At 67.1% G+C, this 57,671-nt stretch carries 46 protein-coding genes and 1 tRNA gene (2 of these 47 only partly in view); 25 read left to right on the forward strand and 22 right to left on the reverse strand.

Annotated elements, in window-relative coordinates; translation table 11 throughout:
* The 6 genes from N5C18_RS06695 to N5C18_RS06720 all read left to right on the forward strand — a co-directional run.
* Positions 1-623 carry the 3' end of a chloride channel protein gene (locus N5C18_RS06695; RefSeq protein ID WP_279944106.1) on the forward strand. 748 nt of this gene lie to the left of the window's left edge, so 623 of the gene's 1,371 nt are visible here — the last part of the coding sequence; its start codon lies off the left edge, out of view; the stop codon is at positions 621-623.
* A 23-nt stretch (positions 624-646) separates the two neighbouring features.
* Complete coding sequence (locus tag N5C18_RS06700; RefSeq protein WP_053451075.1) at positions 647-1,147, forward strand: hypothetical protein; 501 nt, start codon at positions 647-649, stop codon at positions 1,145-1,147.
* A gap of 192 nt (positions 1,148-1,339) precedes the next feature.
* On the forward strand, positions 1,340-2,515 hold the full coding sequence (locus tag N5C18_RS06705; RefSeq protein ID WP_279944107.1) for an L-dopachrome tautomerase-related protein: 1,176 nt from the start codon (positions 1,340-1,342) through the stop codon (positions 2,513-2,515).
* Positions 2,516-2,611: 96 nt separating this feature from the next.
* Positions 2,612-3,301: a ComF family protein gene (locus N5C18_RS06710; RefSeq protein WP_164242862.1), complete on the forward strand. Its 690-nt coding sequence runs from the start codon at positions 2,612-2,614 to the stop codon at positions 3,299-3,301.
* A gap of 58 nt (positions 3,302-3,359) precedes the next feature.
* Entirely contained in the window at positions 3,360-3,911 is a 552-nt protein-coding gene (locus N5C18_RS06715) for an HdeD family acid-resistance protein (RefSeq protein WP_271262357.1), read from the forward strand.
* A 50-nt stretch (positions 3,912-3,961) separates the two neighbouring features.
* On the forward strand, positions 3,962-4,390 hold the full coding sequence (locus tag N5C18_RS06720) for a hypothetical protein (RefSeq protein WP_279944511.1): 429 nt from the start codon (positions 3,962-3,964) through the stop codon (positions 4,388-4,390).
* A gap of 94 nt (positions 4,391-4,484) precedes the next feature.
* Here N5C18_RS06720 and N5C18_RS06725 read toward each other — a convergent pair whose 3' ends face one another.
* The 9 genes from N5C18_RS06725 to N5C18_RS06765 all read right to left on the reverse strand — a co-directional run bounded on the left by N5C18_RS06725 (position 4,485) and on the right by N5C18_RS06765 (position 17,473).
* Entirely contained in the window at positions 4,485-5,600 is a 1,116-nt protein-coding gene (locus N5C18_RS06725) for a hypothetical protein (protein WP_279944108.1), read from the reverse strand.
* Entirely contained in the window at positions 5,597-7,213 is a 1,617-nt protein-coding gene (locus N5C18_RS06730) for a hypothetical protein (RefSeq protein ID WP_279944109.1), read from the reverse strand. The genes N5C18_RS06725 and N5C18_RS06730 overlap by 4 nt, the downstream gene beginning before the upstream one ends.
* Positions 7,210-9,969, reverse strand: coding sequence for a type VI secretion system Vgr family protein (locus N5C18_RS06735; RefSeq protein ID WP_279944110.1), 2,760 nt, complete (start codon positions 9,967-9,969; stop codon positions 7,210-7,212). The genes N5C18_RS06730 and N5C18_RS06735 overlap by 4 nt, the downstream gene beginning before the upstream one ends.
* A 159-nt stretch (positions 9,970-10,128) precedes the next feature.
* Positions 10,129-11,916, reverse strand: a complete 1,788-nt coding sequence (locus N5C18_RS06740) for an MFS transporter (RefSeq protein ID WP_053512181.1) — start codon at positions 11,914-11,916, stop codon at positions 10,129-10,131.
* A gap of 186 nt (positions 11,917-12,102) precedes the next feature.
* Entirely contained in the window at positions 12,103-13,230 is a 1,128-nt protein-coding gene (gene nagA / locus N5C18_RS06745) for an N-acetylglucosamine-6-phosphate deacetylase (protein ID WP_053512020.1), read from the reverse strand.
* Entirely contained in the window at positions 13,227-14,003 is a 777-nt protein-coding gene (locus N5C18_RS06750) for a DeoR family transcriptional regulator (RefSeq protein WP_279944111.1), read from the reverse strand. Before N5C18_RS06750 ends, nagA begins: the two co-directional genes overlap by 4 nt.
* 33 nt (positions 14,004-14,036) lie before the next feature.
* A complete protein-coding gene (locus N5C18_RS06755) occupies positions 14,037-15,371 on the reverse strand; it encodes a D-tagatose-bisphosphate aldolase, class II, non-catalytic subunit (protein WP_279944112.1) in 1,335 nt (444 codons plus the stop codon).
* Positions 15,372-15,387: 16 nt separating this feature from the next.
* On the reverse strand, positions 15,388-16,326 hold the full coding sequence (locus N5C18_RS06760) for an ROK family protein (RefSeq protein WP_279944113.1): 939 nt from the start codon (positions 16,324-16,326) through the stop codon (positions 15,388-15,390).
* The gene (locus tag N5C18_RS06765) at positions 16,319-17,473 is read right to left on the reverse strand and encodes an SIS domain-containing protein (RefSeq protein WP_279944114.1); all 1,155 of its coding nucleotides are present in this window, start codon (positions 17,471-17,473) and stop codon (positions 16,319-16,321) included. The genes N5C18_RS06760 and N5C18_RS06765 overlap by 8 nt, the downstream gene beginning before the upstream one ends.
* 322 nt (positions 17,474-17,795) lie before the next feature.
* Between N5C18_RS06765 and N5C18_RS06770 the strand changes: the two genes are divergently transcribed.
* The 3 genes from N5C18_RS06770 (at position 17,796) to N5C18_RS06780 (ending at position 25,674) form a co-directional block, all read left to right on the forward strand.
* Positions 17,796-21,155, forward strand: a complete 3,360-nt coding sequence (locus N5C18_RS06770) for a TIM-barrel domain-containing protein (protein ID WP_279944115.1) — start codon at positions 17,796-17,798, stop codon at positions 21,153-21,155.
* Between the two features lie 122 nt (positions 21,156-21,277).
* Positions 21,278-24,253, forward strand: coding sequence for a TonB-dependent receptor (locus N5C18_RS06775; protein WP_279944116.1), 2,976 nt, complete (start codon positions 21,278-21,280; stop codon positions 24,251-24,253).
* Between the two features lie 65 nt (positions 24,254-24,318).
* Positions 24,319-25,674 (forward strand): Gfo/Idh/MocA family oxidoreductase, encoded by a 1,356-nt coding sequence (locus N5C18_RS06780; protein WP_164241623.1) that lies wholly within the window; start codon positions 24,319-24,321, stop codon positions 25,672-25,674.
* Between the two features lie 65 nt (positions 25,675-25,739).
* Here N5C18_RS06780 and N5C18_RS06785 read toward each other — a convergent pair whose 3' ends face one another.
* From N5C18_RS06785 to N5C18_RS06795, 3 genes are all read right to left on the reverse strand, one after another.
* Positions 25,740-27,617, reverse strand: coding sequence for an aspartyl protease family protein (locus N5C18_RS06785; RefSeq protein WP_279944118.1), 1,878 nt, complete (start codon positions 27,615-27,617; stop codon positions 25,740-25,742).
* Between the two features lie 82 nt (positions 27,618-27,699).
* Positions 27,700-28,851, reverse strand: coding sequence for a helix-turn-helix domain-containing protein (locus tag N5C18_RS06790; RefSeq protein ID WP_279944119.1), 1,152 nt, complete (start codon positions 28,849-28,851; stop codon positions 27,700-27,702).
* Positions 28,852-28,897: 46 nt separating this feature from the next.
* Positions 28,898-28,974: transfer RNA gene (locus tag N5C18_RS06795), tRNA-Arg, on the reverse strand.
* A 150-nt stretch (positions 28,975-29,124) separates the two neighbouring features.
* Here N5C18_RS06795 and ubiA point away from each other — a divergent pair.
* From ubiA to N5C18_RS06810, 3 genes are all read left to right on the forward strand, one after another.
* Entirely contained in the window at positions 29,125-30,018 is an 894-nt protein-coding gene (gene ubiA / locus N5C18_RS06800; RefSeq protein WP_279944120.1) for a 4-hydroxybenzoate octaprenyltransferase, read from the forward strand.
* 887 nt (positions 30,019-30,905) lie between these two features.
* Entirely contained in the window at positions 30,906-32,330 is a 1,425-nt protein-coding gene (locus N5C18_RS06805; RefSeq protein ID WP_279944121.1) for a TIGR00366 family protein, read from the forward strand.
* 272 nt (positions 32,331-32,602) lie between these two features.
* The gene (locus tag N5C18_RS06810; protein ID WP_014038817.1) at positions 32,603-32,761 is read left to right on the forward strand and encodes a hypothetical protein; all 159 of its coding nucleotides are present in this window, start codon (positions 32,603-32,605) and stop codon (positions 32,759-32,761) included.
* 54 nt (positions 32,762-32,815) lie between these two features.
* On the opposite strand, the gene N5C18_RS06815 is transcribed toward N5C18_RS06810, so the two are convergent.
* On the reverse strand, positions 32,816-33,442 hold the full coding sequence (locus tag N5C18_RS06815; protein ID WP_279944122.1) for a YiiX/YebB-like N1pC/P60 family cysteine hydrolase: 627 nt from the start codon (positions 33,440-33,442) through the stop codon (positions 32,816-32,818).
* 81 nt (positions 33,443-33,523) lie between these two features.
* Here N5C18_RS06815 and N5C18_RS06820 point away from each other — a divergent pair, with 81 nt between their 5' ends.
* From N5C18_RS06820 to N5C18_RS06830, 3 genes are all read left to right on the forward strand, one after another.
* Complete coding sequence (locus N5C18_RS06820; protein WP_279944124.1) at positions 33,524-34,030, forward strand: hypothetical protein; 507 nt, start codon at positions 33,524-33,526, stop codon at positions 34,028-34,030.
* A gap of 77 nt (positions 34,031-34,107) precedes the next feature.
* Positions 34,108-35,943, forward strand: a complete 1,836-nt coding sequence (locus tag N5C18_RS06825; RefSeq protein ID WP_279944125.1) for a M3 family metallopeptidase — start codon at positions 34,108-34,110, stop codon at positions 35,941-35,943.
* Positions 35,940-37,343 carry a TPM domain-containing protein gene (locus N5C18_RS06830; RefSeq protein ID WP_053511764.1) on the forward strand — a complete coding sequence of 468 codons (1,404 nt, stop codon included), beginning with the start codon at positions 35,940-35,942 and terminating at the stop codon, positions 37,341-37,343. Before N5C18_RS06825 ends, N5C18_RS06830 begins: the two co-directional genes overlap by 4 nt.
* Before the next feature lies 1 nt (position 37,344).
* On the opposite strand, the gene N5C18_RS06835 is transcribed toward N5C18_RS06830, so the two are convergent.
* From N5C18_RS06835 to N5C18_RS06845, 3 genes are read right to left on the reverse strand one after another with little or no spacing between them, the layout of a single operon-like run.
* Positions 37,345-38,016 (reverse strand): VOC family protein, encoded by a 672-nt coding sequence (locus tag N5C18_RS06835; RefSeq protein ID WP_279944126.1) that lies wholly within the window; start codon positions 38,014-38,016, stop codon positions 37,345-37,347.
* Positions 38,017-38,074: 58 nt separating this feature from the next.
* Positions 38,075-39,187 carry an alpha/beta fold hydrolase gene (locus N5C18_RS06840; protein ID WP_279944127.1) on the reverse strand — a complete coding sequence of 371 codons (1,113 nt, stop codon included), beginning with the start codon at positions 39,185-39,187 and terminating at the stop codon, positions 38,075-38,077.
* 13 nt (positions 39,188-39,200) lie between these two features.
* Entirely contained in the window at positions 39,201-40,028 is an 828-nt protein-coding gene (locus N5C18_RS06845; protein ID WP_053451052.1) for an AraC family transcriptional regulator, read from the reverse strand.
* A 186-nt stretch (positions 40,029-40,214) separates the two neighbouring features.
* Between N5C18_RS06845 and N5C18_RS06850 the strand changes: the two genes are divergently transcribed.
* The 3 genes from N5C18_RS06850 (at position 40,215) to N5C18_RS06860 (ending at position 44,525) form a co-directional block, all read left to right on the forward strand.
* Entirely contained in the window at positions 40,215-40,634 is a 420-nt protein-coding gene (locus N5C18_RS06850; RefSeq protein WP_279944128.1) for a hypothetical protein, read from the forward strand.
* A 187-nt stretch (positions 40,635-40,821) separates the two neighbouring features.
* The gene (locus N5C18_RS06855) at positions 40,822-43,224 is read left to right on the forward strand and encodes a TonB-dependent receptor (RefSeq protein WP_279944129.1); all 2,403 of its coding nucleotides are present in this window, start codon (positions 40,822-40,824) and stop codon (positions 43,222-43,224) included.
* Positions 43,224-44,525 carry an aminotransferase class V-fold PLP-dependent enzyme gene (locus tag N5C18_RS06860; RefSeq protein WP_279944130.1) on the forward strand — a complete coding sequence of 434 codons (1,302 nt, stop codon included), beginning with the start codon at positions 43,224-43,226 and terminating at the stop codon, positions 44,523-44,525. Before N5C18_RS06855 ends, N5C18_RS06860 begins: the two co-directional genes overlap by 1 nt.
* A gap of 70 nt (positions 44,526-44,595) precedes the next feature.
* On the opposite strand, the gene N5C18_RS06865 is transcribed toward N5C18_RS06860, so the two are convergent.
* The 4 genes from N5C18_RS06865 to N5C18_RS06880 are packed head-to-tail and all read right to left on the reverse strand — an operon-like array spanning position 44,596 to position 48,471.
* Positions 44,596-46,110: a PLP-dependent aminotransferase family protein gene (locus tag N5C18_RS06865; protein ID WP_279944131.1), complete on the reverse strand. Its 1,515-nt coding sequence runs from the start codon at positions 46,108-46,110 to the stop codon at positions 44,596-44,598.
* Between the two features lie 9 nt (positions 46,111-46,119).
* A complete protein-coding gene (locus tag N5C18_RS06870) occupies positions 46,120-46,722 on the reverse strand; it encodes a DUF6436 domain-containing protein (RefSeq protein WP_053451047.1) in 603 nt (200 codons plus the stop codon).
* Positions 46,722-47,000, reverse strand: a complete 279-nt coding sequence (locus N5C18_RS06875) for a hypothetical protein (RefSeq protein ID WP_232281358.1) — start codon at positions 46,998-47,000, stop codon at positions 46,722-46,724. The genes N5C18_RS06870 and N5C18_RS06875 overlap by 1 nt, the downstream gene beginning before the upstream one ends.
* A 55-nt stretch (positions 47,001-47,055) precedes the next feature.
* Complete coding sequence (locus N5C18_RS06880; protein ID WP_279944132.1) at positions 47,056-48,471, reverse strand: PLP-dependent aminotransferase family protein; 1,416 nt, start codon at positions 48,469-48,471, stop codon at positions 47,056-47,058.
* Positions 48,472-48,654: 183 nt separating this feature from the next.
* Here N5C18_RS06880 and cyoA point away from each other — a divergent pair, with 183 nt between their 5' ends.
* From cyoA to N5C18_RS06905, 5 genes are read left to right on the forward strand one after another with little or no spacing between them, the layout of a single operon-like run.
* The gene (cyoA, locus tag N5C18_RS06885) at positions 48,655-49,560 is read left to right on the forward strand and encodes a ubiquinol oxidase subunit II (RefSeq protein ID WP_279944133.1); all 906 of its coding nucleotides are present in this window, start codon (positions 48,655-48,657) and stop codon (positions 49,558-49,560) included.
* 5 nt (positions 49,561-49,565) lie between these two features.
* Positions 49,566-51,542 (forward strand): cytochrome o ubiquinol oxidase subunit I, encoded by a 1,977-nt coding sequence (gene cyoB / locus N5C18_RS06890; protein ID WP_006474876.1) that lies wholly within the window; start codon positions 49,566-49,568, stop codon positions 51,540-51,542.
* Positions 51,539-52,174 (forward strand): cytochrome o ubiquinol oxidase subunit III, encoded by a 636-nt coding sequence (gene cyoC / locus N5C18_RS06895; RefSeq protein WP_279944134.1) that lies wholly within the window; start codon positions 51,539-51,541, stop codon positions 52,172-52,174. The genes cyoB and cyoC overlap by 4 nt, the downstream gene beginning before the upstream one ends.
* 1 nt (position 52,175) lies before the next feature.
* Positions 52,176-52,508, forward strand: a complete 333-nt coding sequence (gene cyoD / locus N5C18_RS06900; protein ID WP_053510762.1) for a cytochrome o ubiquinol oxidase subunit IV — start codon at positions 52,176-52,178, stop codon at positions 52,506-52,508.
* 11 nt (positions 52,509-52,519) lie between these two features.
* The gene (locus tag N5C18_RS06905; RefSeq protein WP_279944135.1) at positions 52,520-53,200 is read left to right on the forward strand and encodes an SCO family protein; all 681 of its coding nucleotides are present in this window, start codon (positions 52,520-52,522) and stop codon (positions 53,198-53,200) included.
* Positions 53,201-53,287: 87 nt separating this feature from the next.
* Here N5C18_RS06905 and N5C18_RS06910 read toward each other — a convergent pair whose 3' ends face one another.
* Together N5C18_RS06910 and N5C18_RS06915 are read right to left on the reverse strand one after the other, a co-directional pair.
* A complete protein-coding gene (locus N5C18_RS06910) occupies positions 53,288-53,863 on the reverse strand; it encodes a hypothetical protein (protein WP_053451042.1) in 576 nt (191 codons plus the stop codon).
* Entirely contained in the window at positions 53,863-55,641 is a 1,779-nt protein-coding gene (locus N5C18_RS06915; RefSeq protein WP_279944137.1) for a S8 family serine peptidase, read from the reverse strand. Before N5C18_RS06915 ends, N5C18_RS06910 begins: the two co-directional genes overlap by 1 nt.
* Before the next feature lie 310 nt (positions 55,642-55,951).
* Here N5C18_RS06915 and N5C18_RS06920 point away from each other — a divergent pair, with 310 nt between their 5' ends.
* Together N5C18_RS06920 and N5C18_RS06925 are read left to right on the forward strand one after the other, a co-directional pair.
* On the forward strand, positions 55,952-56,392 hold the full coding sequence (locus N5C18_RS06920; protein ID WP_053451040.1) for a DUF2231 domain-containing protein: 441 nt from the start codon (positions 55,952-55,954) through the stop codon (positions 56,390-56,392).
* Positions 56,385-57,671, forward strand: the 5' portion of a protein-coding gene (locus N5C18_RS06925; RefSeq protein ID WP_279944138.1) for a sorbosone dehydrogenase family protein. It continues 24 nt past the right edge of the window; 1,287 of the gene's 1,311 nt are visible here — the first part of the coding sequence; its start codon is at positions 56,385-56,387; the stop codon falls past the right edge of the window. Before N5C18_RS06920 ends, N5C18_RS06925 begins: the two co-directional genes overlap by 8 nt.

Raw genomic sequence — 57,671 nt, forward strand, 5'->3', positions numbered from 1 at the left:
GAGTGTTCGCGCGTGCGGTGCTGGCCAGTGCGGCGGGGCGTCCACGTTGGCTGGGCCAGCTGCGACAACGGCATCCGGTGCTGCTGGCCGCCGGATGCGGCCTGGTGGTGGTACTGCTGGCGCTGGTGTTCGGTGAAGGCGCATTCGGTACCGGTTATGAGCAGGCGCGCAGCCTGGTGCAGGGCCAGGCGCTGGTGGGCCACGAATTCGGGCTGATGAAGCTCCTGGCCAATCTGGCGTCCTATGTCGCCGGCATCCCCGGTGGCCTGTTCTCGCCGGCGCTGGCGGTCGGTGCCGGCCTGGGCCACAACCTGGCGGTACTGATGCCGGGCGTGGACCCGCGCGCGTTCGTGCTGCTGGGCATGTGCGCCTACCTGACCGGTGTCACCCAGGCGCCGCTGACCTCGGCGGTGATCTCGCTGGAGCTGACCGACAGCGGTGATCTGCTGTTGCCGATCCTGGCCACGGTGCTGATCGCCCGCGGTGTGTCCGGGCTGGTATGCCGGGTGCCGATCTATCGTGGGCTGGCAGAGCTGTTGATGGTGCCGAAGACGGTTGGAGATGTGGCTGTCGAGGCGCCCGCTGTGCGATCCTCCCACTCGCGTGAAAATGGAGATGAGTAGGAGCAATGCAGCCAGGAGTCGCAATGTTCCTCCCGCAGGAGGTGTTGGCGCCGTTACGGTGCTACTTCGTCACCGATGATGGTTCGCTCCCGGAAGTGGAGCTCACGTGCTGTGAAGCCGCCGGGACGGCTGATGCGTTCGCCTATCTGTTTGCCTGCGGTGCCCGCGTCGCGGCTTCTGGAAGCGTGCAGCTCTGGCTCGGTGCGGAAGATCGTGGTCAGCCGTTCATGGGGCCGGGCGACGCGCGGCGTGTTCTCCAGGACGAAGTAGAGCCTTTCCATATCAGTCTTGCAGACATCGCCTGCGACGGCGTTCTTCTGCCAGAACTGGGTGTGCTCGTCATGCGCCATGGGTTGACGCTTGACTACCGCATGGGACCGTCGTGGGGCGAGCGGGAGGTACAAGCCTTCCTGCTTCTTCTGCACCAGTTGCAGCAGCGGGGTGCTGTGATGACCGTTCCCTGGTGGGGTGAAGAAGGCCAGCACAGGTTCGAGACCGCGTTGGCAGCCATTGAGATGTGTTGAGCGGGTTCGCCACAAGGCAGGCACGCAACTGATAGACGATATTCATTGCTTCGATCAACGCGATCAATCTTCCTTTCATCTTCACTCCTGCAGTGAAGATGATTCCCCGTTGCACCGTCTACCCGATGCCAGGTGCGCCGCTGAAGATGCACCCACGCCGGGGCTGCACCCGGACCTGCATCGAGAGCAACCATGATCAACTGCCGTATCCGCCGCCTGGCGGCTGCCGTGCTGGCCCTGGCCAGTTCCCCCGCGCTGGCGCTGGCGCTGGCAGGAACGCCTGTGCTGCCCAGCGATCGCAGCATCGGCATCATCGAGCCGGTGGCGCGTTTCGAGGGCGCCATGCCCACCAGCGTGGCGGTGTCCGAGACCGGGAGGATCTTTGTCAACTTCCCGCGCTGGGGCGATGAGGTGCCTTACAGCGTGGCCGAATGGCGCGACGGCCGCGCCGTGCCCTATCCGGATGCGCGCATCAACCGCAAGGACGGTCCCGATCCGGCGGCCCACTTCATCAGCGTGCAGAGTGTGGTGGCCGATGGCCAGGGTCGGTTGTGGGTGCTGGACACCGCCGCGCCCGGGTTCTCTGCACCACAGGCCGGCGGCGCCAAGCTGGTGGCGATCGATCTGGCCACCAATACCGTGGCCAGAACGCTGGTGTTCCCGGTCAACGTCATCGACGCGCGCACCTACGTCAACGATGTGCGCTTCGATTTCCGTGTCGGTCGCGAGGGCGTGGCCTACGTGACCGACTCGTCGCTGAGCGGCACCGGCGGCATCATCGTGATCGACCTCGCTACCGGCGCCGCGTCCAAGCGCCTGATCGGCCATGTGTCCACATCGGCGGATCCGGCATTCGTACCGATCGTGGAAGGACAGCAGATGCGACTGCGCAACGCGGATGGTTCCACGCAGCCGTTCACCGTGGCTGCCGATGGCATTGCGTTGTCGCCGGATGGCGCGACGCTGTTCTATACCCCGTTGTCCAGTCGCCATCTGTACAGCGTGCCCACCGCCTTGCTGCGCGACCCCAAGGTAAGTGAGGCGGCGCTGGCTGCGGCCGTGGTCGACCTCGGCGACAAGGGCGCGTCCGATGGTATGGAGATGGACGCCAACGGCCGGCTGTATGCGAGCGACTACGAGCACAACGCCATCCATGCCCGCGATGCGCAGGGGCGCTGGACGACTGTGGTGCACGACCCGCGCATCCTGTGGCCGGATACCTTGTCGATGGGGCCCGATGGCTATCTGTACTTCACCGCCAACCAGCTGCATCGGCAAGCCGGATTCAATGGCGGCGTGGATCGGCGGCAGACGCCGTACATGGTGTATCGCACTCGGGTGGATGCGAAGCCTGCGCCAACGCGGTGAAGTGATCGGGGCAGAATGTGGGCGATGAAAATGCCTACGGGTCGTTGAGGGCGCCCCCGATGGCAACGCGCTGACGGCGGCGACATGCTGAAGTGCATGTCTGCCTTCTTCAACCCAGTCCGCCACGTGCAGGCTGCACTTCGTGTACTGCTACCGCTCCGCTGCCTGGTCTGCGGTGACCCGGGCCACGATGGGCTGGACCTCTGCGCTGCATGCCTGGCCGAACTTCCGTGGTCCGGCCGCGCCTGCCTGCGCTGCGCATTGCCGCTGCCCGACAACGCGTTGATCGTCTGCGGAACCTGCCGCGAGGAGGTACCGCCACAGGCCGCCACGCATGCCAGCCTGCTGTACCTGCCGCCTGTGGATCAGCTGCTGGTGCGCTACAAATTTCATCAGGATCTCGCAGCCGGACGCCTGCTCGCGCAACTGATGCAACGCACACCACCGCCCTGGTCGTGCCCGCCATTGGTACCGGTGCCGCTGCACAACCGCCGCCTGCGCCAGCGCGGCTACAACCAGGCCGCCGAACTGTGCCGATTGCTGCCAATGCCGGTCTGGCACGGTGTGTACCGGCGCCGCCACACTGCACCGCAGTCCGAACGCACGGCCGAACAACGCAGGGAAAATCTGTTCGATGCGTTTGCTATCCGTGGTCCGGTGCCCACGCGGCTGACCGTGGTCGATGACGTGATGACCACCGGTAGCACGGTGATGGAGGTCGCCGAGACGCTGCGCCTGGTCGGCGCTGCGGAGGTGCGCGTGTGGGTCTGCGCGCGGGTGCCGTGATCGCCCCCTTCATCGCCAGGGTCTAGGATGAGCCAGGTTCCGGATCGAAGGAGTGGCCATGAATTCCCCCTTGTCTCCCTTGTTGTCGGCGGTCGGCCGTAGCTGGTGGATCCTGCTGTTGTATGGGCTGGTCGCGCTGGGCTTCGGCATTGTCGCCATCGGCTGGCCGCTGTCAGCGGCGATGGCACTGGCGTGGACGCTGGGTGTAGTCGCCATCGTTGAGGGCGTCATCAGCCTGTTCGCACTGATCAGCGGTGGCAGTGGTGCTTCCCGCGGCTGGCTGGCGCTGTATGCCATCGCTTCGCTGGGCTTCGGCATCCTGGCGGTGATCAATCCGCTGGCCACCGCCAGCGTGCTGGTGCTTTTCCTGGCAGCGTGGCTGCTGGTGGCCGGCATCTATCGCATCGTGTTCGCGATCCGGGTGCGCAGGCAGATCCAGGGCGAATGGCTGCTGATCCTCAGTGGCGTGCTGGCCGTGGTGCTGGGCCTGCTGTTCGTGGCCAACCCCTATGCAGGCGTGGCGGTGACCACGCTGTGGATCGGCATCGGCAGCCTGCTGTACGGGCTGCTGCAGGTGCTGGTGGCGTTCAAGCTGCGGAAGCTGAAGTGAGGGCTCTGCTTACGCTGGTGTTGGGGGCGGCGACGGCCCTGGCCGGTTGCATGCCCAGCGCCACGCCCGCCATGGTGTTGGGAGCGGACCGCCCGCCACTGCCCGGCGTGGATGTGCGCCTGAGCGCGGTCGATGCGGCCGGCAAGGGCGTGCCGGTTCAGTGGCAGGACGAGAAGCTGACGCTGCGCGAGCCTCCACTTGCCCGCAGTGCGGACATCGCTGACGTGCGCTCCGTGCAGGATGAGTACGGCCAGACGGCGCTGCAGATCCGCTATCGGCCCGAGGCACACCAGCGCATCCACGATGGCACAGCGGCGATGGTCGGCCAGCGCATGGCGATCAGCGTGGATGGCCGGGTGCTGATGGTGGCGACGGTGCAGGGACCGTTTGCGGAGTCGATGAACCTGAGTGGGTTGACCGGTAGGGATGCCGAGGCACTGGAGAAACACATCACCGGGTCTGTGCCGGTGAAGCCGTAGCAGCGGGCAGGTGCGTGCATGCGCCGTGCGCGTGGGACAGCGTGCTGCCTTGGGGAAGGGCCGCCATTTATACAACCCTCATCCAGTGATGGGCTCAGCGCTTTGGCGGCGGCGCCTGGTCTGCAGCCCAGATCCAGAAGGTGTCACCCCAGTCGCTGTTGATGGCGGGGAACACATCGCCTTGCTTGAAGAAGCGCCGGCCACCTTGCGCGGGGGTGTACCACCAGCCGGCCACAGGCGCCCGCTTTCCTGCTGCGACTCGGTCTGGTCGTCGGTCCGGCCGATCCGTGCCGGCGTAGCTGCCGTCGATATCCTCGAATTCATCGGCAATGGGTTCGACAAAATACCAGTCGCAATCCTTCAGGTCGAAGGCCGAACCGGCGATCACCGACGGAGCCACCTTCACCAGATCGGCCTGAATGTCTGACCATCCATAGGGATCCAGATGCCGGTTTGCATCGAGGAAGCGATACAGGCCTTCTGCATCGCCCCACAGTCGCTCTCGACCGAACTGCCGCAGTACGGCTCGTCCAACATCATTGGGGGCCATGGCTGGGCAAAGGTGTCCGTACCCACCGGTCCATGCAAACTGAAGTGAAGCCATGGGGTCGTCTTTGGCGACGTAGATGCCAGTACGCGGGGGAGCCTGATTGGTTCGCACGACAAAATCTGTACGGACACGGAATTTTGGGATTCGATGTGAGTCGATCACACGCTTGTTCCAGAGGAGCCAGAATGAGAAGTCATTCTTGACGGGTGGACGTTCGACTAGCCCTGAGAGCTCCCGTGCATATCTGAAGACGCTTTCGGTGGTGTCACGGAACAGCTTTTCCTGCTCCGGCGTCGCCCAGGCCATCTGGTAGGCGTACTCCTCCAGCATGCGAGCACATTGGTGTTCAGCTGCTCCTCGATACCGCTCGATTGAGCGCAGTGCTATGTCTTCAACCACACATTCCCGGAACTCCATCAGTGCAGGATAGGCATACGTCGAAAAATGCGATGCCGTATCTTGTGATTCCCAACCCGCCAAGGCTCTGCCAGCTGTATCCAGATGCGAGCGCTCATCAAGTATCTGGTCGGTCATGGCTAGCAGGCTGTCGATCTGCGGCAGCAGGCCCTTCAGGTACTCCATCGAGGTGAAATGATGGATGAGGGCGGCTTGGCGTTTGTGCCACGGATTCAGTTCCGGATATTGAATTTTCATGTTCATTGATTCATTTTCTGGCCGGAGATGTTCGGCAGGCCAAGCTTTACGTCATTCATTTGAGTACCAAAGTCGGTCGTCCCCCAGCCGGTGTCCATTGGGCCGAGAATGCGGGGGTTGTTGATCTTGGTTCGCAGGCTGACGTATTTCACCTGCTCATGCGGAGGCAGGAGCTTCCACTTGTCATAGGTCATGCTGCTCTTGGTCATGGCGCCAGTCGTTTCATTAACCGCGTAGTACTCCGAACTATCGGCCAACGTCCTCTTTCCCGGCGTGCCGGCAGCGTCGTATTCAAACGCGGCATCGAACTTGATCTGCTCGTAGCCGCCTTCAAGGTGGTGATCCGGCAGAACGTCTTTCTTCTGGGCAGATGCCGGGCCGCGCCACACCTTCAGTTCTTCTCCTGCCTTGAGCTCATAGACGACGAACTGTCCATTGGGGTTCCAGTCTGGCCAGACGGCCAGGTGCTTTCGCCAGGTGGCCCTCGTGTCGGCTGACTTCATGATCGTATTGAAGACTTCTTCGGTAACCCAGTCCGCACCGGCACTGAAGTTCGCTGGTGAGACCACGCGATACAGCTTTGCAGGTCCCTTGATCGTATCGGCGCACATGCCTTTGGCAAAACTCTTGATCTGGTCATCGGTCAATTTCGGGAAGCCCTTGTCCGCCATCTTGTCGACACGTGCACGATAGTCGGACGGATCGAGCGGCATATTCTTGGTTGGCTCTCCTTTACCAAGCCACGAAGGCGGCGGATCAACCCGCCGCATCAACGTCACGGCATGTGCCTCGGGCAGCGTTCCGGTGAAATGGAAATTGCCGGCGTTGACGATGCCGCGCCGCTGCACCATGTCTTCGAATTCAAGGCGTTTGATGATCGTGTCAAGGATGCGCTGTACGGGCGCCAGTACTTTTCCGATGTAGTTGTCTGCGATCTTCCGGATGCCAACGACCAGATCGATGGTCTCCTGGGCACGGCGCCCCACCATCGGGATGTCGGCCACCTTGCCCAGCAGGCTACGCATCAGCAGCACGGCGCGATCGAAGGCTTTCAACAGCTGTGCCTGGGTCACCCGTGCACGCACGATGCGGGTCTGCTTCGCCAGCTCATGGAACACGCGGTCCCAGCGCAGCGCTTTCCAGTATTGGGCGACTTCACGTCGGCGCAGGAGCGTGATGACCCAGCTCATGGCCTCATCCACAGCGCGAACAAGATGGTTCAAGCCGAAGCGGCGGATGAAGAGGAAGAAGATCTTCAATACACCCTTCAACAGCGAGCCCAGCGTGGGGATCAGGCCGATCAGGGTCAGGACCAGCGCGATCCAGGCCCAGGAATTGCTCTTGTCGTCGTTGATCTGCTTGCAGTTGGCAATGATGTCTCGGACGTCGCAGACCTGGTCCACGCCGGGGATCATTGAAATGGCGGTGTCGAATACGACCTGCCCGGTGCTGCGCTCCTGGTTGAAGTCCCCCTGGATCGACTCCCACAGCCATGCGAAGACGTTCTTGCCGCCGTCGACAGCACTCCTGTACTGCTCGCTGATGAAGGCGAGCGCTTCGCGAAGCTGCTGCAGGGTGACGGGGGGGGGCCTGATTGGGGAGATCGGTGCGCGAATCACCCACGGCCCGCACCCTGTTGAGGGTTGGCGATCAGCTCGAGGTCGGGCCAGTTGTCTTCCGTATCAGCGCTGCGGGGTTCATAGACGACCTTCTCTACCTCCTGCTTCGGGATGGGCTCATGGTGGGCCTTGCCGGCAACATCCAGCTTTCCCTTGATGACCGAGCCGTTCCTGAAGTGGATTTCGTAAGGAGTGCCTGCCATGGCCTGTTGTGTTTCCACATCGCGGTAGTCCAACGCGATCCAGTCGGGAATGCGCTGAAGCCCTCCAGGAAGCGGAGGGATGAACGGGACAGCGTGCTCCCCGCCCATGAACGGATGCTCGCCCGCCTTGACCTTGAACTCGCCGGGGCAGCTGAAGGTGATGTTGCCGCCCTCCAGCGTGATCGCACTGCTGCCGGCCTGCAGCACCACCTTGGTCTGCGCCAGCACGTCGATGCGCTCGTCGGTGGCGGTGATGGTCAATGCCTGGTCGCTCAGCAGCTCCAGCTCGCCATCGTTGGCCTGCAGGCTGACCGGCCCCTGCGCGGCGATCACCCGCAGCGGGCCGCTCTGCGCGAACAGCGAGACGTGCTCGCCGGACACGGTGGCGAGGGTCTCGCCGGCGCTGACGTGCAGGTCCTGCTGCACGGTCATCTGCAGGTTCTGCCCGGCATAGGCCACGGCGCTGGCCGCGGTGGTCCAGGCCACGTGGTGCGGCGCTTCGGCCACCAGCAGCGGCGTGCCCAGCCGTTCCACCGGCCGCTCGCCAGGGCTGCGGCCGTCGCTGCCGGGCTTCATCGCGCTCTGCCCGTTCACGTCGCCGGTGTAGCGGCCCTGCGCCTTCGGGTCGATCTGCTCGCGCAGCTGCTGGGTGCGCTGGTACTCGGCCAGGCCCGGCACCTGCTGCTCGGCCAGGGTCTGTTGCATCTGTTCCAGGCTGCGTTCGGCGCCTTTGAGCTGCGCCACCACGCTGGCGTTGTCCATCACCGTGGATGCGGCGCGCTCCTGCAGGCTGGCCGACAGCAGCAGGCCTTCGCTGGCATGCACGTTGCCCCAGCCCTGGGTGGCCAGTTCGAAACCTTCACCGCGCAGCGCGCCGCGGGCGGTGTCCTGATGGGCGATCAGGTAGCCCAGTTCCAGCCGGCTGTCAGCCAGCGAGCTGTGCAGGCGGGTGCGCAGCTGGCCGGGGGTGTCATCCATCAGCCACTGCTGGGTGCCGCTGCCGTCGTGGGCCTGGGTATGCAGGCCGCTGAGCACGCCGGGATGGCGCGCGTTCTCGTCGATGCCACCACCGAAGGGCGGGGCGACCTCGCCGTTGTACAGCTGGCCGGTGATGCGTGGCTGGTCGATGTCGCCGTGCAGGAATTCCACCAGCACCTCGCTGCCCACGCGGGGCAGGAAGCTGGTGCCCCAGTTGGGGCCGGCCACCCATTCGGCCACGGCCACCCAGCTGCCGCTGGTGTGGTCGCCGGGGGCATGGCCGGGCTGGGCGCTGCCGGTGTCGGTCAGGCCGCCGGGGTTGGGCGTGCTGCAGCGCTGCCAGCCGAACTGGATGCGCACCTGGTGCTCGCGGTTGGGGGTCACCGCGGCGTTGGCGATGCCGACCACGCGCGCGGTCTGCGGGCCGTGCAGGGTGGGGCGGTCCTGCGGCAGGGCGCGCAGCGGCACGCCACTGCCGGTGGCGATGAAGCTGTTGCGGTAGGCACCGCGTTCCAGTGCCGGGCTGCCCAGCAGGTCGGCGATGCCCTGGTCCAGGTTGTTCAGGGCCACGTGCTGCACCGCCAGCAGCTGGAAGGCCTGGCCTTCGTGCTGCGGATGCTGGGCCAGGCTGAAGGTGCTGCCGGCGGCCAGCCGGCGCTCGCTGCCGCTGCCGCTGTAGAGTACTTGGCCGACGCGCAGCGCATCCAGCCGCGCCTGCGCTTCGGCATCGGCCCAGCCGGACTGCGCGAAACGGCCGGCGCGCGGCTGCACATAGACCTCCAGCGCCGGCAGGCTGCCAGCGTCGGCACTGGACTGCGCGGCCACGGCACCGACCTGCTCGCTGTGCCAGCTGGCCACGGTGCTGGCGTTGGGCACCAGCTGCTGGCGCTCGGCGAAGGCGGTGATGCCATCGCGGGCCTCGGCCATGTCGGCGCGATGGAAGCGCAACGTGCCGCGGTCAGGCAGCTCGGCCCCCGGCTCGAACACCACCAGCGTGTGCGCGGCCTCATCGCCCTGTGCCTGCTCGATGCGCCAGGCCAGGCCGGCTTCGGCCAGCAGGCGGGTGACGAAGGCCCAGTCGGTCTCGCGGTACTGGGTGGTGATCGCACGGACCGGCAGTTCGGCCTGCACGTCGAAGCGGAACACTGCCTGCGGGTAGTCGGTGAAGATCTGCTCGCAGATGGCGCGGGTGTCCTGGTCCTGGAAGATCACCGCGTTGCGGCGCAGCCGCAGCAGCGCCGTCCAGGGTTCCAGGATCAGGCGGTAGCGGGCCAGGCCGCCATCGCTGCCCAGCTGTGCCGCCTCGGTGCACAGGCCATGCCACTGCCGCAGCGAGCCGTCGGCCTGGCGCAGCTGCAGGGTCAGCGGCTGCTCCAGCCAGGATTCCAGTTCCAGGAAGGCGTCGGTAGCCAGGCAGTCGATCTGCAGGCGGTTGTCGCCGCAGACCGATTCGGTGCCTTCGAAGCGTTCGACGACCCACGTTTCATGCAGCCCCTGCAGGCGCAGCAGGCGTGGTTGCCGGGCGTCGAGCGTGATTGCCCGGACCAGTGCGACACCAGCGGCATCCATGCCCATGCAGAATCTCCCTTTGTAGTGGGAGAACTGTTGGGGCAGGACGCCGCCGGCTGCCGCGAGCTACGCCATTCCTGCGGGATGCATCACGCTTGCCGGCCCCGGATCGGGCTGTTCACGACAGGATTACGGAAGACGGGCTGTGCAATCGCGACGCCGCGATCAGCCCCGCTTGCCGGCAAACCGTGCTTCGATCTCCTCCAGCGACTTGCCCTTGGTCTCGGGCAGCCATAGCGCGGCCACCAGGAAGAACACGAAGGTGCACGCCGCCCAGAACACGAACATGCTGGCGTAGCCGTAGTGGCCCACCGTGGGCAGGAAGATCGCGGCGATGGTGGTGGACACGAACTGGTTGATCAGCAGCGCGATGCTCATGCCGTTGGAGCGGATGCGGTTGGGCATCAGCTCGGACAGCGCCAGCCACACGCAGACGCCGGGGCCGACTGCGAAGAACGCGACGAATACCAGGATGCAGGCGGCCACCGCCCAGCCGTGTGCCGGCGGCGGTACCGGGCCGATGCGTGCCTGCTCGATGCGCAACGGTGCCTGCGCGGCCTTGGCCGGGTCGGCGAACGGGTTCAGATGCAGTTTGCGGAAGAACGCGCCGATCACGCTGTCCGGCTGCACGGTGCCGGCACGCTCGATGCGCAGCTCGCGATCGGTCAGGTTGTCGCTGCGCAGGGCGCGCACATTGGTGAAATCGCCGTAGGCGTACGACACGGTCAGCTGCAGTGGCCGGCCTTCGCTGTCGATGCCTCCGCCCAGGCGCTGCCACTGCGTTTCATCCAGCACCAGCTGCAGGCCATCGCCGCTGACGGCGGCCTGCAGCTGCGATTGCACGTCTGCGCGGCCACGCTCGGCCTGGAAGAACAGGGTCGCGGCGGCCAGCAGGGCCACGCAGATACCGCCGCTGCCGAGCATCAGCAGGAACTTGCGGCCCTTGCGATCGACCAGCAGCAGCGCGACCACGGTCATCACCGCATTGAGCAGCTTGATCGCCACGTCGGCGCTGTTGGCCACCGAGCCGGACAGGCCGGCCTGGTTGAGGATGTTCACCGCATAGGCCAGCACCGAGTTGATGCCGGTGGCCTGGGTACAGGCCAGCACCACGCAGGCGAGCAGGAACGGGACCACATAGCGGCGGCTGAGCAGCGGGTCGCGCTTGCCGTCGCGGCTGCTCGATTCCGGTGCCTGGATCTGTGCAAGCGTCGGCTCCACCTCCGAAGCGGGCAGTACCCGCTGCAGGCTGCGGCGCGCATCATCGATGCGACCGCGGCGCACCAGCCAGCGCGGCGACTCGGACAGCCAGAAGATGCCGGCGCAGAACAGCAGGCCCGGCGCCAGGCAGGTCCAGAAGATGGTGCGCCAGGCGTGGTCCTTCACCGTGAATAGTTCCTGCGCCTGTTGCGCGACCGGCAGTGAGCGCACGGCTTCAGCGGCGGCGTCGACTGCATGTGCGTGGTACAGGCCGATCAGCGCCGCCAGCACCAGGCCGATGGTCAGCAGCAGCTGGAACATGGCCGCACCGCGCCCGCGTCGTTCGGGGCTGAGCACTTCGGCCAGGTACAGCGGAATCACCACACCGATCAGGCCGCCACTGATGCCCTGCAGCAGGCGGCCTAGCAGCAACGGCGTGTAGCCCGAGGCCAGCGCCATGATCGGGATCGACGCGGTGAACAGCAGGCCGGCCAGCAGCATCGCGCCGCGGCGGCCGACCAGGTCGGCGACCATGCCGGCGAACAGCGAGGACAGCACGCTGCCCAGCAGCACCGCCGCCACGACGAAGCCGAGCTGCTGGCTGCTGAGTTGCCACGCGTGGCTGGCGGTGGCTTCGAGATAGGGCAGGGCGCCGGCGATGATGCCGATATCGATGCCGTACAGCAGGCCGCCGAGGCCGCCGATGAAGAGCAGGTAGCGTACGGGCCAGCGCGGGGCGGTGGGTGCAGTCATCGGCATATTCCCAGGAGGCGTTTCGGTGCGGATTGCTTTCGTAGAGTCGAGCTTGCTCGACTGACCGCGCAGGGCGCGGCAGAGCAGTCGAGCAAGCTCGACTCTACAAAGGCGGTGCGTCAGGCATTTCCGGCGTCAAGGAGCGGTGGTACGTCAGGTGTTCCAGGCGTCAGGACGGGCGGCACGTCAGGCGTTTGCAGCGTTCAAATCGACCACGTGCCCGCCGACCACTACCTGCTGCAGGCGCAGCTCGGCGTCCAGCACCACCAGGTCGGCGCGGGCGTCGGGCGCGATGCGGCCGCGATCGCCCAGGCCGAGGTAGTCGGCCGGGAAGGTGGAAACGCGTTGCGAGGCGTCAGCCAGGTCCAGCCCGACCCGCACCAGGTTGCGCAACGCCTGGTCCATGGTCAGCGCGCTGCCGGCCAGCGAACCGGTGGCCAGTCGCACGCAGCCGCCGCACTTGTGCACGCGTTGCTCGCCCAGGGCGTATTCGCCATCGGGCATGCCGGTGGCGGCAGTGGCGTCGGTCACTGCGTACAGGCGCGGGATCGCGCGCGCGGCCAGCCGGATCACGCCGGGGTGGATGTGCTGCAGGTCGGGAATGATCTCGGCGTACTGCGCATGCGCCAGCGCCGCCGCGGCAATGCCCGGGCGATAGTGATCGACGCCGGTCATGCCGTTGAACAGGTGGGTGAAGCCGGAGGCGCCGGCCTGCAGTGCGGCCACGCCTTCCTCGTAGGTACCGGCGCTGTGGCCGAGCTGCACACGGATGCCCATCGCTGCAAGCGCGGGAATCAACGCGGTGTGCTCGCCGATCTCCGGCGCCAGCGTCATCACCCGGATCGGGGCGAGTGCGTGCAGCTGCTGCACCAGGGCCAGCGTCGCTTCGATCGTGCGGTTGGGCTGCGCGCCCAGCCGTTGCGGGCTGATGAAGGGGCCCTCCAGATGCACGCCGACAATGCTCGCGGCCTCTGCATCTGGTGCCGCCATCGCAGCGGCCACGCCCTGCAGCGCGTGCTCGATTTCGTCCAGGCCGGCGGTCATGGTGGTCGCCAGCAGCGTGGTGGTACCAAAGCGCAGATGGGTACGGGCAATGGTGCGCGCCACGTCGCCGCCCTGCATCAGGTCCACGCCGGCTGCGCCATGCACATGCAGGTCGATGAAGCCGGGCAGGATCACCGGCAGCTGCAGATCGTCAGCGCCGCTGTGGTCGTCCACCTGCAGCTGGCGCACGTGCGAATCGAAATGGACATGGCCGCGCCGCCAACCCAGTGGGGTGAGGATGCGGCCCTGCAGGGAGCGGGTGTCGGTCATGCGGTGGGCTCGGCGATGATCACCTCGATGCCCAGTCGCTGCAGCCCCTCGCGGGTGGCGTCGTCGATGCCGGCGTCGGTGATGATGGTATGGATCTGGTCCAGCAGGGCGATGCGGTGCAGGCTGACGCGGCCGAACTTGGAGGCATCGGTCAGCACCACGATGCGGCGCGCGCGCTCGACCATGCGGTGGTTGAGGCGGGCTTCGGCTTCGTCGTGGGTGGTCAGGCCGAACTGCAGGTCCAGGCCATCCACGCCCAGGAACAGGGTGTCGAAGCTGTACGAGTTGAGGCTGGCTTCGGCCTGGCTGCCCTGCAGCGACAGCGACTGCTGGCGCAGCAGTCCGCCGGTCAGCAGCACGTTGATGCCGGGTGCATTGGCCAGTTCCCAGGCGATGTTCAGGCCGTTGGTCATCACCGTGACGTCGCGCTGTGTGCGCAGGTGGCGGGCCAGGGTCATCGTGGTCGAACCGGAGTCGATGATGATGTTGTCGCCGGGGCGCACCAGGCGTGCGGCGCAGGCGCCGATTGACTCCTTCAGCGGCAGGTTCAGCGAATCCTTCTCGTGGATGTCCTGTTCCTGCGGCGGCGTGCGCACCAGGGTGGCGCCGCCGTGGGTGCGGTTGGCCAGGCCCTGCGACTCGAAGTGGGTCAGGTCGGCCCGGATGGTCACCGCCGACACGCCGAAGCGCTCGACCAGATCGGCTACCTGCACCGAGCCGTGCTCGATCAGCAGCTGCAGGATCTGTTGCCGGCGGGAGCGGGTGTTGCGCATGGCCATTCTCGGTTTCGCGGGGAAAGGTAGAGATTAGCCGTTCGCAGGAACGGCGGCAGCCGAAGCTGCGGTCCGCGTGCGGATGCCGGCCTGGTTGGCGCTGCAGGCGCGGGCGTACTCGCCCAGGCACAGGCCGATACGGTGCTGCACCAGTGCGGTGGGCGTGTTGGCCAGGGCGCCTTCGCGCACGGCACGGTACTGCTCCGGCAGGTACTGGCTGAGCAGCACCAGTGGCGGTGCGTGCCGTTGCAGGTTGGCGAACAGGGTCTGCACCGCCTGCACCAGCGCCGGCTCGCCCCAGTAGTAGCGGCAGCGGTCGCTGAAGGAGTAGCTGCGCAGCAGGCGCAGTGCGGCGTCATCGCCCTGGTAGTAGGACTGCCAGTACTTCGGCTGCGCGACCATCACCTCGTCCAGCACCTGCGGCAGGCGCGAGCATTGCGCGGCCGGCAGCAGTTCCGCTTCGATCGCAGCCAGCGCGAACAGCGCTTCGCGATAGGCGAAGGTGGCGGCCGGGCCGACCTTGAGGATGGCGAAGTGGTCGCGCACAAGTGCGTGCAGCCCGCTTTCGCGCTGGTAGTCGGTGGAGTGCGCTTCGAACACGATGCGCGGCTGCTGTTCGAGGAAATCGGCCAGCGTGCCAGCGGCGGCGGCATCGTACTCGTGCACGCTGCTGTGGTCGAAGTCCACGCCCGGCTGCACCACCATCGCGATCACGCGCTGCCAGGCATCGCGCAGCTGCGGCGTATCGAACGCCTGCTGGTGGATGGCCAGGGTCTGCGCGGCGGCCGCGGGCGTGGTCACCTGCAGGCCTTCGGCCAGCGAGGCTTCGCCTCCGGGAATCGGCACTTCGGTACCGATCACGTAGACCGGCGGTGGCAGGCCATGCTCGGCGGCGGTGCGCTCGGCGATCCCGGCCAGCTCGGCCGAGCGTGCGGCGACGATGGCATCGGGCAGCGGCACCGGGTCATCGGCGCAGGACATGCTGCAGTCCAGATGGATCTTGTGGAAGCCGGCGGCGACGTAGGCCTCGATCAGCACGCGGGCGTGGGTCATCGCTTCGGCGGCCGGGTGCTTCTGCCAGGCATTCGGGCCAAGATGATCACCGCCCAGGATCAGCCGCTCGCGCGGGAACCCTTCTTCATCTGCCAGGGTGCCGACGTAATCGCGGTACTGCGGCGGGGTCATGCCGGTGTAGCCGCCGAACTGGTCGACCTGGTTGGAGGTGGCCTCGATCAGCAGCACGGTGCCGTGCGCCAGTGCCACGTGCATGGCGGCGCGCAGCACCTGCTCGTTGCTGCAGCAGACGCTGTACAGGCCGACGTTGGCACCGGCACGGTGGGAAGCAAGCAGGGTCTGCAACGGGGACATGGTCAGGCTCCGGACATCAGGAAAACGAGGGGTGGCAGGCGAGCAGAGCAGCACCACGTGCGCCGCCGGCATCGCCGAAGCGGGGCGGCACGATCGGCGGTACCTGCACGCCGTTGAACAGATGGGTGGCGATGGCCGCTGGCAGCTGCTGGTACAGCGGCGCGTACTGCGAGAGGCCACCGCCCAGCACGATCACATGCGGGTCCAGCGCCAGCACGAGTGCGGCCAGGCTGTGGCCGAGCAGGTCGCGGTGGATGTCCAGCGCCTTGCGCGCGCGGGTATCGCCGGCTTCGGCGAGTGCGATCACCGCGCTGGCGTCGGCGGCACTGCCGCCCAGATGGCGTTCGATCATCGCCAGTCCACTGCCGGAGACGTAACGCTCGACGCAGCCCTGCAGGCCGCAGGCGCAGTCGATCAGCGGCAGGCCGTGGCGCTGCAGCAGGTGGCCGGGCACGCTCCAGTGGCCCCATTCGCCGGCCAGGCCGTTGAAGCCGGACAGCAGGCGGCCGTGCAGGCAGAAACCACCGCCTGCACCGGTGCCGAGGATGGCGCCAAACATGCTGGGGTAGCCGTCGGCGGCACCGCCATGTGCTTCCGACAGGGCGAAGCACTGCAGGTCGTTGCCGAAGTGCAGCGGGCGCTGCAGGCGGGCCTGCAGATCCGACGCCACGCTGTGGCCGGTCAGTGCCGGCACGTTCGCGCTGAGCTGGCGACCCGTGCGGCGATCACGCACGCCGGGCAGCGCGATGCCGATGGCGGCGTCGTTGCGGCCCAGTGCGGCATCTGCATCGGCCACCAGCCCCAGCATCGCCTGCAGGAAGCCTTCATAGTCGCCCTGCGGCGTGCTGACGCGGCGGCGCCAGGTGACCTGCATCGCCGCATCGCACGCCACCAGCTCGATCTTGGTGCCGCCGATGTCGATGCCGTAGGCGGCGTGGGCGATCAGCTCAGCCATGGTGGATGGTGACGCCCTTGACGACGCGGTTGACGGTGCCGTCCGGGAACGGGTTGTCCGGGGTCAGGCCCAACGCGGCCGAGCGTTGCAGCGCGAACAGCTGCGCAAAGCCCAGCCACACCGGCGCCAGCCACGGGTCATCCAGTGCCGGCACGGTGAGGGTGTATTCGTCTTCGGCACCGATATCCGAATGCGGGCCGATCGCCAGCACCTGGCCGGCCACGCCGTCGCGACGCAGTTCTTCCAGCAGGTCCTGCTCGTAGCGGCGCGCCAGCGGCTGCACGCTGCGCAGCACCACCACCAGCGTGTTGCCGTCCAACGTCGACTTCGGGCCGTGGCGGAAACCCAGTGGCGTATTGGCCAGCGCCAGCACGCGGCCGGCGGTCAGCTCCAGCACCTTCAGCGCGCACTCGCGGGCCAGCGCTTCCAGCGGGCCGCTGCCGAGATAGATGATGCGGTTGAACGGGCGCTGCGCCAGCGCGGCGACCGGCGCATCCCACTGCGCCTGGCCTTCGCGGGCCAGCGCGGCGATCTGCTTCAGGCGCGCGATGCGCGCGTCCCACGGCGAGCGGTCGAATACGGTCAGCGCGGCCAGCAGCATGCAGGTCAGGCTGCTGGTCATGGCGAAGGCGCGGTCGCAGCTGGCCGACGGCATCAGCAGGGTGCAGGTATCGCCGCGGCCGGCACCGCGGCGGGCCAGCTCGCCATCGGCGTTGCAGGTGATGTCGAGGAAGCGTGCGTCATCCACGTCGCCGCGCACGCGGTCCACTGCCGCCACGCTTTCCGGGCTGGAGCCACTGCGGCCGAACGAGACCAGCAGGGTCGGGCGGTCGCGCTGCAGGTACAGCGCCGGGTGGGTCAGCAGGCTGGTGGTATGCACCACGCGCACGTCGGCCGGCCACTGCGCGTTGATCGCGTCGGCCACCATCTCGGCGATGAAGCCGGAGCTGCCGGCGCCGGTGAACAGCACGCGCTGGTGGGGATCGTTGAGGCTGTCGCCGAGGAAGGCCTGCAGGCGATCGCGGGCACGCGACAGATCCTGCGCAAGGGCTTCCCACAGCGCAGGCTGCTGGGCGATTTCGGTAGCGGTATCGGCTCCGCCCAGGCGCTGCCAGGCGGACACATCGGAAAGCAGGGTGACGTCCATTCGGAGGTTCCAGTTGGGCCAGCGCACCATCTGTGTTTTCTTTCGAAATGTCAAATACCGAAAGTAAAAAGAAAGAAAACGTGATGCCGTGTTTGCCTTGAGCAGAGCGTACGGGAAAACGAAAGAAGAGGCTGGATGCCGTATCGCACAATGCTTAACAGGCGTCTGCAAGCGCTTACACAAAGTATTGCGACGCAACAACTTTCGTTTCAAAGGAATATATCTTCCTTTTTCCTTTCAATTTGTTGACATCTTTCGAATCGCTGCCCTAGAGTCGGCCCAATCGCTTTCGAAACGCCCGGTGAACGGGTTGGGAGTCCGCGTGGAAAACTGCGTTCGTCGCTCGCCGCTGATGCTGGCCCTGTTGCCGGCGCTGATGCTGGCGTCCCTGCCGGCCCGGGCAGAGCCGGTCGGCAACCTGCGTTCGGTGGCCGCCAGCGACAGCCGCGACGGCGTGCAGGGCTGGGACCTGCAGACCGACAAGGGCGCGCGCATCCGCATCGAACTGCCGGCGACCGACATCATCCGCGTGCAGGCCGGCCGCAATGGCACGCTGACCGGCGCGGGCGACAAGGCCGCGCCGATCGTACTGCCGCAACCGAAGGCGAACGTAAAGGCGCAGCTGGAAGAAGACGCGCAGGAAATCCGCGTGCGTACCGATGCACTGGTGCTGCATGTGCAGCGGCAGCCGTTGCGCCTGCGCCTGGAGCGCCTGGACAACGGCCAGCCCACCGCGTTGTGGCAGGAACTGCAGCCGCTGGACCTGGATGCCACGCAGAGCGTGCAGGTGCTGTCCTCGCAGGCTGACGAAGGCTACTTCGGTGGTGGCCAGCAGAACGGCCGCTACCAGTTCAAGGGGCGCGAGCTGGAGGTGTCCTATTCCGGCGGCTGGGAAGAGGGCGACCGCCCCAGCCCGGCACCCATGCTGCTCAGCAGCCGCGGCTGGGGCATGCTGCGCAACACCTGGAGCGATGGCAGCTACGACCTGCGCCAGCCAGACCAGGCCACGCTGCTGCATCGCGAGGATCGTTTCGACGCGTACTACTTCGTCGGCGCCGACCTGCCGAAGCTGATCGAACGCTATACCCAGCTGACCGGCCGCCCCAACATGGTCGCGCGCTGGGCGCTGTCCTATGGCGATGCCGATTGCTACAACGACGGCGACAATGCGAAGAAGCCGGGTACCGTGCCCGAGGGCTGGAGCGACGGCCCGACCGGCACCACCCCCGACGTGATCGACAGCGTGGCCAAGCAGTACCGCGCGCACGACATGCCCGGTGGCTGGATCCTGCCCAACGATGGGTATGGCTGCGGTTACAAGCAGTTGCCGGAAACGGTGAAGGGCCTGGCCGGCTACGGCTTCCGCACCGGCCTGTGGACCGAGAACGGCGTCGACAAGATCGCCTGGGAAGTGGGCAAGGCCGGCAGCCGCGTGCAGAAGCTGGACGTGGCCTGGACCGGCAAGGGCTACCAGTTCGCGATGGACGCCAACCGCCAGGCGTTCAACGGCATCCTCGACAATTCCGATTCGCGCCCGTTCCTGTGGACGGTGATGGGCTGGGCCGGCATCCAGCGCTACGCAGTGGCCTGGACCGGCGACCAGAGCAGCAGTTGGGACTACATCCGCTGGCACGTGCCGACCCTGGTCGGGTCGGGCCTGTCCGGCATGGCCTACGCCAGCGGTGACGTTGATGCGATCTTCGGCGGCAGCGCCGAGACCTTCACCCGTGATCTGCAGTGGAAGGCGTTCACCCCGGTGCTGATGGGCATGAGCGGCTGGTCGTCGAACGCGCGCAAGCACCCGTGGTGGTACGACGAGCCCTACCGCAGCATCAACCGCGATTACCTGAAGTTGAAGATGCGCCTGACCCCGTACATGTACGGGCTGGTGCACGAAGCCGCGCAGACCGGCGCGCCGCCGGTACGTGGCCTGATGTGGGACAACCCGCGCGATCCGCATGCGCAGGATGAGACCTACAAGTACCAGTTCCTGCTCGGCCGCGACCTGCTGGTGGCGCCGGTGTACCGCAGCCAGGCGGCCAGTCGTGGCTGGCGCCGCGACATCCACCTGCCGGCCGGCGGCTGGATTGATTACTGGGATGGCCGCCGCGTGCAGGCCGCCGCCGACGGACGCCAGCTGGATCGCCAGGTCGACCTGGCCACGCTGCCGGTGTTCGTGCGTGCCGGTGCGATCCTGCCGATGTACCCGTCGATGCTGTTCGACGGTGAAAAGCCGCTGGATGAGGTGACGTTCGACCTGTACCCGCAGGGTGATTCGCAGTACACGCTGTACGAAGACGATGGCAACACCCGCCGTTACCAGCAAGGCGAGTCGAGCACGCAGGTGATCCGCGTGCAGGCACCGGCGCAGGGCAGTGGCCCGGTGCAGGTGCAGATCGATGCGGTGCAGGGCCAGTACAACGGCCAGCTGGCGCAGCGTCGCTATGGCCTGCGCGTACTCAGCCGGCAGGCGCCGCGTGCGGTGCAGGCCGGCGGTCGCGCGCTGCCTGCGTTGGCTGACGCCGCCGCCTTCAACACTGCGGCCGAAGGCTGGTACTTCGACGCCCAGGAGCGCCGCGGAACGCTGCATGTGCGCACAACCGCGCAGGACATCCGCCAACCGCTGCAGCTGCAGCTGGACTTCGCGGTAGCCGCTGCCGTCGCCGATGATGCCTACCCCGCCGCGCCGGTGCTCGGCCGCGAACTGCCGGCCGACAGCCTGCTGGTGGTCAACCGCCCGCCCGAAGAGCCCGGCCATGCGCTGGAAAACGCCTTCGACGATGATCCCGCCACCTGGTTCCGCAGCGTGCGCAACCAGGCGGTGCGCACCGGGGCACACGAGTGGGTGATCGGCTTTGGCGAGCGCAGGATGATCGATGGCATCGACATCGCCCCGCGCAACGACAAGAACTGGAAGCACGGCCAGGTGCGCGATTACGAGGTGTACCTGGGCGACAGCAATGGCGAGTGGGGCGAGCCGATTGCCCGTGGCCGCCTGCAGCTGAAGGAAGGGGTGCAGCGCATCGACTTCCCGGCGCATGCCGGCCGACTGCTGCGGTTCCGCGTGCTGAGCGTGCAGAACCCGGAGGGCGACGGCGCCAGCAGCACCGACCCGATGGTCACCGCAGCGCAGGGCAGTGCCCGCGCCTTCGATGCGCTGCAGCCGCGCGACGTCGGCCCGATCGCGCTGTCCACCTTCCACATCCTTGAGCACCAGGAACCGGAGCGACCGGCCCGGCAGCGCTATCTCTCCGAGCTGCCGGTGCCGGCCGCGCTGGCCAGCCAGGTGCGCGCCGACCAGTCGTTCCGTGGCGATGCCGGCATGCGCATGAACGGCCTGCAGTTCCGCCGTGGCCTGGGCGTGGCCGCCAACAGCCGCATCGACCTGCGCCTGCAGGGCGGCTGGCGCCTGCTGCGCGCCGACCTCGGCATCGACGACGCGTGCCGCACTGCCGGTGGCCTGCAGTTCCAGGTCTGGGGCGACAACCGCCTGCTGTACGACAGCGGCCTGGTGAAGGCGCCCGGCGTGGTCAAGCCGGAGCTGGACATCCGTGGCCTTTCCACCCTGAGCCTGCGCACGCTGGGTGCGCAGGGCAGCCAACCCGCCCAGGTCTGTGCCAACTGGGCCAACGCCGTGCTGATCGGCCAGGAGGGCGACTCCGCCAGCATCGTCGCCCCATGACCCCCCCGTAACACCGCTCCTCCCCCCGCCCATACCGACTACGGCCCTGCTGGCCGTGGCCCGGGAGCGTTTTGCCCGCCGATCCACCATTCGCGCCGCACCCCTGCCAGGAGAGAACCCCGATGTTGCCCGCACGCCACCACCGCCCCCCCTGTCGCTCGATCGCTCCGCTGACGCTGGCCATTGCCGGCGTGCTGCTCTCGGTCGCCGTTCCTGCCGTTGCACAAGAGAGCAAGGACAAGGCCACCGACCTGGCCCGCATCGAGGTGACCGGCTCCAACATCCGCCGCACCGACGTTGAAACCGCATCGCCGGTGCAGGTGATCAGCAAGCAGGACATCCAGAACATGGGTGCGCGCACGCTGCTGCAGGTGCTGGACAACCTGCCGGCCGCGCGCCCGGCGCAGCAGGACGCGCGTTCGCTGTTCACCGGTTCCGACGGTGCTTCGCAGGCCAACCTGCGCGGGCTGGGTGCACAGGGCACGCTGGTGCTGCTGAACGGTCGTCGCCTTTCGTACTACGGCGCACCGGCCGGCTTCCAGACCCAGTTCGTCAACATCGATGCGATTCCGGCCGCGGCCATCGAGCGCATGGAAGTGCTGACCGACGGCGCCTCGGCGGTGTACGGCACCGACGCGGTGGCCGGCGTGATCAACGTGATCACCAAGCGCAACTTCCAGGGTGCCGAAGTCAGCTTCACCAACGACACCTCCTCGCGCATCGACTCCTACGGCGAACGCCAGGCCAGCATCACCGCCGGCTTCGGCGACCTGGCCGAGAACCGCTTCAACATCTACGGCGCGGTGAACATGTACCGCCGCGACGCGATTCCGCTGAGCGACTTCTACGACAAGCGGCCCGACCAGTACTACGTCAACAACCCGAACTACCTCAACAACCTGCGCCTGGGCGTGGGCAGCAAGCCGGGCGAGTTCAACCCGGGCAGCTACTTCGCGTTTGATCCGGTGACCGGCCGCCGCGTGCAGGAGGCGGCACCGGGCTGCAAGAACGTGCTGACCAGTGAAGCGGCCGGCCCGCGTTGCGTCTGGGAAACCTGGATGAACAACGAGATCGATGCCGGCGCCAAGTCCGAGCGCAACACCGCCTACCTCAACGGCACCTTCCTGGTGGGCGAGAGCACCGAGATTTTCGCCGAGGCGACCTACACCGACATCGACCTGCGTGCCAACGGTGGCACCCCGCGCACCTACGGCACCACCACCGGCAACCCGACCAGCTGGTTCTCGCGCAACACCGGCAACAACGTCAACCAGTTCCTGTATCCGTTCCTGGGCCCGAACAACGAGTACAACCACGCCAGCCCGGAAATGAAGGCGATGATGGGCGGCGTGGTCGGCCTGCAGTACCTGCTGCAGGATGCCGGCGCCAACTACTTCGGCCAGCGCAACACCGACAAGAGCTACCGTGTGCTGGCCGGCGCGCGTGGCAACGTGGGCGACTGGAACTGGGAGACCGCGTTCGCCAGCGCCGGTACCCACTCCACCACCTACCAGACCATCAACGTCAACACCAAGGGCTTCGAGAAGGCCTTCGGCCCGTACACGATCGATCCGGGCACCGGCCGCGTGATCATTTCCGATCATCCGGCCTACAAGTTCGGCGAGATCAGCGAAGCCAACGCCGCACTCATCCGTGAAGCCTTCCCGACCTTCGACATCCAGTCGTGGACGCGCCTGCATACCCTGGACGGCAAGATCGAAGGACCGCTGTTCCAGCTGCCGGCCGGCGAAATGCGTGCAGCGTTCGGCTTCAACGCCAGCCGCGAAACCTTCTACACCCCGGGCAACGCTGATGCGGCCAACGGCCTGATCACCCAGCAGGGCGGCTCGTGGTTCGATGGCAAGCGCAACACCTATGCGCTGTTCGCCGAGACCGTGGCGCCGATCACCGACAAGCTGGAGCTGGATGCGGCGGTGCGCGTGGACAAGTACCCGAACTTCAGCGCCAACATCGCACCGAAGATCGGCTTCAAGTACCAGGCCTTCGATCAGCTGATGCTGCGCGGTACCTACTCCACTGGCTTCCGCGCACCGAGCCTGGCCGAGTCCGGCAACGGCGGCGTGTTCGCACAGCTGGGCGGCTTCCGCGACGAGCTGCGCTGCAACGAGACCAACGCCATCGCCAACCTGCTGCTGAAGTCGCAGCGGCCGGGCGATGTCGACCTCGGCAAGACCCTGCTGAACGTGGATTGCAGCCGTACCGTGGCGCGCATGACCCAGCCGAACAAGGACCTGAAACCGGAGAAGGCGAAGATCGCCACCCTTGGCTTCGTCTACGAGCCGGCCAGCTGGCTGTCGGTGTCGGCCGACTACTGGTTCATCTACCGCAACAACGAGATCGTCGCGCCGGACTACCGCCGCATGGAAGACATCATCTCGATGTCGCGTTCGCCGATCACCGACAGCGACCGGGCCAACCTGGCGCAGCTGGCGGCGATGTGCGCCGATCCGGCCAGCGGCGTGAGCTGCCCGGCGAACCTGCCGGGCTACTCGGTGGGCAACGTGGCCAGCGTGGTCGGCCAGTACAAGAACCGCGGCAAGACGCTGATCGACGGCTTCGACATCGATGCGCGCAGCCGCTTCTCGCTGGGGGACTGGGGCAACCTGAACATTGGCCTGGCCGCCACCATCGCCAACCGCAACCGCTTCTACATGGATGCGGAGAACGGCTGGTACTACGGCGATGTGGTGGGCTACTACAACAACCCGCGCCTGCGTGCCACGCTCAATGCCGACTGGACCTACAAGCAGGTGACCACCAGCATGTTCGTCAACTATGTGGGCGGCACCAAGTGGGCCACCGACCAGGTCGACGAAGTGAGCAACAACAAGGAAACCTGCACCGGCGGTTACCTGGCACTGCAGAAGAGCAAGTGTGACGGTGCACCGTCGTGGTGGACCGCCAACATGAGCGTCACCTGGCGCCCGGATGATGCCTGGAACCTGAGCTTCACCGTCAAGAACCTGTTCAACCGCCTGCCGTTCTATGACCCGAACAGCTTCCTGGGTGACTCCAGTGACTACGCGACCATCTTCGGTCGTGGTTACAGTGTGACCATCGGCTACCGGTTCAAGTAATTCCGTTTGCGTGACCTGGCGTGCCGGCTGCGGCCGGCACGCTGCCTAGAGGAGAGATGTTTGCCATGAAGCGTAGGGAATTCATCGCGGCCAGCGCCGCTGTCGCCGCCAGCAGCCTGCTGCCGCAGACCCCGGCATGGGCACGCGGGCGCAAGGTGCGCCTGGCCATGATCGGTACCGGCATGCGTGGCCTGGTGCTGCTGAAGGAACTGGTGCGCCGCGACGATGTCGAAGTGGTCGCGCTGTGCGACATCGAGCCGATCATGCTCGGCCGCGCCGTGGACATGGTCAGCAAGGCCGGCAAGCCGGCGCCCAAGACCTATGGCCAGGACCGTGACACCAACGCCTGGAAGCGCCTGCTGGAACAGAAGGGCATCGATGGCGTGATCATCGCCACGCCGTGGGAATACCACGCACCGATGGCGATTGCCGCGATGCAAGCCGGCGTGGCCGTGGGCTGCGAAGTGGTGGCCGGCATCACCCTGCAGGACCACTGGGACGTGCTGAAGACCCAGCTGAGCACCGGCACCCCGTACATGCTGCTGGAGAACGTCTGCTACCGCCGTGACGTGATGGCCGCACTGCAGATGGTGCGCCAGGGCCTGTTCGGCGAGCTGGTGCATCTGCAGGCCGGCTACCAGCACGACCTGCGCGGCGTGAAGTTCAACTCCGGCGATCCGAACCAGCCCTACGACAGCGGCGTGGAGTTCGGCGCCAAGGGCTGGAGCGAAGCGCGCTGGCGCACCGAGCATTCGGTCGAGCGCAACGGTGAGCTGTACCCCAGCCACGGCATCGGCCCGTGCGCGATGTACACCGGCATCAACCGCGGCAACCGCTTCACCCACATCAATGCGTTCGCGACCAAGGCGCGCGGCCTGCACGAATACACCGTGGCCAAGAGCGGCGGCACCACCCACCCCAGCACCAGGGTCAAGTTCAAGCTGGGCGACATCGTGACCACCACGCTGGCCTGTGAGAACGGCGAAACCATCCTGCTGCAGCACGACACCTCGCTGCCGCGCCCGTACTCGATGGGCTTCCGCGTGCAGGGCACCAAGGGCCTGTGGATGGATGTCAACCATTCGATCCACATCGAAGGCCGCAGCCCGCCGCACCAGTGGGAAGAGTTCAAGAAGTACCAGGACGAGTACGAGCATCCGCTGTGGAAGCAGAACGCGGACACCGCCGCCAGCGCAGGCCACGGTGGCATGGACTGGTTCGTCATCCATGCCTTCGTGGAAGCGCTGAAGGCCAAGGCACCGATGCCGATCGATATCTACGACGCGGTGACCTGGAGTGCGATCACACCGCTGAGCGAGCAGTCGATCGCCAACAGCTTCCAGACGCTGGAGTTCCCGGACTTCACCGCGGGCGCGTGGAAGCAGCGCAAGCCGATCTTCGCGTTCGACGGCAAGTACTGAGTTCTGCCCCTTCCATGCGGTGACAGCAACGCCGGGCATTGCCCGGTGTTGCTGTTTTTCCTGCCTCACTGCGCAGGCCAGCGCTCTGCTACCCGATCGGCCAGCACCAGCCGGGTATCCATCTGCCGGCCATCGCGCAGATAACGGACGCCCACGCCGGTTCCCACCGGGCGCTCGCGCAGCTGCGCGCGCCAGTCGCCCAGCTTCCGCGTGGCCACCGGCTCGCCATCGATCATGACAATGCGGTCATCCCTTCGCAGCCCGGCGCGCGCCCCGGCGCTGGTTGGTGCCACATCGGCCACACGCAGTGCGCCGTCTTCGGCCTGCAGCCACAACCCGCTGCGGTCAAAGGCATCGGCTTGCGTGCTTTCCGCGTTGGGCACCAGATAAAGACGCCTGGCGTTGTAGTCGACGCCCATGGAGAAGCGCCGCAGCACGCCGCCGCCGAGGATCGCGCCATAGTCGGCCAGGGCCAGCGCGCCCTTGTCGGTGCTGGACAGGTCGCCGACCAGGCCGTTGACCTCAATGCTGCCCATGCGCAGCACACCCAGCCGTGCCGGTCGCGCGCGGCCTGGCCCACCCAGACCCCATCCCAGCACCGCCTCCTCACTGGCGTGGTATTTCCCAAGCAGGCCATGCGCACGCACGAACGGGCTGCTCAGGCTCAGCGAACTGCGTGACCCGGTGTCCAGCCACAGACGCAGCGGGATACCGTCCAGCTCGCCATTCAGTACCGGTGCGCGATCGTCCTGTTCGAACGGCAGCATCACGGCGTTGGCGGGCGGCTGGTAGTGGCCCGGCCGGGTGAAGCTGAGCACGCGCGCGCCATAGTCGAAGGTGGTGACGAAGCGCAGGAAGGTCTCATAGCCGATGAAGCCATCGTGTGGCACGCCCATCGAGTTGACCTGCTGGCCAAGGTCGATGATGTGGAACACCGGGTTTGCAAGGTGCGCGCCACCGATGCGCAGGTGGCGGGCTTGTGCCAAGCCCAGGTCGCTGGCGTTGTCGCCGGCGCCGTGCACGCTCAGGCGCCCCGTGGCGGTCAGGCCCAGGCGCTTGGCGGCCGTGGGTGTCAGCAGGTTGATGGCGCCGGTGTCGACCAGGAAGCGTGCCGGCTGGCCATCCACCTCGGCCTCGATATAGACATGGTTGTTGATCAGGTCGAACGGGACGCGGGTGGTGCCGCTGGCATCCTCGATGTAGCTGTCGGCGGCCATCGTGGGAGGTGCATACAGCGCATCCGGCGCCGGGCTGTTCACCCGGTAACGCTGCACCCGCACGTCGCTGCGCAATCGTGGATCGGCACGGCCCTGGGCATCGAGGGTGTCGGTGATGATGCGGTGGGGCAACATCAGACCTTCCACGGCCCGGTAGTCTTCCAGCGTGGTGGCGGTGGGTGCGCGCGCGGAGGCAATGACCACGCGGCCGAGCAGGCCAGTGCGGGTGTCGAACCAGAGCTCGATCGGGTCCGCTCCCTCCGGCGTGGTTGACAGCACGTCATAGCGCTGTCCGTTGTGAATCCCGCCACGCGGGCCTGCAAAGCGTGAGGCCGGGTAGGCGCTGGACCAGTAGCCGCGGGTGGTCAGCCAGGACTGCGTGCGCGCGGTGCGGCGTGGCACGGTGCCATCCAGCAGGCCGACTTCGCCGCCGTAGTCGCGCCGCCAGGACAGGCGCCCGTCAAAGCCCTGCGCAACGGCGAAGGTGCCCAGTTGCGCCTGTTCGACGTAGCACCCGGTGCGCACATCCTGGCTGAGGTGCCAACGGCCCTGCAGACCACCCAGCGACTGCTCGCCCTCAGCCTGCAGGTGCTGTGTAGCCTGCCAGCGCTCGCCGCCACTGGCTGCGCGGGCCCTGGCCAGCACATCGGCAGCATCCACCGCTGCGGCGTGTAAAGGAACCGCCAGCATCCACAGCAGGCCACACAGCATCCGTCGCAAACGCATCGCTTCACCTCCTTCATTGGGTCAGAAGGTGATGGCAGCGCAGGGACGGGAGATATTCGACCGGGCGTGAAGGATTGGACGTTCAGTCGGACGTGGTGCGACGGCGTCGGTACTCGCTGGGTGTCTGTCCGGTGGCGCGCTTGAATGCACTGTTGAAGGTCGACTTGCTGCCGAAGCCGGCGGCAAGGCCGATGTCCAGCACGCTGCGGAGGTCGGACGGATCGGACAGGCACGTTCTCGCTGCAGCCACACGGAAGCCGGTCACGAACTCAGAAAAGTTCTGGCCCAGGCCCTGGTTGAGGGCCTGCGAGACCTGGTTTGATGACCAGCCGCTGCGCAGGCTGAGGGACTGGAGATCCAGTCCGGGTGCTTCATGCAGGCGTTCGTCCTGCATCAATGCGGTCAGCGCGCTGGCAATGGCCGCGCACTGCGTTGCATCGATGCCGGAGCGTTCGTAGCGTGCGTGGGTCGTACCCCCGGCGGATGCGGGCATGTCCACCATGACAGGTGCCGAAGTGACCACACGTGCACGCAGCTGCTGGCGTACGACCTGGCACGCCAGCAGGTACATGCCTGCCGTGGTCAACAGGCTCAGCCCGATGCTGGCCAGCAGCGGGGCGGCGTCCGGCGGCCACCGGTTCATCGCGCTGGCCAGCCAGCAGCCCGCCATCACGATCGCCAGCCCGCGTAGTCCGCTGCGTTGGATGGCAGTTCCGCGCGGAGCCGAAGGCGTGCGCAGTGACAGCCACAGCGTGGCCAGCAGGTAGGGCGTGCCCTGCAGCAGCCAGCCATGGAAGCTGAGCTGGAACAGCACCTTGCCCAGCGGCGAGGCTTCGAAAGGCGCAGCAGCATTCAACAGGGAAATGACGAACGCGAGCATGGCCGGCAGCAGATGCGCGAGCGGCAGCAACGAAGTGTGGTCCGGCGCAGGGGACAGCAGCGCACGTGCATGGCGGTACAGCAGCGGACCCAGCAGAAAGACCAGTGGCACCTCGATGACCCGCAGCCAGCGCACCGCGTCGGGCGAGAGCCAGGCCTGGCCACCCAGCAGCACCAGCCCGGACAGACTGGCGGCAGCAAAACAGGCGAAGAACGCAGTGAGCAGCAGATTGCCACGCCCCGTGCGGCCGACACTCACGCCGGTGGACAATGCGGCCAGGCCGAGAATCGCGGCGCCTGCCGCCAGTTTCAGCAGATCCGGTGGCGTCATGCGCGCAGTGTTGATGAAGCGCACGGCATCGTCCAGCGCCGGGAGCAGCGTGCAGGCAACAAGGGGAAGATGGCGCGCCCGGAGGGATTCGAACCCCCGACCAATGGCTTCGGAAGCCACTACTCTATCCGGCTGAGCTACGGGCGCGTTGTAGAACCGCCGCGCCGTCGGCCAGTGCCGGGGCGGGCATCGCAGCGCCATGAAGCGGTGCGGGACCGGCATTCTATCCAGTTTCGCCGAACAAATCTCCCCCCGCCAGGCAAAGCCCTGCCGGAGGGGCAGGAGTATCCTATGGGCATGGCTGATACCCCCCTCACTTCGCCGCAGTCGTCGGCGACGCCGCGTTGGCGGCATTACTGGAGTCTGATGCGCGCTGATCGCCCGATCGGCACGCTGCTACTGCTGTGGCCCACCTGGTGGGCGCTGTGGCTGGCCGCCGGCGGCCTGCCGCCGCTGTGGACGCTGTTCGTGTTCACCGCGGGCGTGTGGTTGACCCGTTCGGCCGGTTGCGTCATCAACGACTACGCCGACCGCTGGCTCGACCCGCATGTGGAACGCACCAAGGCGCGTCCGCTGGCCACCGGCGCGATCAGTGGTCGCGCCGCGCTGGTGTTGTTCGCGGTGCTGATGCTGGTGGCCTTCGGGCTGGTGCTGACCCTGAACGGGCTGACCATTGGCCTCAGCTTCATCGGCGTGTTCCTGGCCGCCAGCTACCCCTACCTGAAGCGCTATACCCATCTGCCGCAGGTCTACCTGGGCATGTCGTTCGGCTGGGGCATCCCGATGGCATTCGCCGCCGTACAGGGCGAGGTGACGATGCTGGGCTGGCTGCTGTACGCCGGCAACATCCTGTGGTCCACCGCCTACGACACCTGGTACGCCATGGTCGACCGCGAGGATGACCTGAAGATGGGCTCGCACTCCACCGCGATCCTGTTCGGTGATCTCGACCTGGTCATCCAGGGCGTGCTGTATGCGCTGTTCCTGGCCACCATGGCGCTGGTCGGCGTGCGCGGCGGGCTGGGCGGGTACTACCTGGCTGGTGTGGCCGTGGCTACCGCGCTGGTGGTGTACGAGTTCTGGATCTGCCGCAACCGCGAACGCGGCCCGTGCTTCAAGGCGTTCCTGCACAACAACTGGGTCGGTGCCGCGCTGTTTGCCGGCATCGCCGTGGACCTGGCGCTGCGCTGACGCCAGGGCTGGGTAGAGCCGGCCGCTGGCCGGCTGCACACGTGAGCGATCCCCAGGTTGCCGGCCAGCGGCCGGCACGACCAGCCTCCGCCACCTACGACAATTCCTGGGTTTGGTAGAGCCGGCCGCTGGCCGGCTGCACACGTGTGCGATCCCGAGGTTGCCGGCCAGCGGCCGGCACGACCAGCCTCCGCCACCTACGACAATTCCTGGGTTTGGTAGAGCCGGCCGCTGGCCGGCTGCACACGTGAGCGATCCCGAGGTTGCCGGCCAGCGGCCGGCACTACCAGCCTCCGCCACCTACGACAATTCCTGGGTTTGGTAGAGCCGGCCGCTGGCCGGCTGCACACGTGCACGATCCCGAGGTTGCCGGCCAGCGGCCGGCACGACCAGCCTCCGCCACCTACGACAATTCCTGGGTTTGGTAGAGCCGGCCGCTGGCCGGCTGCACACGTGCACGATCCCGAGGTTGCCGGCCAGCGGCCGGCACTACCAGCCTCCGCCACCTACGACAATTCCTGGGTTTGGTAGAGCCGGCCGCTGGCCGGCTGCACACGTGTGCGATCCCGAGGTTGCCGGCCAGCGGCCGGCACTACCAGCCTCCGCCACCTACGACAATTCCTGGGTTTGGTAGAGCCGGCCGCTGGCCGGCTGCACACGTGTGCGATCGCGAGGTTGCCGGCCGGCGGCCGGCACGACCAGCCTCCGCCACCTACGACAATTCCTGGGTTTGGTAGAGCCGGCCGCTGGCCGGCTGTGCACGTGTGCGATCGCGAGGTTGCCGGCCGGCGGCCGGCACGACCAGCCTCCCACCTACGACCAATAGGTGGCTGACAGCCCGCACCCCACCGCCCAGAATCGGTCCATCGAACCTGGGAGGGTAGGCGATGGCCTCGACGGCAGCAGGACAGGACGGCTGGATGGCGCGCGCTGCGTTGCGCTCGGCCGCCTGGGCGGAAAAGTGGTTCCCCGATGCGTATGTGTTCGCGGTGCTGGGCGTGGTCATCGTTGCGCTGGCCGCGATGGGCTTCGGCTCGACCCCGCACGCTACCGCCAGCGCCTTCGGTGACGGCTTCTGGAGCCTGATTCCCTTCACCATGCAGATGGCCTTCGTGGTCATCGGTGGCTATGCCGTGGCCACTGCGCCGGTGGTCGCGCGCTTCATCGACTTCCTCGCCCGGGTGCCACGCACCGGCCGTGGCGCGGTGGTGTACGTGGGCCTGATCAGCATGCTGGCCTCGCTGCTCAGCTGGGGCTTCTCGCTGGTGTTCGGCGGCCTGCTGGTGCGGGCGCTGGCGCGCCGTACCGAGCTGCGCATGGACTACCGCGCGGCCGGTGCGTCGGCCTATCTCGGCCTGGGGGCGGTGTGGGCGATGGGGTTGAGTTCGTCGGCCGCGCAGCTGCAGGCCAACCCGGCCAGCATGCCGCCGGGGCTGGTGGAGATCACCGGCGTATTGCCGTTCACCGAAACCATCTTCCTGTGGCAGTCGATCGCGCTGACCGCGGTGCTGATCCTGGTCTCGCTGCTGATCGCCTGGTTGACCGCGCCGGCCGCCGGCAGCGCCCGCACCGCCGAGGATTTCCCCGGTGCCGCGCAGGCCGAGCCGGAACCGCTGCAGCGACGCACGCGTCCTGGCGAATGGCTGGAGTACAGCCCGCTGCTGACCGTGCTGCTCTCGCTGCTGGCGTTCGGCTGGCTGTTCAACGAGTTCGCCAACAAGCCGGTGGTCACCGCCATCGCCAACCTCAACACCTACAACTTCCTGTTCATCTCGTTGGGCCTGCTGCTGCACTGGCGGCCGCGCAGTTTCCTCAACGCGGTGGCCAAGGCGGTACCGAGCACCACCGGCGTGCTGATCCAGTTCCCGCTGTACGGCGGCATCGCCATGATCCTGACCCACGCTGCCGGCGGTGACGGGCAGACGCTGGCGCACCGGTTGTCGAGCCTGTTCGTGCACGTGGCCAGCACCGATACCTTCGCGCTGGTGATGGGCGTCTATTCGGCGGTGCTGGGCTTCTTCGTGCCGTCCGGCGGTGGCAAGTGGATCATCGAGGCGCCGTACGTGATGCAGGCCGCCAACGAACTGAAGGCGCACCTGGGCTGGGCGGTACAGGTCTACAACGCGGCCGAAGCGCTGCCGAACCTGATCAATCCGTTCTGGATGCTGCCGCTGCTGGGCGTCCTCGGCCTGAAAGCACGCGACATCGTCGGCTTCACCTTCATCCAGCTGCTGGTGCACATCCCGCTGGTGCTGGGCCTGCTGTGGCTGCTGGGCATGACCCTGGCGTATGTGCCGCCGGTGATGCCTTGAATCCGGCGCGGGTGTCCCTGCAGCAGGGCACACCCGCCACGTTCAGCGCGCGTTCCGGGCCGCGGCAGCCATGAATGCGCGCTGCCCCGACGCTGGCATGAGCACATGCCGAACCCGCATGAATCCTTCATGGGCTTGTGCTGCAAGGGCCTTGGCGTGTTCATTCACGCGCGTACACACAGGTGTAGCCGCCCACGCACGCGTGATTAACCAATCGCTGCAGACGATGGCCCTGTCCACCGCATTTCGCGCGTGGCTTTCGGAGAACGGACATGGCACAGCAGAACCAGAACCCGAACCAGAAGCAGCCGGGCCAGCAGAACCAGCAGGATCAGCAGCAGGGTCGTCGTGACCAGCAGCAACAGCAGCAACAGGATCAGCAGCGCAAAGAACGCAACCAGCAGCAGGGCGGCCACGACGAAGAAGAATGACCACGCGCGGTACGCGGCGTGACCGGTGAAGCCCCGCCTCGTGCGGGGCTTCGCTTATTCCAGCACGCCGATACGCTGCAGCACCGGCGCGGCCGACATGTCGTTGGGGTTGGTGCCGGGCTGGTCCTGCGGAACCTCCATGCCCATGCCGTGGTACAGGTCCACCCAGTGCTGGGCGATCTGCCCGGTCTGCGGATTGCGGAAGTTCATCGGCTGCAGCGCGAACACGTGATGCGCGCGGAAGGCGCGTTCGATGAAGTCCGAGCAGTAGTAGCTGTCCTCATTCAACACGTATGACGTGTTGTACGGCTTGCCGAGCATCGTGCGTGCGGTGGCGACCGCATCCTTGATGGTCGCCTGCTGCGGCGCACGCAGTCGATAGACCACGATCTGCCGATGCTTGGCCCGAGCGTCCTGGCGGAACGCGGACAGTGACTGCCGGCGCGATCCCTTCTCGTCGGCGTGCAGTACCTCCCAGCCCTTCGGCGCGGAAGCGACCAGCGCGACGTGATCGAAGCTGGGCGTGCCCTGCTTGCCGGTGGCATCGTCGATGGCCGCGCTGAGGCCGCTGCGGCCGGCAGTCACGAACAGCAGGTCGCCTTCGCGGACATCGACGGCCATTGCCACGGCCGGCCACAGGGCGGGTAGCAGCAGGCCGATCAGGAGCAGGAAGCGATGCATGGAATTCCCGGACAGGCAGAATGCAGCGATTGTAGGGGGCGCGGTAGCATGGGGCGACCCAACCGGATTCAGGATGAGCCCATGCGTCGATATCGTTCTGCTGCAGTGCTGGCGCTGGCCTGTGGCGTGGGGCTGGTTGCCTGCACGCCCGAGCCGCCGCCAATGCCCACGGAAACCGCGCCGGCCGCGCCCGCGCCGACATCCACGGCCGCAGCGGTTCAGTCGGCGCCGGCCAGTGCTGAATGCCCTTATCCGCAGTTCGATGCGTTCCTGAAGCACTTCGGCCACGAGATCGCGCTGCAGGAAAAGGCCACCGCCGACCCACTGCTGGACAGCTACATCGATGCCGAGGCCGAGCCGGAACCGCGCAAGGTCGAAAGCCGCCTGGCACTGGCCGACGTCGAGTGGCCGGTGATGCCTGATCCCGCCGCGCTGGCCGGGCAGGGGCGCGAGATGCAGGTCAGTGCGCTGGCCGATGGCCAGCGCCAGGTGCAGATCCGCACGCCGGACAGCAGCGACCAGCAGACCTACACCTTCGCGCAGGCGCCGTGCTGGACGCTGGTCAAGCGCGAGGACGAGTCGATCTGAAGGACGCCTGATCCGGCACAGGCGCGGGGCGGCAGCGGCTGCTAGGCTCGAGGCATGGTCCAGGCAGGGAGACGCCGATGCAGGCTCGCAGGATGCGCACTACCGCAGTCGTTGCCGTGATTCTGGCGATGGCCCCTCTTGCCGGTATCCGGGCGGAATCGCTGCAGGCCGATGATCGTGCCTACTTCGCCGATGCGGCGGCCGAGCAGCGCGCGCGTGATGCGCTGGAGAAGCAGCTGGAGGCCCTGCAGCATGCGGCCGGCATTGCGCCCGCGCAACGTTTCCAGCAGGCCGAGGCCATGCAGGCACAGTGCCTGCGCCATCATGCCTACCTGCACCTGCAGGCCGCCCGCAACGCGCGCGACCACCGACCGGCACAGGCGCTGGACCAGGTGATGGGGCTGTGCAGCCGCATCGCCCGAACTGCTCGCGCTGCCCTGCGTGAGGCGCCCATGGACGCGGCGTGGGCGGCACCGTATGCGTTCCTGCGCGCGCGTGCGCTGAAGGAAGCGGCTGCCCCGGCCGATGCCGCGATGGATGAGGCGGTGGACGCCCTGGCGGATCCGGCGCTGGACAGCTTCGCGCGCCTGCGTGGGCAGATCCTGCGCAGCGCCGAGTACCCGCAGATCGAGCGCGATGGACGGCACTGGGATACCGGGCACGACAAGCAGGCGCTGGCCCGGCATCCGGACCGCGCGCTGCGCGAGGCCGGTTGGAAGGGCTACTGGCAAGGTCTTCAATCACGCCGGGAGCCGATGGCCTCGGTACTGCTGGGGCTGGTGCAGGTGAACGATGCCGCCGCACGCCTGCAGGGCGATGGCTCGGCCCCGGCGCGTGGTTACCAGCGCATGGGCCTGGATACATCGGCGGTGGATGCGACGTTGCTGGCAATCGAACATCATGCTGGCGATCGGCGTGGCTACCAGAACATGCTGCTGCGCCACGCCGCGCGCTCGGGCATCGATGCGCCGCAGCTCTGGGATACCACGGTGCCCGATGCCGGATACACCCCGCCGGTGCTGGCGCTGCCGCAGCTGCGCGACACCGCCGCCGATGCCATGCAGCACCTGGGCCCGGCGTATGTTGGCGAGCTGCGCGCGCTGCTCGATCCGGCCAACCGGCGCATGGACCTGGCCACCGAGCGCGGTGACCGCAGCCTGGATGCCTTCCCGGTGAGCGCACCTGGCGTACCGGCAATGCTGTTCGTCGGCGTGCGCAGCGGCGAGCTGGAGAGCGATGTCGAGATCGCGCACGAAGCCGGTCACGCGCTGCATGGCGAGTGGATGCAGCGTGGCCATGCGTCGCCGCTGCAGCGCAATGGCAGCCCATGGCTGACCGAGGCGTTCGCCATCTACAACGAACTGCGCTTCCGCGACCAGCTGTACCAGCAGGCGCAGGACCCGCGGGCAAAGGCCTACTACCTGAAGTCGCTGCTGGACGACATGGTGCTGCAGCTGTTCACCTCGTCCGAGGAGGCGCAGCTGGAGCAGTCGATCTACCGCGGCGTGGCCGACAACACGCTGGGTACCGCCGATGACCTGGATGCGCTGACCGGCCAGGTGCTGGCGCGCTTCGGCCAGGATCCGGAGCATTATCCGCAGCTGCGCAACAGCTGGATCGGCAAGCGCCTGATGTATGACGACCCGAACTATCTGGTGAACTACCTGTATGCAGGGTTGTTGGCCGTGCAGCTCTACGTGCAGGACCAGCGCGACCCTGAGCGGTTCCGCCAGCGCTATCTGGCCGTGCTGGGCGAAGGCTTTGATCGCGCGCCGAACGAGCAGGTGGCACAGCTGCTGGGGCAGGCGCCGGATTGGCCGGCCCTGGTGGATGCCGATCTGCAGGTGTTCAACCAGTTGGCCGCACAGCTGCGGGCATTGCATGCGCGGATCGAGCAGGGGCAGGGCGCATGAGCGGGCTGCGCGCGGTCAGGCGGACCTGGGCCACGGTAGGGCTGTTGCTGCTGTGCCTGTTGCCGATGATGGCGATGGCCGCCGTGGCGGTGCCGGCGCTGGATGATCCGGTGGTGGACACCGCCCATGCGCTGTCGGCAGACACCCGCAACGCGCTGCGCACGCAGGCGCTACAGCTGCAGGCGCGTACCGGCGCGCAGTTGCAGGTGCTGGTGGTCGACCAGGTTGGCGACGAGGGCATCGAAGCCTATGCACAGCGGGTGTTCGAGCAATGGCAGCTGGGCCGCGCCGGTGTCGATGATGGCGTGCTGCTGCTGGTGGCCGTGCAGGACCGCCGCGTGCGCCTCCAGACCGGCTATGGCCTGGAAGGTGCGATTCCCGATGCCTATGCCGCACGCATCATCGACAAGGCGATCGTGCCGCGCTTCCGCGAGGGCGACCTCGACCAGGGGCTGCTGGATGGAACGAAGGTCGTGGTCGCGCTGATTGATGGCGAGGCGTTGCCGGGCTGGGAAGACCCGTCGGCACGCAACGTGCTGCCGCCGGACTGGCGCAGCGCGGATTCGGTGGTTGCCCTGTCGCTGCTGGCCGGCTTCCTCGCCGGGCTGTGGCGGTCGCCGCCCTCGCGGCCCGAGGCAAGGACGCCGGACGACTTCGCGCGCAGGCATCGCCAGCGCCGGCGCGGAACATCGCGTGCGGCCGCCACGCCGCAGACACGACCGAAGCGGTTACCGGCCTGGGGCCGCCCGGTGCTGGTGACTGCGGTGATCGCCGCCGGTGTGCTGGCGGCGGCGCTGTGGGCACCCCGCCAGGCAATGGCGGCGATCTGCTTCGTGCTGGCGCTGTGCGTACCCGTGGCGAGCCTGCTCGGCTGGTGCTGGCGCCGCAGCCGGGGCCTGCGCGTTGTATTGCTGGGCCTGCTCGGGGCCAATGGGGTGTTCTTCGGGGTGATGCTGCTGCGGGGCCAGTTGCCGCCCAGCCTGGCCCTGCACGTGTTGCTGGACCTGGCCGTGGGTATTGCCGCGATGCTGGTGTTTTTCATCGTACAGGCCGGCCGCGCGCGCTGGCACAAGGATCGCGGCAGCTTCGCGGTACGGTTCACGGTGTTGTTGCTGCTGAGCGCCGGCTACGCACTCTTCGCACTGCTGGCCATCGATCGGGCCGAGCCGGCGGCGCGCCTTGCGGCGACGATCGGGTGGAGTGCGGGCACGCTGGTGCTGTACTTCGTGTGGATCTTCACCCTGCTGCCGGCTGACAGGGCACGCGGCGGCCTGCGCTCATCCGGTGGCTCTCGCAGCGCGTCCAGCAGTGCGTCGTCACGTTCATCCTCGAGCAGTTCCAGCGATTGGTCCGGTGGCGGCGGGCGCAGCGGCGGCGGTGGCGCGTCGGGCAGCTGGTAGTTCAGGCAGACTGCACCCGCCACCCCAGCGAAGCGTCTTCCACAACACCCGCGCCGCCTACATCGCCGACCTGCAGCTGCAGGCCCTGCGCGTTGGGCAGATCCTTCTGCTCGGGGAACCAGCGGCGATCGGCCGCCACCACGATCAGCAGGCCCTCGTCGTCGCCCATCGGCGCGAACTGCGGCGACGGCGGGCTGATCGGCTGCAGGCCGAAGCGCTGGCTGGCCTGCTCGCGCACGCTGTCGACATCGTGGCTGGGCAGGCCGACTTCGCTGAGGCAGGTCAGCTCGCCGCCATGGAAAGCCCCTTGGCGCGTGCCGCCTGGCAGGCGGCGGCGTCCGATCAGTTCCAGGATCAGGCCATCGGGACCGGTGAAGTACACCGACTGCGATTGCCAGCTGCTTTCCAGCGCGAAGTAGTCCAGTCCGGCTGGATTGCGTTGCAAGGCGGTGCGCTCGCGCAGCCAGGCCATCGCCTCGCCGAAGCGGTTGTCGGGCACGTTGAAGGCCAGGTGCACGCCGCCGACCGGATGATCAGCGGCGGGCTGCAGTTCGATCGTGCTCCAGCCGACGTGCACGTGGTTGCCGACCACGCGCTGCTGCAGCACGTCGTGGAAGTACGCGGCGACGGTGGCCACGTCGGACACCGGCAGGGTCAGGTGGAGCAGGCGCATGATCGATCCTCCATGGAGCGCATGCGCCGAGTTTAATCCTGCGGGGATTGCGCACGTGTCACCGTAGATGCAACGGTTCGTTATCGTGCGGCTCACGCAGCGCAGCGTCGAAGAACCCCGTCGCTGCATCCACCGTCCGCCGGTGGGTTCCCGCCGTTGACGTCGCAGCGGTGCACAGGTCCGGTAGCCGCTGCACGCCGGCAGCCGTACAGGTGGACAGGAAATCGTAGTGGCCGACATCTGCCAGGCGCAGCAACGTCGCACCCGGAATCAATGCCTGTGCGGCTTCGCCATTGCTCGTCGGAGGGGCAACCTTGTCAGCATCACCCAGCACGATCGACACCGGCAGCTGCAACGAGGACAGCTGCCCGGGCGCGAACGCCTGCACGATCGCGGGTGCCAGCAGGAACACCGCGCGCACGCCGGGAAGGGCGCGCGCGTCGTCAGAGTGGGAGATCCAGGGGGCCAGTGCAGGGGAGGTCGCGGCGGCCAGGCGCGCTTCCATGGTGTGCGTGGCGGCCTCCTGCTGGGGCCGGCAGACGCCGTCATCCGGATGTGCACGGCAGAACGCCAGCAGCCGTTGCAGGTCGGGCCGTGCACCGGCGGCCAGCAGCGCGGTGTAGCCACCGGCCGAGAACCCGACCACCCCCAATCGACTGCGATCGACGTGTGCACCGAGCACCGGATCGGCCTGTACCGCCGCCAGCGCAGCGCGCAGATCATCGGCACGCAACCAGCTCAGCACGCTGCCCGGCAGGGTCATCGGATCGGCACCGTTGTTGCCGGGATGATCGACCGCGATCACCAGATACCCGGCGCGCGCCAGCGCCGTGCCCAGCCAGCCCATCATGCGCGCGCTGCCGCCATTGCCATGCGAGAGCAGCAGGGTGGGCAGGCGCGTGCCCGCAACCGGTGCATCCAGCGCTGCACGTCCGACGTCAAACAGGGGCGCATCGGGCGGGCCGATGGTCAACGCGGTTTCGCGGCTGCCGGCCTGTGCCGGATACCAGACCGTGTAGCGCAGCGCGTCGCGGTGCTGCACATCGCGCACCGCGGCGCTGTCCACCGTCGTGGTGCCGTGGCGCTCGCCGGCCAACCCGGTTTCGTCGGCGGCGGTGACGCTCGCCAGGCCGATCAGGATCATTCCCAGCACAGTGGCCTTCATGCGCATCTTCAACTCCATGTCAGCGAGGGCGTTGGTCCACCGGCAACCAGATTTCCACGCCGCCATTGCCGGTGTGCTCATCGAAGCGGGCGTCGTAGCGTTCCAGGTCCGGCGCATCGGCCAGGCTCAGGCCCGAGTGGGGAAGGTAGTGGTCCAGCAGCCAGAACCAGGTGGAGCGGATGCTGGAGATGTGCCCGCCGTGCCAGGCCACCAGATAGCGACGTGCGGGCACCGTGACCCGTTGCCAATGCGCGGGTACGGTCGATCGCGCGCTGGCCGGCAGTGCCGCGATGTAGTCGAAGCCGCCGTCGTCATCGCTGTTGCAGCACACGCCGAAGCTGATCGGCGCTGGCGTTGGCCATTCGCGGTTGAGCTGCGCCCACTGCCCGGGAATCGCACCGCCACTGTCACGGGTGTGGCGCATGCCGATGCCGGCAACCTGGAAGGCGGGGGTGTCGAGCAGGCGCGGAGCTTCCGTGCAGGCGGCCGGCGCTTCATCCACGCGTATTGCCTGCACCAGTGCCAATCCAGCGATGCCATTCTCGCGCACCCGCTCCGGCGTCTGCCCGAACTGTTCGCAGAAGGCGCGGGTGAACGCGGCATGGGTGGTGTAGCCCGCCGCCAGTGCCACCGGCAGGATGTCACCCGCACCCTCGGCCAGTCGCTGCGCGGCGGCGCTTAGGCGCCGCCCCCGCAGGTAGCGCACCACCGAGGTGCCGGTGCGGGCCTGGAACAGGCGTGACAGGTGGAACGGCGAAAGCCCGGCCGCCGCTGCGATATCGGCCAGTGCCAGCGGTGAATCCGCATGCGTTTCGATGTACCACAATGCCTTGCCTGCCGCGCTCATCCGCCGTTCCCTGAAGCCGATGCCAGGCACAGTAGCGGATCGCGTGGCGCTTCGTTTAGCAGTTCTTGCGCCGCCGGGGCTTTGCCTCTTCCAGCACACCAGCAACAATGTGCGCTTCATGGACGAGATCAGGAGCAGGAAGATGCGAACGACGGCGTGGGATGCCCGGCCAGTGGAGCCCGGCCGATGATCGAGATGATCGAAATGCTGCTCATGCTCTGGGTACTGCCCAGTCTGCTGACCCTGGCGCTGCTGCTGCTGATGTTGTTCGGCGCACCACGGTGGCGCGGCAATCCCTGGGTGTACCGCGCCGGCTTCGCGTTGCTGGGCGCGTGCCTGACACCGACGTTGTTTGCGGCTGGTCACGGTGGATTGCCGTGCGCGACCATCGGCGGGCTGGTGATGATACTGACGCAGCTGCAGTGGATCGGCGATCTGCAGGCCGACGTCATGGGCATCGGGATTCGCAACAGGGGCATCTGGATCATGTCCACCCCCGCCCTGATGGTGTTCGCCGCCCTGATGTTCGTTCCGCTGCGAACGGCGCGGCCGGCCCGTTTCGGCTTTGGCGACGACGGCAACGGCAACGGCAACGGCAACGGCTAGCCCCTGTACGCGGGGATGGGGCGTGGGGCGGTAATGGGGTGTGGCAGGGGCCAACCTGGGTTGGCGCATCAAGCTGTCGTACTCACGTCATGGCTCCTTCACAGATCGCGCCGAGACTGCGCGCCTTGTCCAGCCCTGTTGTGCCTGCGCAGGTGCTGGCCCTGTCGTGTCTTTCCGGAGCCCTGCCGTGCATCGTTCGAAGCTTTCGCGTTCCATCCTCCTTGCCCTTTCCATGGCCAGCGCAGGAGGCGCGATCGCAGCGGAGGCCGATGCGGTCGATGCCTCGGCAGGCAGCCGCGCGGCGCCCACCCAGCTCGATGCGATGCTGGTCACCGGCACCCGCGCCTCCAACCGCACCCAGTTCGAAACGCTGGCGCCGGTGGATGTATTCACCAAGGAAGACATCAAGTCGGTTGAATCCACCGATCTGAAGGACGTGCTGGCCCAGCTGGTGCCGTCGTTCGTGGTGCAGCGCCTGCCGATGGCCGACGGCCAGGTGTTCGTGCGCCCGGCTACCCTGCGTGGCCTGTCGCCGGACCAGACACTGGTGCTGGTCAACGGCCGCCGTTTCCACCGCAGCGCGTTGCTGGGCAACCGCGGTGCGCAGGCGGCCGATCTGGCGCAGATTCCGACCAGCGCGATCAAGCGCATCGAAGTGCTGCGCGATGGTGCCTCGGCGCAGTACGGCTCGGACGCCATCGCCGGCGTCATCAACATCATTCTCGAGGATGGCCCCGGCACCGAGATCACCGCTGGCTATTCGCAGTATGCGCAGGGCGACGGTGCCTCGCGCGACTTCAGTGCGCGCACCGGCTGGTCGCTGGGTGACTACGGCAGCCTGGTGCTGTTCGCCGAATCGTCCAATTCCGATGCAACCTCGCGCACCCGCCAGCGCCCGGATGCCATCGCCTTCCAGGCCGCGCATCCGGACCTGGACGTGCCCAACCCGGTGCAGCGCTGGGGCCAGCCGGACCTTGAAAGCCGCCGTGTCGGCTTCAACGTCAAGGCCAACGCCAGCGACACGCTGGAGCTCTATGCCTTCGGCCTGTACAGCCACAGCGACGGCGTCAGCGATTTCAACTGGCGCAACCCCGATACCACCACCGGCGCCTACCGTACGACCACGATCTTCCCCGGCTGGAACCTGCGCTCGATCTATCCGGTGGGCTTCAGCCCGCAGTACGGCAACGTCCAGAACGACCTGCAGCTGGTGGGTGGCCTGCGTGGCGAGATCACGCCCAAACTGCGTTGGGATGTCAGCGCGTCGTATGGCCGCAACGCCATCGACTACAGCCTGAAGAACTCGATCAATGCCTCGCTCGGTCCGGCCAGCCCGACCGCGTTCGATCTCGGCCGCCTGACCCAGACCGAGAAGAACGCCAACGCCGACTTCAACTACGAGTGGGACGTGGCCGCGCTGGCCAAGCCGATCAACGTCGCCTTCGGTGGCGAGTTCCGCCAGGAGACCTACCAGGTGCGCGCCGGTGATCCAGCGTCGTACGCGGTCGGCCCGGGTGCAGCTGCTGGCCTGGAAGCCAATTCCAACGGCGCGCCGGGCTTCTCGGCCAGTCAGGCCGGACAGTGGAGCCAGCGCAGCAAGGCGGCCTATGTGGATATGGAGGTGCCGCTGGGCGAGCGCTGGAGCATCGGCGCGGCCAGTCGCTATGAAGACTTCTCCAGCTTCGGCAGTACGCTGGACGGCAAGCTCTCGGCGCGCTTTGCGATCACCCCGGACGTGGCCCTGCGCGGTACCGTGTCCACCGGCTTCCGTGCACCGACCCCGGCGCAGCTCAACACCACCAGCACCACGCAGGGCCTGGACACGCGCACGCTGCAGATCTTCACCAGCGGCCGCCTGTCGCCGAATGATCCGCTGGCCCAGTTGCTCGGTGCCAAGCCGTTGAAGCCGGAGGAATCGCGTACCGCCTCGCTGGGCCTGACCTGGCGCACCGACCTGGGCCTGTCCGGCTCGGTGGATGTGTACCAGATCAAGCTCACCGACCGCTTCAGCCAGTCGGCCAGCTTCGCCATTCCGGCCGGCACGCCCAACCCGCTGGGCTACACCTCGGTGAACTACTTCACCAACGACTTCGACACCACCACCACCGGCGTGGACGTGGTCGGCAACTACCTGCGCGACCTCGGCGCGGGCCGCATGACGCTGACCCTGGCCTACAACTACAACCGTACCCGCGTGAACAACGGCAGCACCTCGGTGGCCACCAACGAGACCCAGCGCGTGCTGTTCGAAGACCGCCTGCCCGAGCACAAGGGCAGCCTGACCGGCAGCTGGGACATCGGCGCCTGGTCGCTGATGGCGCGCATGCGCTACTACGGCGCCTGGACCGACTCCAGCGGCAACGCCGTGGGCGACATCTACCAGCGTTTCGGCGCGATGAGCTTCCTTGACCTGGCCGTGGGCTACCGCATCAACGAACACCACAGCCTGCGCGTGGGCGCCGACAATGTGTTCGACCGCTACCCGGATGAGGCCACCTTCCAGGCCAGCCGTGGCCTGGTCTATTCGCGCAACGCGCCGTACGACACCGATGGCGCCAACCTCTACGCACAGTACCGGTTGAGCTTCTGATGGACCGTACCCGTCGTTCCCTGCTGCGTGCCGGCACCTTGCTGCCGGCCGCCGCCGTGCTGCCTTCACTGCCTGCCCAAGCGGCCGCGCGCTACGCTGGGCCGATGGAGATTCCTGCGAAGACCGTGGCACCGGAAGAGCTGGCCCACGATGAAACCTACTGGTCCGCGGTGGCCAGTCACTTCGACATCACCGACGAAGTGAACCACCTGGAGAACGGCTACTGGGGTGCGATGGGGCGCGAGACGCTGGCCAGCTACCAGCGCCACACCGCCGAGGTGAACCGTGGCAATGCGTGGTATGGCCGCCGTGAATTCCCGGCGCAGTACATGGCGGTGCAGCGGCAGGTGGCCGAACTGCTGGGCGTGGGGGCCGACGAGATCGCGCTCACCCGCGGCGCCACCGAGGCGATGCTGGCCCTGATCGGCGGCTACAACCGCCTGCAGCCCGGTGACCAGGTGCTGTACGCCGACATCGACTACGACAGCATGATCGGCGCGATGCGCTGGCTGCAGCAGCGTCGCGGCGCGCAGGTGGAGCGCATCGCACTGCCGGCAGTGCCAGACCACGCGCAGATCCTGCAGGCCTACGAGGCCGCGTTCGCGCGCCTGCCGCGGCTGAGGCTGGTGCTGCTGACCCAGGTCAGCCACCGCCACGGGCTGGTGCTGCCGGTGGCGGAAATCGCCGAGCGTGCGCGGGCGCGCGGCATCGATGTGATCGTCGATGCGGCGCACGGCTTCGGCCAGATCGACTATGCGGTGCCAGACCTGAAAGCCGACTTCGTTGGCATCAACCTGCACAAATGGATCGGTGCACCGGTCGGCGTTGGCGCGATGTACGTGCGCAAGGGCCGCGTGGCGGATCTGGACCCGTACATGGGCGAGACCGACGATGGCCGCGTGGGCAGCCGGGTGCACACCGGCACGGTCAACTTCGCCGCCTACCTGGCACTGCCGGAAGCGATCGCATTGCACCAGCGCATCGGTGCGGCCAACAAGCAGGCGCGCCTGCGCTACCTGCGCGAGCGCTGGACAGAGCCGGCACGGCAGATGGCGCATATCGAAGTGCTGTCCTCGCCGGACCCGGCGCTGGCCAGTGCGCTGGCCAGCTTCCGCCTGCGCGGGCGCACCAGCACGGCCGACAACATCGCGCTGCAGAAGCGCCTGCTGGATGAGCATCGGGTGTTCACCACGCACCGCGACGGCCTCGATTCCGGCGCCTGCGTACGGGTGACGCCGACGGTGTTCACCCGGCCGGAGCAGATGGATGCATTGGTGAAGGCTTTGGCGGCATTGGGGTAGTGCCGGCCGCTGGCCGGCAACCTCATGATCCGTGCACGCCGTTGCCGGCCAGCGGCCGGCACTACCAGGCCTACCGCTCGATTGCCGGCAACGCATCGGACAACAGCAAGCGGTCAATCCGCCGCAGCGCACTTTCCAGTTGCCGGCGGTCCGCCGCCAGCCCCAGTGACAGCCGCACGCCGTTCTGATGCAGCACCCCGGGCGGGCAGAACGCCGATGAGGGCGCAATGGCCAGCCCCTGCAGCTGCGCGGTGCGTACCAAGGTGGCATCGGTCCACGGCGCCGGAACCCGGCACCAGGCATGCAGGCCTTCGGCGCGCTGCAGCAGCGACGGTGCCAGCAGATAGCGCGCCATGCGCATGCGCTCGCGCGCCTCGCTGCGTACCTGCGCCAGCAACGATTGCGCCGAGCCATCCAGCAGCAACTGGCTGGCCAGCGCCGACACCAGCGGATGACCCATCAAGCGGGTCGCCCGCAGCGCGGCCGTCATCGACTCGGCATGCGCCGCATCCGGGCATTGCACGAAGGCCGTGCGCAAGCCTGGGCTGATCACTTTCGACAGCGTGGCCACGTAGAACACGTGGCGTGGGGCCAGGGTTGCCAGCGCTGTCGGCGCGTCCTCGGCGAGGTGCCAGTACGGATCGTCTTCGATCGCCAGCAGGCCTTCGCTTTCCAGTACGCGCGCCAACGCTTCGCGCCGCTGCAGTGGCAGGGTCAGCGCCGTCGGGTTCTGGCAGGTCGGATTGAGATAGACCAGCCGCGCGCCGCTTTCGCGAGCCTGCCGGGCCAGTGCCTCGGGGCACATGCCGTGTTCGTCGCTGTCCACTGGCAGCAGGCGCCGGCCCAGTGCGGCCGCTGCCTGCAGCAACCCCGGGTAGACCAGCGTGTCGCACAGGATCGCATCGCCATCGCGGCTCTGGCTGAGCAGGATCGCCGCCAGCGCGACCTGGGCGCCTTCGGTCAGCAGCAGGCAGGCGTCGTCCACGGTGCCCAGCATCGGCCGCAGCCAGCGCGCCGCCGCATGGCGATCGGTCGGGTTGCCGCCGCCCAGATGGTAGGTCATCAGGTTGGGCGCGTTGCTGCGCGCAAGTACGGCGGCGGCGCCACGGCGCAGCGTCTCGGCCAGTGCATCGGCATCGGGCACCGGCGGCACGTTCATGCTCAGGTCCACCACCTGCTCGAAGCCGGCCTTGGGCGGTGCGATGAAACTGCCCTGCGGACCGCGCGCCTCGATCAGGCCACGCTTGCGTGCTTCATCGAAGGCACGGGTGACCGTGGTCAGGTCGACGCCGAGCTGCAGCGCCAGTGCGCGCTGCGAAGGCAGGCGTTGTCCTGGTGCAAGGCCGCCGCGACGCACCGAGCGTTCCAGTGAGTTGACGATGCGCAGGTAGATCGGCCCGCTGTGCGCGAGCACGTCCTGCACCCACTCGCGCGCTGCGACATCCGGTCGCGGCATGTAGGGAGCATGTCGGGGCGTATCGTTGTTTCCAACGGCGGGAGCCTGTCCATAACCATCGGTCGGTTCGGGCAGGTGACCGCCGTTGTTGTTTACGGCGGTCGCGCCGGCCAGTCTCGGTGAAGTCATTGCGCGTCCTCAGCGCGGGGCGTGCCAGGGGCAGTAACAGCCCACGGCAAGCAGTCCTTTCGGGCGTACGGTTTCGCCGCGCACCAGTTTGTCCAGCAGCGGTTCGACGAAGCTGTTGGCCGAGTTGCAGACCATGCCGATGCTGTACGGGCCGGCATACGCCAGGTGGCCCTGCCGGTCCCAGATCGCCACCGCAGGGCTGGCCGGAATGTGTTCGATGCCGTCGATGGTCGGCAGCTGGATCACCTTGCTGCGCAGCGGCTCGGGCAGTTCGCCCTCGGTACCGGGGCGGCGGATCGCATAGAAGTCGATGCCGGCGCGGCGGTACATGCTGATCAGGTAGCTCAGGTGTGCGCCGGTTTCGCGGTTGCAGACTGCGCAGGCCGGGTCCCAGAAATGCACCACGCGGATGCGGCCGGTATCGCCGGCCAGATTGGCCGGCAGGCGCAGCTGCGAGTCGTCGAAGACGATGGCCTGTTCGGTGAAGGTGGATTGCGCGCCGTAGCCGAAGTACTGCCACAACGCCGCCGCCACGCCGGCCATGAACAGGCAGGCGAGGGCGATCATCGTCGGCAGCAGCCAGCGGCGCGCGCGCGGCGCGGCTGCGCCCATCAGGACGCGTCTCCGCCGAACTTGTGCACGTACTGCTTGCGCATCTCGCGGCAGGAGTCGGCCTGCGCGCGGCGCTGGATCTCGCTACGCGCCGGATCCTCGCTGCGCTGCACGCACTGCTCGATGGCGTGGCGCTCGGCGGCCTGCACATCCACGGTCTGCGGCTGCAGGCAGACCCAGGCCAGCGCGGCCAGCATCAGCACCACAAAGCCACCGCACCCGGCCATCACCAGGTGGAACTTCAGTTTCTCGGCGCGCATCGACGCTCGTCCCTTCATCCATACATTGCATACAAAATATCATCTTGTATGGATGGCGCGCCATGCGCACGGTTCAGACGATGGCGCTGTGCCGCGCTTCGGGGGCTTCGGACAGGATCTCATTCAGCTTGGCCAGCGCCCCGGCCAGCGCGCCCTGGTCGACCGCGCCGCCCAGCGACAGGCGGATCGCGTTGCCCGGTGGCGGTTCCTCCACGCTGAAGGCATCGGAGCTGGCGATGCCCAGGCCTTGTTCCTGCGCGGCCTGGATCAGCCGGTACTGGTCCAGCCGTGGCGGCAGCGGCAACCAGACATGCAGGCCGGCCGGATGGGCGCGGGCACGCGACGGCAGGTACTGCGCGGCAATCGCCTGGCGTTCGCGCAGTTCCTGCTGGAAGCGCTGCACCATGTCCTGGGCCTGGCCGCTGCGGATCCATTGCGAGGCCACGGCCACCATCGACTGGGTCGGCATCAGCGCGATCGCGCGCAGCGCATCCAGCACCGGTTCCATCGGCTCGCCGGCCGGCACCACCAGATAGGCGGTGCGCAGGCCCGGCGCCAGGCACTTGGACAGGGTGGAGATGTAATAGACCGGGCAGCCGGCGTCGCAGTGGGCGGCCAGCGGCGGGGCGGCGTCCCCGGCCAGCAACCAGTAGGGATCGTCTTCGATCACGGTCAGATCGTGGCGCTTTGCCACCGCCAGCAGCGCCTGCCGGCGCTGTGCCGACATCGTCGCCGTGGTCGGGTTCTGGATGGTCGGCACCAGGTACAGCAGGCGCGGGCGGCGCAGCTGGCAGGCTTCTTCCAGCGCGTCCGGCAGCATGCCTTCGGCGTCCAGCGCCACCGGCACCACGCCCCGCTGCAGCACGCGCGCGGCGGCCAGCAGCCCGGGATAGGTCAGCTGTTCGGCGGCGATCAGCTCGCCCGGCTGGGTACGGGCCAGGATCAGTGCACATAGCGCGGTCTGCGCACCGGGGCAGATCACCACCTGGTCGGCCCCCACGGTGCCCAGCATGGGCGCCAGCCACTGCACGGCGGCGGCGCGGTCCTCACGGGTGCCGGCACCGACGTGGTAACTCATCAGCTCGCCCTGGCCCAGCTGCTGGCCCACGTGCTGGAAGCCGGCTTCCATGCCCTGCGCGAACGGGGCGCTGCCCAGCAGCGGGGGGATGTTCATGCTCAGGTCGACCGAGGTGCTGCGGTTGCCGGCCGACAGTGCAATGAAGGTGCCGCCAGCGCCCTGCGCATCGAGCAGGCCGGCCTGGCGAAGTTCGGCAAAGGCGCGGGTGACGGTGGTCAGGTCCACGCCCACCTGTTGGGCCAGGTCGCGCTGCGGCGGCAGGCGGTCGCCGGGGCGCAGCACGCCGTCATCCACCGCCTCGCGCACCTGCTGGGCAATCTGCAGGTACAGCGGTCCGGCGCCCTCGCGGAAGGGGCGAACCCAGGTGCGGTTGGGATGTTTCAGGCGGCGGCCGGCGGCAGGAGGCGTCATCGGTCAGATTTTTCCATACGTGCAGATGCACAAGTCCATACAATCATGTATCTTGTATGGGCTTGATTGGATTGGATCGCCTTTTTGTAGGCGACCTCGTACCCACAGTGTAGCCGCTCCACGCCCGGGCGCTGCGCGCAGGCGAGCCGGTCAAGCGCGCTTCTTCAACAGGGTTGACCTCCAATGAATATCTGCTGGAACCGCATCCGCCTGGCGCTGGTCGCCCTGGCCTGCCTCGGCCTGTCGGGCTGTGACTGGGTGCTGCTGGATTCGAAGGGCATGGTCGGGCTCGCCCAGCGCGACCTGATCCTGATCTGCATCGGCCTGATGCTGATCGTGGTGATACCGGCCATCGTGCTGACCTTTGTGTTCGCCTGGCGATTCCGCGCCGGCAACACCAAGGCGAAATACACGCCGGACTGGTCGCACTCCACCAAGGTGGAGATCGTGGTCTGGGGCGTGCCGCTGGTCATCATCGCGGTGTTGGCGGTGATCGTCTGGCAGTCCACCCACGAACTGGACCCGTACAAGCCGCTGGACGTGGCTGGCGAACCGCTGCACGTGGACGTGATCGCCACCGACTGGAAGTGGGTGTTCGTGTACCCGGACCTGGGCATCGCCACGGTCAACCAGCTCAACTTCCCGGCCAACCGCCCGCTGGCGTTCAACATCACCTCCAACTCGACGATGAACACCTTCTTCATCCCGCAGCTGGGTGGCCAGATCTATGCGATGGCCGGCATGCGCACGCAGCTGCACCTGATCGCCAACGAGCCGGGCCAGTTCCGCGGCATGTCCGGCAACTACAGCGGGCATGGCTTCTCGAACATGAAGTTCATCGCCACCGCCAGCAGCAACGAAGACTTCGAGCGCTGGGTGGCCGAGGTGCGCAGCGCGCCGCAGGCACTGGATTTCAACCAGTTCAAGGCGCTGGCCGCGCCGTCGAAGAATGCACCGGTACAGCACTTCTCCAGTGTCGAGCCGCTGCTGTTCAAGAAGGTCATCGACCAGTTCATCGGCGTGGGTGAGAACACCGCTGCCGCCACCCCGGCGGGCGCTGCCGGTGGTGCCCAGGTTTCCCAGGAGTAACGAACATGTTGGGTAAATTGACGTGGGAGGCCGTGCCGCTGCACGAGCCGATCGTGGTGGTCACATTGGCGGCCATGGTGCTGGGTGGCCTCGCGCTGCTCGGCGCGGTGACGTACTTCAAGCTGTGGGGCCCGCTGTGGCGTGACTGGTTCACCACCGTGGACCACAAGAAGATCGGCATCATGTACGTGGTGGTGGCGCTGGTCATGCTGGTGCGTGGCTTCGCCGATGCGCTGATGATGCGCGCGCAGCTGGCCGCGGCCGGCCCGGGCAGTGACGGCTTCCTGCCACCGGAACACTACGACCAGATCTTCACCGCGCACGGCGTGATCATGATCTTCTTCGTGGCCACCCCGTTCGTGGTCGGCCTGATGAACATCATCGTGCCGCTGCAGATCGGCGCGCGCGACATGGCGTTCCCGTTCCTCAACGCCTTCAGCTTCTGGATCTTCGTGGTCGGCGCCGCGCTGATGATGATCTCGCTGGGTGTTGGCGAATTCGCCATGACCGGCTGGGTCGCCTATCCGCCGCTGTCGGGTATCGAGTTCAGTCCAGGGGTGGGTGTCGACTACTACATCTGGGCGTTGCAGGCCTCCGGTATCGGAACATTGCTGACCGGCGTCAACCTGTTCATCACCATCCTGCGCATGCGTGCGCCGGGCATGACCCTGATGAAGATGCCGGTGTTCACCTGGACGGTACTGGTCACCAGCGTGATCATCATCGCCGCCTTCCCGATCCTCACCGTGGCGCTGGGCGCGCTCACCCTGGACCGCTACCTGGACTTCAACTTCTACACCAACACGTTGGGTGGCAACCCGATGATGTACGTGAACCTGGTGTGGGCCTGGGGCCATCCGGAGGTGTACATCCTGGTGCTGCCGGCGTTCGGCATCTTCTCTGAAGTCACCGCCACGTTCGCGCGCAAGAAGCTGTTCGGCTACAAGTCGATGGTGGGCGCCACGCTGGCGATCGGCATCCTGTCGTTCATCGTCTGGCTGCACCACTTCTTCACCATGGGCTCCGGTGCCAGCGTCAATGCCTTCTTCGGCATCATGACGATGATCATCGCCATTCCCACCGGCGTGAAGATCTTCACCTGGTTGTTCACCATGTACGGCGGCCGCGTCGAGTTCAGCGTGCCGATGCTGTGGACCATCGCGTTCCTGGTCACCTTCACCATCGGTGGCATGACCGGCGTGCTGCTGGCCATCCCGGGCGCGGACTTCCTGCTGCACAACAGCCTGTTCCTGGTCGCACACTTCCACAACACCATCATCGGCGGCGCGTTGTTCGGCTACCTGGCCGGCTTTGCCTACTGGTTCCCGAAGGTGTTCGGCTTCACCCTCAACGAGCGCCTGGGCAAGTGGTCCTTCGCCTGCTGGGTGATCGGCTTCTACCTGGCCTTCATGCCGCTGTACATGCTCGGCTTCATGGGCATGACCCGGCGCATGAACCAGTACGACAACCCGGCGTGGACGCCGTACCTGATCGCCGCCTTCATCGGTGCACTGTTCGTGTTCGCCGGCATCATCCTGATGCTGGTGCAGATCTACGTGAGCGTGCGCGACCGCAAGCGCAACCTGGACCTGACCGGCGACCCGTGGAATGCACGCACGCTGGAATGGGCCACGCCGTCGCCGCCGCCGTTCTACAACTTCGCCGTGGTGCCCAAGGCCGATGAGCTGGACGCCTTCCACGAAGCGAAGAAGCGTGGCCTGCCACCGCCGCCGAAGAAGTACGCGCCGATCCACATGCCGAAGAACACCGGCGTGCCGCTGATCCTCAACATCTGGATCCTGGTGCTGTGCTTCGCGTTGGTCTGGCACATCTGGTGGATGGCCGCCGCCAGCTTCATCGCCATGATCGTGACCCTGATCGTGCGCTCCTACGACGAGGACGTGGACTACTACGTCAGTTCCGAAGAGGTGGCGCGCACCGAAGCGGCCAACCTGGCCAAGCTGAAGGAGGTACGCGCATGAACCTGTTGACCCGCCCGGAGCTGGCCAGCGATACGCCGGCGCACGAGGACCACCACGCACACGACCACAGCCATGAGCAGGGCGGCATGAAGGTGTTCGGCATGTGGGTCTACCTCATGTCCGACCTGGTGCTGTTCGGTTCGCTGTTCGCCTCGTACGCGGTGCTCAGCACCGCCTACGCAGGCGGCCCCACCGGCAAGGACCTGTTCTCGCTGCCGTTCGTGATGGCCGAAACCTTCCTGCTGCTGGTCTCCAGCATCACCTACGGCCAGGCCGTGCTGGCAATGCACCGCCATGACGCTTCGGCAGTGCTGCGCTGGCTGGGCGTGACCTTCGTGCTCGGCGCCTCGTTCATCGGCATGGAGTTCTACGAGTTCTCGCACCTGATCCACGAAGGCGCGGGCCCCAGCACCAGTGCCTACCTGTCAGCGTTCTTCGCGCTTGTGGCCACCCACGGCCTGCACGTGGCCAGTGGCCTGATCTGGATGGCAGTGGTGATGCACCAGGTCTACCGCCGTGGCCTGACCCCGACCAACATCACCCGCGTTTCGTGCCTGAGCCTGTTCTGGCACTTCCTGGACCTGGTGTGGATCTGCGTCTTCACCTTCGTCTACCTGATCGGAGCCTTCTGACATGGCCCACGTCGAAACCTCGCGCGCCGGCAATGCGCACGGCTCCACCACGTCCTACCTGATCGGCTTCGTGCTGTGCGCGCTGCTCACCGTGGTGCCGTTCGCACTGGTGATGAACCCGGTGCTGTCGCGGCCGCTCACGCTGTTCCTGCTGGTCGGCTTCGCGGTGGCGCAGATCCTGGTGCAGCTGGTCTTTTTCCTGCACATGGACCGCAAGTCCGAAGGTGGCTGGAACCTGGCCAGCTTCGTGTTCACCCTGGTGATCCTGTTCATCGTCGTCGCACTGTCGGTCTGGATCATCTGGAGCATGCACTACCACATGATGATCAACTGAGCCTGCGCACCGTGAAAGGCATTGCGTTCCCCCATCGTGGCCTGCGCCTGGCCGCAGGCCTGCTGCTCGGACTGCTGGCCGGCTGCAGTGCGCAGTCGCGCATGGACTTCTATTCCAAGGACATCGCCTGCGAAGAACTCGGCCAGCACTGGTCGATGCCCGACAGCCACGGCACCGTGCGTGGCCCGGCGGATCTGCAGGGGCAGGTGACCTACCTGTTCTTCGGCTTCACCAGCTGCCCGGACGTGTGCCCGACCACGATGGTCGAGTTGAGCCAGGTCAAGCACCTGATGGGCAAGGACGCCGACCAGCTGCAGGTGGTGTTCGTCAGCGTCGATCCGGCCCGCGACACGCCCGAGGTCGCCCGCACCTACGTGGAAGCGTTCGACCGGAAGGCGGTGGCGCTGGTCGGCAACGAGGCACAGTTGGCCGCCATGGCCAGCGACTTCAAGGCGTTCTATGAAAAGGAACCCGGCCCGATCCCACAGACCTACACCATGAGCCACATTGCCGGTGGCTACGTGTTCGATCGCCAGGGTCGGCTGCGGCTGTTCGCCCCCTACGGCATGCCGGTGGACAAGCTGTTCTCCGACGTGCAGCGCCTGCTGCTCGAGCCCGCGCACCCGGCGGCCGGCAACGGTCCGCTGGCCAGCTGCAGCCTCACCCACAACGGCACACTCGCCGCCCGCTGACGCTGGTGGGTGCCAACCTTGGTTGGCACACCCCTGATCCCCCGGCCGGCCAGGAGAGCCAACCGGCCGGGGGCACCACTCAACGCCTTACTTGGTTTCTTCCCACTGCACCACGTCCGGCTCGGTGGCGCGGATGCCGGCGGTGGACAGCAGCTTGGTGGTCGCATCCAGCGCCGCGTTCACCGACGGGTACTCCACGATGGCCTGGCCCGACGCCTTCGACACCTTCACCACGCTGCCGCCGGTGGCGCTTGCTGCGCGCTGGGCAGCGGCTGCATCGGTGAAGAACACCTTGACCCGCGACGTCGCCACCACCGGCGCTCCGTCGTGGGATACCGCCGCGGCGAACTTGCCGGCGCCGGCATCAGCAGGCGCGGCCGCTGCGCCGTCCAGCGAACGCTTGGTACGCGTGCTGGTGGCTGCCGCCTGCGAGGTGATCGTGAACCGACCGCCGCTGACCTGCTTCACCGTGGTCGTGGGAGACAGCTGGAAACGCGTGCCACCCACATCGAACGAGCGGCCGGTAGCGGACGCCTTCAGTTCCTGCGCATCCACGGTTGAGGGGGTCCTGGCCGGAGGTGTCTGCCCCGAGCTCTGTGCCCAGGCAGGGGAGGTCATCGCCGCGAAGGCGAGCGTGCTCAACAGAATGGTCTTTTTCATCATCAGTGCCCCAGAACGCGGATCTTGAAGGATTCGAGGTTGCCACGCGATGCAGCAGTCGCGGCCTGCCCCATGTCGGTCACTTCCAGCGTCCAGGTGCCGGTGGCATTCTCATCCAGGAAGGCATTGCTGGACAGCAGGTCCCAGCTGGTGAAATTGCTCTGCGCGTTCCCCGTGCCCGAACCGATCGCGGTGAACGCCGGTTGCACCACGCTGCGGGTGCCGCTGGGCGAAACCAGCACGAACTGCAGCTGGCGCGTATTGCGGTGGTTTACCCGGAAGCCGAGCTGCACGCTTTCGATGTTGCGCGCGCCGTTGGCCAGCTGGAAGGTCAGGCGTGCCGCGGCAGCCGAGGTGTTGCCGATGGTCACGGTGCGCGTGGTGGTGCGCCAGCCGCTGTCGACCAGCGGTCCCAGCGACTGGAAGTTCTCGGCGACCTCTACTGCACGCGCAGCATTGACCACGCCGAAGCCATACCAGTTGCTGTAGGCACGGTTGGCAGCGTTCACCGTCCAGCCCGGCACCAGCGTGCGCCCGTCGGCCAGTGTCACCGCCGGCTGGTTCGGGTGGTTGCGGGTGGCGGTGGTGGCCAGGATGTACTTCACATCGCGATAGGACAGGTTCGGATTGGCTTCCAGCACCAGCGCAGCCACGCCCGATACCATCGGTGCCGACGCTGACGTGCCGTTCATCTTGGCGGTGTAGTTGCAGGTGCTGTCGATGGCCGACTGGTTGCTGTCCAGCGTGTTCTCGCGGTTGGTGTTCTTGTTGCTGCCCTGCGCGCACCCGGTCACGTCGGTGGTGACGATGGCCGGGTCGTACGCGCGTGCCACCAGGCCCGGTGCGTACTGGGCCTGCAGGCCGTACTCACCGCCAAAGGCCGAGACCCACAGGGCCGAGCCGGTGGAGGAGTACGACGAGCGCACGCCATCGGCGCGCACGGCGGCAACGGTGATCACGTTGAACAGGTTGTTGCGCGGATCGCGGCCAGCCGGCACGCAGCCGGTGTTGCGGTTCTTGGTGTCATTGGTGCAGACATCGAAGGTGTTGCCGAGGTTGTCCTGCCAGTACCCGTTGTTGAAGTTGTTGCCGGCCGACTTCACGTAGATGCCGCCGCGGCCACCGCGCGTACCCGACAGCGCCTGCTCATACGAACGTATCGTGTTCTCGCTGTACGCCAACGGCAGGTTCGGATTGCCCGGGCCGGCGCCCCAGCTGTTGTTGAACACCTGCACGTCGGCCGATTCCGCGCCATCCCACCAGGCGTACTCGATGTTGCTCTGCTGGTTGCCCTGGGCGGAGCGCGAAATGGGGTTGAAGCCCTTCAGCGTTGCCGCCGGAGCCACACCACGCACGCCCAGGTTGTTGGCGCCCACCGCGCCGGCGATGCCGCCGACCATGGTGCCGTGGTTGTCGGCGTCCGGATTGGACGGGGTGGGATTGTTCGAACCATTGGCGAAGTTCTTGCCGGCCACGGCCGCCACGTTGGCGGCCAGGTCCGGATGCGCGATCTGCAGGCCGTCATCGACGATGGCGATGGTGACACCCTGGCCACGGATGCCGTTGCGGTACAGGCCATCCACGTTCAGATCGTTGCCGGCTACCGGCAGCGTGTCGGCCGGTACCGTCTGCCCGGTATTGCGCAGGTGCCACTGGATGCCCGCCAGCGGATCGGCCTGCTGGGCCTGTGCGGTGACGGCCAGGCTGCCCAGCACCAGGGCAGTGGCAAGGGCCAGCCGCGCGGAGCGCGGTGGCGCGGAGCGTTGCGTGTGTCGCTTCATACACGAATCCTTCTGTTGTGAATCGGCATGGCAGGACGGCGGGGCGGAACTGCCCCATCGCAACGAGCCAAACGCGAGACAACGAAGAACCCCCTACCTCTTCACAGCAGCAATCTGCGGATGTGCCAATTCCGTCACAAACACTTATGCCCGCCGGTAATGACGATGGCGTTGGCTCGCATCTGGGGGATGCCAACCCTGGCTGGCACCCGCACCCACGCATGGCGAGGATCTACCCGGCGTCATCGCGCGCCCTCACATCCGCCTGTGCTACTACGGCCCTCGCACACTTCCGTACCGGAGCACCCAGATGGTCAACCCCCTGGCCCAGGCCCATCGTGGCCCAGGCACCACGCTGTTCAGCCTGTTGAACCCGATACCGTTCGGCTTCTTCGTCGGCGCCCTGATCTTCGACGCGATCTACCTCAACAGCGCCGAGGTGATGTGGGGCAAGGCCGCGGCCTGGCTGATCACCTTCGGCCTGCTGATCGCCATCGTGCCGCGGCTGATCAACCTGTTCGCGGTCTGGCGCCGCAACGGCACGGCCACCCGCATCGACCGCATCGACTTCTTCCTCAACCTGGTGGCCGTGCTGCTGGCGATCTGGAACGCCTTCGTGCACAGCCGTGATGCCTATGCCGTCGCGGTGCCGGGCACGATCCTGTCGGCGCTGACCGTGGCCCTGATCGCACTGGGCCTGATCCTGCTGTCATTGCAACCGCCGGTGCTGCAGGGAGGCCGTCATGGCTAAGCACATCCTGCCCATCATGGCTGCCCTGGCGCTGGCGGTGACCCTGTCGGCCTGTGCGGGCAAGGCCGAGTACCACCCCACCGACCAGTCCGGCGCGAAGCCGCCGCTGCCGGCACCGAAGAATTTCCTGATGCCGCCAATGCAGGTGCCCAAGGGCGTCGGCTGGGCCGAAGGCCAGTCACCGACGGTGGCCGACGGCCTGAAGATCGAGCGCATCGCCGCCAACCTGATGCACCCGCGGCGCCTGCTGACCCTGCCCAATGGCGATGTGCTGGTGGTGGAAGGCAACGGCCCCGGTGAAGAACCGGTCACCACGCCCAAGCAGTGGATCGCCGGCAAGGTGAAGGCCCGTTCGGGCAAGGCCGGCAAGGGCGGCAATCGGGTCACCCTGCTGCGGCGTACACCCGGCACCGCCACCTGGACCCAGCACGTCTACATCGAGGGCCTGCACTCGCCGTTCGGCATCCAGCTGATCGGTGACACGCTGTACGTGGCCAACACCGGCAACATCATGCAGTACCACTACGTGCCGGGCGAAACCCGCATGTCCGACAAGGGCCGCGAGTTCACCGACCTGCCCAGCACCATCAACCACCACTGGACCAAGGAACTGCTGGCCAGCCGTGACGGCAGCAAGCTGTACGTGGGCGTGGGCTCCAACAGCAACATCACCGAGAACGGCCTGGCCGTGGAATACCGCCGCGCGGTGGTGCTGGAAGTGGACGTGGCCACCCGTGGCAGCCGCATCTTTGCATCGGGCATCCGCAACCCGACCGGCCTGGACTGGGAGCCGAGTACCGGCAAGCTGTGGGCGGTGGCCAACGAGCGCGACGAGATCGGCGCCGACCTGGTGCCGGATTACCTCACGTCGGTGAAGGAAGATGGCTTCTACGGCTGGCCCTACAGCTACTACGGCCAGCACGTGGATGAGCGCGTGCAGCCGCAGCGGCCGGACCTGGTGGCCAAGGCGATCGTGCCCGACTACGCCATCGGCTCGCACGTGGCACCGCTGGGGTTGCTGTTCTACACCGGGCAGGCGCTGCCGGCGCAGTACCACGGCGGCGCCTTCATCGGCGAGCACGGCAGCTGGGACCGCTCGCCGCTGAGCGGCTACGAAGTGGTGTACGTGCCGTTCAAGGACGGCAAGCCGACCGGGCGGCCGCAGACCGTGGTCGGTGGCTTCACCTCCAAAGACGAGAAGACGCTGATGGGCGCACCGGTGGGCATGGCGATGGATGCCGAGGGCGCACTGCTGGTGGCCGACGACGTGGGCGACGTC

The sequence above is a fragment of the Stenotrophomonas sp. GD03930 genome (assembly GCF_029839665.1).
Taxonomy (GTDB): domain Bacteria; phylum Pseudomonadota; class Gammaproteobacteria; order Xanthomonadales; family Xanthomonadaceae; genus Stenotrophomonas; species Stenotrophomonas forensis.

What these genes read in the sequence shown, in the direction of transcription:
- N5C18_RS06860 (WP_279944130.1), top strand. Translation starts at nt 43,224, where the DNA reads ATGGACCGTACCCGTCGTTCCCTGCTGCGTGCCGGCACCTTGCTGCCG.
- N5C18_RS06740 (WP_053512181.1), bottom strand. Translation starts at nt 11,916, where the DNA reads ATGACTGCACCCACCGCCCCGCGCTGGCCCGTACGCTACCTGCTCTTC.
- N5C18_RS06710 (WP_164242862.1), top strand. Translation starts at nt 2,612, where the DNA reads ATGTCTGCCTTCTTCAACCCAGTCCGCCACGTGCAGGCTGCACTTCGT.
- N5C18_RS06820 (WP_279944124.1), top strand. Translation starts at nt 33,524, where the DNA reads ATGCGTCGATATCGTTCTGCTGCAGTGCTGGCGCTGGCCTGTGGCGTG.
- N5C18_RS06705 (WP_279944107.1), top strand. Translation starts at nt 1,340, where the DNA reads ATGATCAACTGCCGTATCCGCCGCCTGGCGGCTGCCGTGCTGGCCCTG.
- N5C18_RS06845 (WP_053451052.1), bottom strand. Translation starts at nt 40,028, where the DNA reads ATGAGCGCGGCAGGCAAGGCATTGTGGTACATCGAAACGCATGCGGAT.
- N5C18_RS06725 (WP_279944108.1), bottom strand. Translation starts at nt 5,600, where the DNA reads ATGAACATGAAAATTCAATATCCGGAACTGAATCCGTGGCACAAACGC.
- N5C18_RS06780 (WP_164241623.1), top strand. Translation starts at nt 24,319, where the DNA reads ATGAAGCGTAGGGAATTCATCGCGGCCAGCGCCGCTGTCGCCGCCAGC.
- cyoB (WP_006474876.1), top strand. Translation starts at nt 49,566, where the DNA reads ATGTTGGGTAAATTGACGTGGGAGGCCGTGCCGCTGCACGAGCCGATC.
- N5C18_RS06910 (WP_053451042.1), bottom strand. Translation starts at nt 53,863, where the DNA reads ATGATGAAAAAGACCATTCTGTTGAGCACGCTCGCCTTCGCGGCGATG.
- N5C18_RS06700 (WP_053451075.1), top strand. Translation starts at nt 647, where the DNA reads ATGTTCCTCCCGCAGGAGGTGTTGGCGCCGTTACGGTGCTACTTCGTC.
- N5C18_RS06915 (WP_279944137.1), bottom strand. Translation starts at nt 55,641, where the DNA reads ATGAAGCGACACACGCAACGCTCCGCGCCACCGCGCTCCGCGCGGCTG.
- N5C18_RS06750 (WP_279944111.1), bottom strand. Translation starts at nt 14,003, where the DNA reads ATGCGCAACACCCGCTCCCGCCGGCAACAGATCCTGCAGCTGCTGATC.
- cyoC (WP_279944134.1), top strand. Translation starts at nt 51,539, where the DNA reads ATGAACCTGTTGACCCGCCCGGAGCTGGCCAGCGATACGCCGGCGCAC.
- N5C18_RS06835 (WP_279944126.1), bottom strand. Translation starts at nt 38,016, where the DNA reads ATGCGCCTGCTCCACCTGACCCTGCCGGTGTCCGACGTGGCCACCGTC.
- N5C18_RS06715 (WP_271262357.1), top strand. Translation starts at nt 3,360, where the DNA reads ATGAATTCCCCCTTGTCTCCCTTGTTGTCGGCGGTCGGCCGTAGCTGG.
- nagA (WP_053512020.1), bottom strand. Translation starts at nt 13,230, where the DNA reads ATGACCGACACCCGCTCCCTGCAGGGCCGCATCCTCACCCCACTGGGT.
- N5C18_RS06825 (WP_279944125.1), top strand. Translation starts at nt 34,108, where the DNA reads ATGCAGGCTCGCAGGATGCGCACTACCGCAGTCGTTGCCGTGATTCTG.
- N5C18_RS06865 (WP_279944131.1), bottom strand. Translation starts at nt 46,110, where the DNA reads ATGACTTCACCGAGACTGGCCGGCGCGACCGCCGTAAACAACAACGGC.
- ubiA (WP_279944120.1), top strand. Translation starts at nt 29,125, where the DNA reads ATGGCTGATACCCCCCTCACTTCGCCGCAGTCGTCGGCGACGCCGCGT.
- N5C18_RS06805 (WP_279944121.1), top strand. Translation starts at nt 30,906, where the DNA reads ATGGCCTCGACGGCAGCAGGACAGGACGGCTGGATGGCGCGCGCTGCG.
- N5C18_RS06870 (WP_053451047.1), bottom strand. Translation starts at nt 46,722, where the DNA reads ATGGGCGCAGCCGCGCCGCGCGCGCGCCGCTGGCTGCTGCCGACGATG.
- N5C18_RS06840 (WP_279944127.1), bottom strand. Translation starts at nt 39,187, where the DNA reads ATGCGCATGAAGGCCACTGTGCTGGGAATGATCCTGATCGGCCTGGCG.
- N5C18_RS06850 (WP_279944128.1), top strand. Translation starts at nt 40,215, where the DNA reads ATGATCGAGATGATCGAAATGCTGCTCATGCTCTGGGTACTGCCCAGT.
- N5C18_RS06810 (WP_014038817.1), top strand. Translation starts at nt 32,603, where the DNA reads ATGGCACAGCAGAACCAGAACCCGAACCAGAAGCAGCCGGGCCAGCAG.
- N5C18_RS06775 (WP_279944116.1), top strand. Translation starts at nt 21,278, where the DNA reads ATGTTGCCCGCACGCCACCACCGCCCCCCCTGTCGCTCGATCGCTCCG.
- N5C18_RS06760 (WP_279944113.1), bottom strand. Translation starts at nt 16,326, where the DNA reads ATGGCTGAGCTGATCGCCCACGCCGCCTACGGCATCGACATCGGCGGC.
- N5C18_RS06920 (WP_053451040.1), top strand. Translation starts at nt 55,952, where the DNA reads ATGGTCAACCCCCTGGCCCAGGCCCATCGTGGCCCAGGCACCACGCTG.
- N5C18_RS06755 (WP_279944112.1), bottom strand. Translation starts at nt 15,371, where the DNA reads ATGTCCCCGTTGCAGACCCTGCTTGCTTCCCACCGTGCCGGTGCCAAC.
- N5C18_RS06785 (WP_279944118.1), bottom strand. Translation starts at nt 27,617, where the DNA reads ATGCGTTTGCGACGGATGCTGTGTGGCCTGCTGTGGATGCTGGCGGTT.
- N5C18_RS06880 (WP_279944132.1), bottom strand. Translation starts at nt 48,471, where the DNA reads ATGACGCCTCCTGCCGCCGGCCGCCGCCTGAAACATCCCAACCGCACC.
- N5C18_RS06815 (WP_279944122.1), bottom strand. Translation starts at nt 33,442, where the DNA reads ATGCATCGCTTCCTGCTCCTGATCGGCCTGCTGCTACCCGCCCTGTGG.
- N5C18_RS06765 (WP_279944114.1), bottom strand. Translation starts at nt 17,473, where the DNA reads ATGGACGTCACCCTGCTTTCCGATGTGTCCGCCTGGCAGCGCCTGGGC.
- cyoA (WP_279944133.1), top strand. Translation starts at nt 48,655, where the DNA reads ATGAATATCTGCTGGAACCGCATCCGCCTGGCGCTGGTCGCCCTGGCC.
- N5C18_RS06735 (WP_279944110.1), bottom strand. Translation starts at nt 9,969, where the DNA reads ATGGGCATGGATGCCGCTGGTGTCGCACTGGTCCGGGCAATCACGCTC.
- cyoD (WP_053510762.1), top strand. Translation starts at nt 52,176, where the DNA reads ATGGCCCACGTCGAAACCTCGCGCGCCGGCAATGCGCACGGCTCCACC.
- N5C18_RS06830 (WP_053511764.1), top strand. Translation starts at nt 35,940, where the DNA reads ATGAGCGGGCTGCGCGCGGTCAGGCGGACCTGGGCCACGGTAGGGCTG.
- N5C18_RS06875 (WP_232281358.1), bottom strand. Translation starts at nt 47,000, where the DNA reads ATGAAGGGACGAGCGTCGATGCGCGCCGAGAAACTGAAGTTCCACCTG.
- N5C18_RS06720 (WP_279944511.1), top strand. Translation starts at nt 3,962, where the DNA reads ATGCCCAGCGCCACGCCCGCCATGGTGTTGGGAGCGGACCGCCCGCCA.